Annotated in this window: 40 protein-coding genes, 1 tRNA gene and 1 other annotated feature (2 of these 42 running past the window's edge); of the genes, 12 read left to right on the forward strand and 29 right to left on the reverse strand. The window is 46.7% G+C overall.

All coding sequences use genetic code 11. From position 1 onward, the window contains the following. A protein-coding gene (locus H6H02_RS02950; RefSeq protein ID WP_199328951.1) for a peptidase domain-containing ABC transporter crosses the window boundary here: on the reverse strand, nt 1-1,941 show its 5' portion. It extends 1,266 nt beyond the left edge of the window; 1,941 of the gene's 3,207 nt are visible here — the first part of the coding sequence; the start codon lies at nt 1,939-1,941; its stop codon lies beyond the left edge, outside the window. A gap of 681 nt (nt 1,942-2,622) precedes the next feature. Next, nucleotides 2,623-5,079 carry a GH116 family glycosyl hydrolase gene (locus H6H02_RS02955; RefSeq protein ID WP_190814516.1) on the reverse strand — a complete coding sequence of 819 codons (2,457 nt, stop codon included), beginning with the start codon at nt 5,077-5,079 and terminating at the stop codon, nt 2,623-2,625. Between the two features lie 411 nt (nt 5,080-5,490). On the opposite strand from H6H02_RS02955, the gene H6H02_RS02960 reads away from it, so the two are divergent. From H6H02_RS02960 to H6H02_RS02970, 3 genes are all read left to right on the forward strand, one after another. Next, the gene (locus H6H02_RS02960; RefSeq protein WP_190814518.1) at nt 5,491-5,991 is read left to right on the forward strand and encodes a pentapeptide repeat-containing protein; all 501 of its coding nucleotides are present in this window, start codon (nt 5,491-5,493) and stop codon (nt 5,989-5,991) included. Between the two features lie 221 nt (nt 5,992-6,212). Further along, nucleotides 6,213-6,548 (forward strand): hypothetical protein, encoded by a 336-nt coding sequence (locus tag H6H02_RS02965; protein ID WP_190814520.1) that lies wholly within the window; start codon nt 6,213-6,215, stop codon nt 6,546-6,548. 321 nt (nt 6,549-6,869) lie between these two features. After that, nucleotides 6,870-10,775, forward strand: a complete 3,906-nt coding sequence (locus H6H02_RS02970) for a PAS domain S-box protein (protein ID WP_190814523.1) — start codon at nt 6,870-6,872, stop codon at nt 10,773-10,775. Nucleotides 10,776-11,021: 246 nt separating this feature from the next. On the opposite strand, the gene H6H02_RS02975 is transcribed toward H6H02_RS02970, so the two are convergent. The 3 genes from H6H02_RS02975 to H6H02_RS02985 form a co-directional block, all read right to left on the reverse strand. After that, nucleotides 11,022-14,300 carry a tubulin-like doman-containing protein gene (locus H6H02_RS02975; RefSeq protein WP_190814525.1) on the reverse strand — a complete coding sequence of 1,093 codons (3,279 nt, stop codon included), beginning with the start codon at nt 14,298-14,300 and terminating at the stop codon, nt 11,022-11,024. Between the two features lie 119 nt (nt 14,301-14,419). Beyond that, nucleotides 14,420-15,322, reverse strand: a complete 903-nt coding sequence (locus H6H02_RS02980; RefSeq protein WP_190814527.1) for a VWA domain-containing protein — start codon at nt 15,320-15,322, stop codon at nt 14,420-14,422. A 243-nt stretch (nt 15,323-15,565) separates the two neighbouring features. Then, on the reverse strand, nt 15,566-17,218 hold the full coding sequence (locus H6H02_RS02985) for an ABC transporter substrate-binding protein (protein ID WP_190814529.1): 1,653 nt from the start codon (nt 17,216-17,218) through the stop codon (nt 15,566-15,568). Nucleotides 17,219-17,644: 426 nt separating this feature from the next. Here H6H02_RS02985 and H6H02_RS02990 point away from each other — a divergent pair, with 426 nt between their 5' ends. After that, nucleotides 17,645-18,190, forward strand: coding sequence for a GIY-YIG nuclease family protein (locus H6H02_RS02990; protein WP_190814531.1), 546 nt, complete (start codon nt 17,645-17,647; stop codon nt 18,188-18,190). A 65-nt stretch (nt 18,191-18,255) separates the two neighbouring features. Continuing rightward, on the forward strand, nt 18,256-20,085 hold the full coding sequence (locus H6H02_RS02995; RefSeq protein ID WP_190814533.1) for a protein kinase: 1,830 nt from the start codon (nt 18,256-18,258) through the stop codon (nt 20,083-20,085). 178 nt (nt 20,086-20,263) lie between these two features. On the opposite strand, the gene H6H02_RS03000 is transcribed toward H6H02_RS02995, so the two are convergent. Then, nucleotides 20,264-22,642 (reverse strand): ATP-binding cassette domain-containing protein, encoded by a 2,379-nt coding sequence (locus H6H02_RS03000; protein ID WP_190814535.1) that lies wholly within the window; start codon nt 22,640-22,642, stop codon nt 20,264-20,266. A 158-nt stretch (nt 22,643-22,800) separates the two neighbouring features. Here H6H02_RS03000 and H6H02_RS03005 point away from each other — a divergent pair, with 158 nt between their 5' ends. Beyond that, nucleotides 22,801-24,321, forward strand: a complete 1,521-nt coding sequence (locus H6H02_RS03005; RefSeq protein WP_190814843.1) for an IMS domain-containing protein — start codon at nt 22,801-22,803, stop codon at nt 24,319-24,321. 77 nt (nt 24,322-24,398) lie between these two features. After that, nucleotides 24,399-25,643 carry a serine hydrolase gene (locus H6H02_RS27840; RefSeq protein ID WP_190814537.1) on the forward strand — a complete coding sequence of 415 codons (1,245 nt, stop codon included), beginning with the start codon at nt 24,399-24,401 and terminating at the stop codon, nt 25,641-25,643. 297 nt (nt 25,644-25,940) lie between these two features. Here the strand turns inward: H6H02_RS27840 and rplL are convergent, their stop codons facing one another. From rplL to H6H02_RS03080, 14 genes are all read right to left on the reverse strand, one after another. After that, on the reverse strand, nt 25,941-26,333 hold the full coding sequence (rplL, locus tag H6H02_RS03015; RefSeq protein WP_190814539.1) for a 50S ribosomal protein L7/L12: 393 nt from the start codon (nt 26,331-26,333) through the stop codon (nt 25,941-25,943). Nucleotides 26,334-26,462: 129 nt separating this feature from the next. Then, nucleotides 26,463-27,038 (reverse strand): 50S ribosomal protein L10, encoded by a 576-nt coding sequence (gene rplJ / locus H6H02_RS03020; RefSeq protein ID WP_190814541.1) that lies wholly within the window; start codon nt 27,036-27,038, stop codon nt 26,463-26,465. A gap of 45 nt (nt 27,039-27,083) precedes the next feature. Then, nucleotides 27,084-27,283: a sequence feature (ribosomal protein L10 leader region), on the reverse strand. Nucleotides 27,284-27,374: 91 nt separating this feature from the next. Further along, entirely contained in the window at nt 27,375-28,091 is a 717-nt protein-coding gene (gene rplA / locus H6H02_RS03025) for a 50S ribosomal protein L1 (protein ID WP_190814543.1), read from the reverse strand. Between the two features lie 100 nt (nt 28,092-28,191). After that, the gene (gene rplK, locus H6H02_RS03030) at nt 28,192-28,617 is read right to left on the reverse strand and encodes a 50S ribosomal protein L11 (protein WP_190814545.1); all 426 of its coding nucleotides are present in this window, start codon (nt 28,615-28,617) and stop codon (nt 28,192-28,194) included. 9 nt (nt 28,618-28,626) lie between these two features. Then, nucleotides 28,627-29,283, reverse strand: coding sequence for a transcription termination/antitermination protein NusG (gene nusG / locus H6H02_RS03035; protein WP_190814547.1), 657 nt, complete (start codon nt 29,281-29,283; stop codon nt 28,627-28,629). Continuing rightward, nucleotides 29,280-29,504: a preprotein translocase subunit SecE gene (gene secE, locus H6H02_RS03040; RefSeq protein ID WP_190415197.1), complete on the reverse strand. Its 225-nt coding sequence runs from the start codon at nt 29,502-29,504 to the stop codon at nt 29,280-29,282. The genes nusG and secE overlap by 4 nt, the downstream gene beginning before the upstream one ends. A 324-nt stretch (nt 29,505-29,828) precedes the next feature. After that, nucleotides 29,829-29,901, reverse strand: a tRNA-Trp gene (locus tag H6H02_RS03045). 92 nt (nt 29,902-29,993) lie between these two features. Then, nucleotides 29,994-30,359, reverse strand: coding sequence for a 50S ribosomal protein L19 (gene rplS, locus H6H02_RS03050; protein ID WP_190814549.1), 366 nt, complete (start codon nt 30,357-30,359; stop codon nt 29,994-29,996). A 270-nt stretch (nt 30,360-30,629) separates the two neighbouring features. Next, nucleotides 30,630-31,730, reverse strand: a complete 1,101-nt coding sequence (gene pstS, locus H6H02_RS03055; RefSeq protein WP_199328953.1) for a phosphate ABC transporter substrate-binding protein PstS — start codon at nt 31,728-31,730, stop codon at nt 30,630-30,632. Between the two features lie 444 nt (nt 31,731-32,174). Next, entirely contained in the window at nt 32,175-34,061 is a 1,887-nt protein-coding gene (locus H6H02_RS03060; RefSeq protein WP_190814553.1) for an iron uptake porin, read from the reverse strand. Between the two features lie 362 nt (nt 34,062-34,423). Then, the gene (locus tag H6H02_RS03065) at nt 34,424-36,451 is read right to left on the reverse strand and encodes an iron uptake porin (RefSeq protein WP_190814555.1); all 2,028 of its coding nucleotides are present in this window, start codon (nt 36,449-36,451) and stop codon (nt 34,424-34,426) included. Between the two features lie 428 nt (nt 36,452-36,879). After that, nucleotides 36,880-37,545, reverse strand: coding sequence for a phosphate signaling complex protein PhoU (gene phoU, locus H6H02_RS03070; RefSeq protein WP_190814557.1), 666 nt, complete (start codon nt 37,543-37,545; stop codon nt 36,880-36,882). Nucleotides 37,546-37,883: 338 nt separating this feature from the next. Beyond that, complete coding sequence (locus H6H02_RS03075; protein ID WP_190814559.1) at nt 37,884-39,206, reverse strand: ATP-binding protein; 1,323 nt, start codon at nt 39,204-39,206, stop codon at nt 37,884-37,886. A gap of 199 nt (nt 39,207-39,405) precedes the next feature. Then, a complete protein-coding gene (locus H6H02_RS03080) occupies nt 39,406-40,158 on the reverse strand; it encodes a response regulator transcription factor (RefSeq protein WP_190814844.1) in 753 nt (250 codons plus the stop codon). Nucleotides 40,159-40,353: 195 nt separating this feature from the next. Here H6H02_RS03080 and H6H02_RS03085 point away from each other — a divergent pair, with 195 nt between their 5' ends. Next, complete coding sequence (locus tag H6H02_RS03085; protein ID WP_190814562.1) at nt 40,354-41,100, forward strand: creatininase family protein; 747 nt, start codon at nt 40,354-40,356, stop codon at nt 41,098-41,100. A gap of 773 nt (nt 41,101-41,873) precedes the next feature. Beyond that, nucleotides 41,874-42,806: an LPS biosynthesis glycosyltransferase gene (locus tag H6H02_RS03090; protein WP_242040537.1), complete on the forward strand. Its 933-nt coding sequence runs from the start codon at nt 41,874-41,876 to the stop codon at nt 42,804-42,806. A 525-nt stretch (nt 42,807-43,331) separates the two neighbouring features. Here H6H02_RS03090 and H6H02_RS03095 read toward each other — a convergent pair. The 6 genes from H6H02_RS03095 to radA form a co-directional block, all read right to left on the reverse strand. Continuing rightward, complete coding sequence (locus H6H02_RS03095; protein ID WP_190814564.1) at nt 43,332-44,243, reverse strand: glycosyltransferase family A protein; 912 nt, start codon at nt 44,241-44,243, stop codon at nt 43,332-43,334. Then, nucleotides 44,221-45,363 carry a glycosyltransferase gene (locus tag H6H02_RS03100; RefSeq protein WP_190814566.1) on the reverse strand — a complete coding sequence of 381 codons (1,143 nt, stop codon included), beginning with the start codon at nt 45,361-45,363 and terminating at the stop codon, nt 44,221-44,223. Before H6H02_RS03100 ends, H6H02_RS03095 begins: the two co-directional genes overlap by 23 nt. Nucleotides 45,364-45,425: 62 nt before the next feature. Further along, complete coding sequence (locus H6H02_RS03105) at nt 45,426-46,574, reverse strand: glycosyltransferase (protein ID WP_190814568.1); 1,149 nt, start codon at nt 46,572-46,574, stop codon at nt 45,426-45,428. A gap of 430 nt (nt 46,575-47,004) precedes the next feature. Then, nucleotides 47,005-47,253, reverse strand: a complete 249-nt coding sequence (locus tag H6H02_RS03110; RefSeq protein WP_190814570.1) for a hypothetical protein — start codon at nt 47,251-47,253, stop codon at nt 47,005-47,007. Nucleotides 47,254-47,739: 486 nt separating this feature from the next. Next, a complete protein-coding gene (locus H6H02_RS03115; RefSeq protein ID WP_190814572.1) occupies nt 47,740-49,077 on the reverse strand; it encodes an MFS transporter in 1,338 nt (445 codons plus the stop codon). Between the two features lie 537 nt (nt 49,078-49,614). Then, nucleotides 49,615-51,159: a DNA repair protein RadA gene (gene radA / locus H6H02_RS03120; RefSeq protein WP_190814574.1), complete on the reverse strand. Its 1,545-nt coding sequence runs from the start codon at nt 51,157-51,159 to the stop codon at nt 49,615-49,617. A 177-nt stretch (nt 51,160-51,336) separates the two neighbouring features. Between radA and rpaB the strand changes: the two genes are divergently transcribed. From rpaB to H6H02_RS03135, 3 genes are all read left to right on the forward strand, one after another. Beyond that, nucleotides 51,337-52,065: a response regulator transcription factor RpaB gene (rpaB, locus tag H6H02_RS03125; protein ID WP_190415215.1), complete on the forward strand. Its 729-nt coding sequence runs from the start codon at nt 51,337-51,339 to the stop codon at nt 52,063-52,065. Nucleotides 52,066-52,162: 97 nt separating this feature from the next. Continuing rightward, nucleotides 52,163-52,831: a cofactor assembly of complex C subunit B gene (locus tag H6H02_RS03130; protein ID WP_190814576.1), complete on the forward strand. Its 669-nt coding sequence runs from the start codon at nt 52,163-52,165 to the stop codon at nt 52,829-52,831. 6 nt (nt 52,832-52,837) lie between these two features. Then, entirely contained in the window at nt 52,838-53,371 is a 534-nt protein-coding gene (locus H6H02_RS03135) for a DUF456 family protein (RefSeq protein ID WP_190814849.1), read from the forward strand. Between the two features lie 202 nt (nt 53,372-53,573). Here H6H02_RS03135 and rfbB read toward each other — a convergent pair whose 3' ends face one another. The 3 genes from rfbB to H6H02_RS03150 all read right to left on the reverse strand — a co-directional run. Next, nucleotides 53,574-54,635, reverse strand: a complete 1,062-nt coding sequence (gene rfbB / locus H6H02_RS03140; RefSeq protein ID WP_190814578.1) for a dTDP-glucose 4,6-dehydratase — start codon at nt 54,633-54,635, stop codon at nt 53,574-53,576. Nucleotides 54,636-54,735: 100 nt separating this feature from the next. Beyond that, entirely contained in the window at nt 54,736-55,761 is a 1,026-nt protein-coding gene (rfaE1, locus tag H6H02_RS03145; RefSeq protein WP_190814581.1) for a D-glycero-beta-D-manno-heptose-7-phosphate kinase, read from the reverse strand. 226 nt (nt 55,762-55,987) lie between these two features. After that, nucleotides 55,988-57,671: the 3' portion of an energy transducer TonB gene (locus H6H02_RS03150; RefSeq protein ID WP_190814582.1), read on the reverse strand. It continues 29 nt past the right edge of the window; only the last 1,684 of its 1,713 coding nucleotides appear in the window; its start codon lies off the right edge, out of view; its stop codon occupies nt 55,988-55,990.

Here is a 57,671-nt window from a genome sequence, read left to right on the forward strand (position 1 = left end):
GTAATACGCCATTAACCCCACATAGACAATTGCCATTGAGGCGTCTAACCAAGCGGTGACAGCTTGGCGCGTTAGAAATATCTGAATTTTCTGGTTTTCCTGCACCCGCGTGATAATGTCTCCCACATGACGGGATTCAAAAAACTTCAAGGGTAAGGTTAGGGTATGGCTGATAAAGCCACCGATCAAGGTGAGGTCTAATCGGTTGGCAAAATAGTCCAGCAAGTATTGGCGAATGGCAGTTAAACCGATGCGCCAAACACCAAACAGCAGCAACCCGATGGCGAAGACGTGCAGGGTGATGAAGCTTTTGTTGACAACAACCCGATCGAGAATGATTTGGGTAAATAGGGGGGTAATCAGTCCAAAAATCTGAATTAGCAAAGATGCTAAGATAATTTGCCCGATTAGGGAGCGGTAAGGCCAAAGTACGCTCCAGAAGCTACCGAGGGAGTGTTTCTGGTCGGTTTGAGCAGTTTGCAGTCGTTCTGTGGGGTCGAGGAGTAGGGCGTATCCCGTCCAACTAGCTTGAAATTCCTCTGGGGAGAGCGATCGCCTGCCGACTGCCGGATCGGCAATCAGGATGCGCCTCCCTTTGACTTGGTAGACAACGACATAGTGATCGCCTTGCCAGTGGGCAATCCAAGGGTTAGTTCGATCCACTAAGCGGCTTAAAGAAGCCCGCACGGGACGCGCCTGAAACCCCACGCTTTCGGCGGCACTAGCTAAGCCTTTCGTCAGAGAGGCACCGGAACGCCCTACGCCTGCTAGATTGCGGAGAGAATTCAGGCTAAACCGTTTGCCCCAATACTGTCCGATCATTGCTAAGCAAGTGGCACCGCAATCGGCGGTACTCTGCTGTTGAATGAAGGGATAGCGTTGTCCTAACAATCGCCGACGCTTTAACGGTTTGGGAAAAGCAATGGGTTGTTGGTTGTCTGTTCCTGCTGCTTTCTCCCCTGTTGACGGAGAGGATGAAAGGCAAGTTTGTCCGTTATTGAGGGACGGTGGACGATTGACAGAGACGTGATGAATCGGCATTACCGCCTGACTACTAACTGCTCCCTTTTGATGTCCGTTGCTAGCACTATCGCTGGATATAACTGCTAGAACTGGAGCGATCGCTTGCGCTGCTTCCCAATGTTGTGCAGGTAGTTGGTAAACGACTAAATCCGTCTGTGCAACCCAATCTGTGGGCGTTGGATTCGGATATCCCCAGCTTTCTCCTATCTTTGGTGGCTGCGATCCGTAAATTTCTCCGCTGCTAAGCCAGAAGCGGCCCGTTTCTCCAGGAATATGCCCAGCTAAGGTCTCGCCAGCAGCGAACCGTATTTCTACTAAGTAGGGTAAGAGTTGCCGCAGCGTTAAGCTGGGAAGCGATCGCAATTCTGTAGCCGTTTTGAAGAAAATCAGACATTGCCGCTCCTGAGAGATTTTTAGCAGGTAATCTCTCAAATTGGGCAGTCGCTCTAACCAAGTTTCCATCTGTGCAATGGGAATCCTCGCCGCCACACCTGCACTGGCAGCGATCGCTTTTGGCATCCCTACACTTAAGGTGCTTTGTAGCTCCGAGCTATTGCCCCATAAAGCTTCTGCGCCAAAAGTTTCCCCTGCTTCCAGTACCAGAGCGGAAACTTCTCTCCCCTGCGTAGCGTCAAAACCCAGTAACCGTACCCGACCTCGACAAATTACGTAAAACCAACTTGTATTTTCTCGATCTGGTTCACTATGAACGGAATTTCCTGGAGGAGGGGATACATTATAGTTAACCAGGCGATCGCCAAGTTGAAACTCACACATTTCAAATGCTTGAGCCAAGTCGGAAGCAAAGCTTGTATCTGATTGGGATAGCCTCAAGAGATTGAGAATATCGGGAAGGCTAGAGTAAGCGTTTTGTATATCCTGAAGCGGAGGATGACCCTGTACCAGCATCCGATTCATCAGTGAACCTCTTAGCTTTTAAGGTTTGTGATTGGCTCAATATGCATTCCAGGTAGGTATCGCAGTCGCAACTGCTAAAAACTTTAGCCAGAAAGCATTTTTGTACAAATTTTCCAAAAATCATTAACAGCCTAAAGTTAAAAACTTTAGGTGTTGGTAAAAAAAACATTAAAGGAAAGCTAAGGCTGTTTAGCTGTTAGCAATGTATATGTATTAGTGAATTTACATAGGCTTTGTCAACCAAAACGCTAACGAATCTCATAGCTTCCATCGGAACTTACAGAATCTTTACACCAAAATCATGGAATCTTTATGAAATTGCCCGCTTTGTTCATCGTAACTTCACAATAAACCTTCTTAACTCCGTAATTTCTCCAGTGCTTCTCCAATCAAATCTTTAAATTCCTTAGTGTGGCAGCCTATTCTATCAATCTGATATACATCTAAACGGGAATGCCCCTTAATCCTGGCATTAACGCTACAGTTAATCTTCGCTTCACCGCCAACCGAGCAGAGGCTGGAGGGAATCAAATATGTACCATTCCCATAGGAAAATTGGGATAACAACAAGTATTGGAATACTACCGTTAAAAGTGCGTTATCACTCCGTAGATTGCCCAAATTCCCTGTGTAGAATCTCCAAGGAAAATTGGGATAACAAAAAGTATCGGAATACTACCGTTAAAAGTGCGTTATCACTCCGTAGATTGCCCAAATTGCCATTGCTCGCAGGTAATGACTGGCACGAAAAGTACCGGCGGCGGTGATAGCTTCCGGGGTTCGGAATTGTAACCCATTGTCGTAAATTTGCTGCACCACAGCTTCCGTCATCTGAAAGGCTTCCTCTTTCATTCCCATCTGGATCATGAATGCTGCCAGCCCAAAGTTAATCCCAGTCCAAACCTCTAGGGGATGCGTTGCGTCGGGATTTGCCGGTGTCCCATCGGGTTTGACGCCATTAACGGCACCGATAAAGGTTTCAGGTTCGGAGGGTGGGAGGCGTCGATTGAAATTCAGAAAACAAGAATTATAGACAGTTTTTAAAGCAGATTCGGCACACTCAAGCGGCACGAGATCGGGTAATCTTAATAAACGAGCGTAGAACTGACCGCATAGCTGATCTGCCATCACGATATCAGAGCCGCTTTCGCTATCGAGCCGGTAGTATTGACCGTTCCAGAGTTTTTCTTGATACACCTGCCGGGATTGTTTCAGCCAAGTTTGGTACTCGGTAATCAGGAATTGGTAATCAGGGGAATTATTTTCGGAATTAAACTCAGACTTGTGTAATATTTCACCAATCGCGATCGCTGCCTCTAATGCCGCAATCCACAAGCCGCCGCAGTAGGCGCTAACCCCCTGCAACTTCCAATCATCAAACGTTTGATCGGGCGCACCCGAATTTTCGGGAATCCCATCCTCATCGATATCAAATTGCTTGACATAAGCAAGCGTTTTCACAATCGGCACCCAGCACTCGTGCAAAAATTCGATATCCGTGGAACCAGTTAAGACAAAATCTCGATAAACCTGCAACACAAAGTCACAAGGTAAATCTTTCCACAGGTTGCAATCTTGATAGCTGGTGTAGTTCGTTTTCTCCCAAGGATGCTCGTTGGGGGCACCCAAATCGTGGGGCGTCGCATCGGCAGCTTTGCGAATGGCAGAGGCTTGGTTATAGCCGATAATTCGGGGCGTCTCGTCGTGGGTGGAAATCGCCCGCGCATAAGCTTCTAGCACCGCTTTGTCCAGTTTAGGCCAGAGCATCATCAAAGCAAATGAGCCGTAAAGTCGCACGTCCAGACTTTCGTACCAGCGATAATCCAAGCACTCTAAGACTCCAAATTGCCCCACGGGGTCATCTTCCGAAGCCGCTGTCCAGAGGGTGCCGCCGTCGCAAAGTAAGTACAGCTCATTAAACAGCGCCATTTTGAACCAATTGGGCAAGTCTTGACGCTGCAAAATCGGCTGTTGCCACTCCCGAATTGCATCCTTCCACATATCATCTTGCTTGAGAGCGGTGCGAACCATCGACCAAGCATTTTTGCCATTGCGACCAAAGAAATCGGTGTAGCGGCGGTAGTATTGAGTGCCTAGATTTTGTTTCTGTGCATGGGAGAATTCCATCACTGGAAAATCCCAGCAGACGATGAAGGGAATTTGGCGAGTTCTCCCTGGTTTCAGAGTAAAGCGGACAGCGATCGCGCAAGCAATTTGTTCTCCCGGTGCTGCGGGAGTCTCATCTTCTCGATCTGGCAAAGAACCATTACAAGCGAATAAATCCCAAATATCTGAGCCATCCCCAATTGGGTTCCAACGACCGTGATAGAAGACTTCTAAACTAGGATTTGTGACAGTTGCGATCGCCCACTGTCCTTCTCCCTCTCCAATTTCATCGTGCAGCCTCACCCGATCTAGCAGACACCCTACTCGGTGGAAGTCCACAATCCACTGATTTAAATTTCCGGTACTATCTCCCCAGCGCGGCTGGTACTCGTAAACCGGACTGCCATCATCCCGCACCCGCACTTCCGGAGATTGAATCGCATTCGTAAACCAACCCACGACATTCTGCCACGTCAGCATGATGCTAATCGTGATCGGCTTATCCGTAGGATTGTGGGCAGTCCAGTGAAAGATCCCCGTCGGGTAAGAGCTTTCTTGATAGTTACCCGCCCAAATTGGGGAGAATTGCTCGCACGTCAACTGAGACTGAAACACCCCTTCATAGACAAACCAGCTGCGGGGATACAGCGCATGATAGGTTCCCGTGCTGCCTGCTGAGTTTGATTCGCTCGGATACCACAACCACCGAGATAAAGTCCCATCCTCAGGCGGTTCTGTACACAGCGCATAAGCTTGGGCGGGTGAGTCTTCTGGCTGCTCAAATACGCTGAACTGACAAGCAGGCAGACTTCGGAAGACGTGTTCTCCGCCATCCAAATGCCACAAATTAAAGTCACCACGCGAAGAACGACCGATGCACCCGGCTCCAAAGCCACCCAAGGGCATCCCATGCCAGGGGCCATCGTCGAGATTACTAGGGTAGCGAACCGTATGGGGTTTGTCCCAGCCGAGACCAATGGGGCGGCTCCAAGTGCAATCGGGGATTTCGGGGCGAGGGCGTTGGTAGATCATGCCTTGATTTTACGGTCTTTCGTTCCTACGATTACCCAAATTTTTTCAGCTCCTCTCTAGCTCCCCGATAAATTAGGGAGTTCAGAAGTTTATAGGCTGCAAACAAAAAACAGAATAGATTAGCATTGCCAATTCCGCAATCTTACTTAATTTTGAAAATGTTTTTGGTTGTTTTCTCCTAAAAATTACGGAATTTAATCTATTTTTTACACGTAAAATATCCACGTTCGTGAGTATGGAGCAATATTAAGAAATCGCATTGTTTAGGGATTTTCTTTATCATTTCTTTAACTTTATTTCTATAAAAAACTTCACTGAATTTTTATAGACTCTTTATCATTTTAAATGCCTAATTTTATGCCCAAGGGAGGATGATAAAAATACATTTAATTTCAACCGCCAGAGTATTACATGGAAGTTATCTCTAAGAAAGCTAAATCGTCAGCGAATCCCCAGTCAGAGTTAATTCAAAAAAAAGCGGACGAACTTCTCAAACGATATGCAACCGGGCAAAGAACTTTTAGCAAGGTAACAATGCAGGCAGGTAAGCTGTGCATTTCTACGTTTAACTTGATGGGAGCCAATCTAAGAACTGCTTGTCTAAGCGGAATTGTCCTAGTTGGCGCTAACCTAAGTCAAGCTGATTTGTCTGCGATTGACTTAAAGGGAGCAGACCTCAGTAAAGCCAATTTAACTGGCGCGAACTTGTGGAAAGCAGACCTCAGCGGTACTAACCTTAGTTATGCAAATTTAAGTGACGCTTTTTTAGGCGGAGCTAACTTGAATGGAGTGAATCTATATGGAGCTAATTTAAGTCGAGCCAATCTTAGAGGAGCTGATTTGTGGGAAGTTGACTTGAGCGGAGCCATTCTGACTCAGGCAATTATGCCCGATGGCAGTATCCATGAGTGAAAAGGATTGGGAACATCTTAAGGGATGCACAGAACCAAAGCAGGATATCGCTCAACGCAAAGAGAGCGCAGCATTTGTCTAGAAGCATCCCTTGGTGGAATTAACGCGCGATCGCATTCCCTCTACTCTCCATCTATGGGTAAAATATCTTAGGTCTACATAGTTTGTTTTCCAATAGCAGCGCGTTGACCATTGTTGATTAATTAGCGTGTATTTGTAAAATGGGTCTGAAAATTGTCGAGAATTTTGATAGTAGTTTTGCGCTTGCTCCAGAAGCGAAAGAAGCTCTATTCAGTTTATTAACTGGGGAAGCTTTCCTCACGCAAGTTACTGAACAGACAGCCTGGACAGCGGTGGAGTTTACAGAATTACTTTTTCAACCTGTTCCTTATAGCACTGCAACGCCTAAAGGAATGCCAGCGGAATTTGAAAAATATAAAGAATCTGACGAGCATATCATTATTAACGTGCCGCCGAACTTTATGTTCAAAGCAAAAATATTTAAACCGACTCGTCTTTGTGCCATTTATAGAAAGGGGCAGTCACAGCTTGATTGAAATAATATCGTAAGGCAAGCTCCCCGACTTTTTAGAAAAGTCGAGGAGCTAAATTGCTGGAATCTTACAACTAAAATAGAATTACTATAGTTCTAATAAGGGTGAAAATAAAGATGGATAATGTTAATAGGATTCGCTCTCAAGTCGGGCAATTAATTCAGTTTTTTGCACCATTTGTTCTAAAATTACTAATAAAATTATTTAGATAAAACGCTATAAAAATAATCCATAAGGTAAATAGACAAAAATATTTATCTATCCTAAGGTCATAAAGGGAAAACAGTTTTATCAAGTTAGCCTGAGGACTCAGCTAACAGTCCTATGTTAAAAGTCACGCGCTCTCAACTGCGACGTTATGGTATCGCGGCTTTGTCAGTCACCTTAACGCTGCTGCTGCTTCTGCTATTGCCGCCGACTAAAACATCCATTTCGCCGCTGTTTTTTGCCGCCGTGACGTTCAGTGCCTGGTATGGCGGACTGGGGCCAGGGGTAGTGGCTACGATAGTGGCTGTTTTAGCTAACAACTATTTCTTCGTACCTCCGATCTATCAGCTAGTAATCAGCCGTGAGACGGACGTTCTCCAGGTAGTCGTATTTAGCTTAGTCGCACTGCTGATTAGTTCGTTAAACGCAGAATTACTAGCTGCGAAGCAACGAAGCGAGGCGAGCTTATCAAAACTACAAGTCAGCTACCGTCGCCTGATTGATACAGCTCACGAAGGCATCTGGTTGATTAACCCAGACTTGCGGACAGACTACGTGAATCAGCGGTTAGCTGAGATGTTGGGTTACAGCGTCCAGGAGATGCGCGATCGCTCTGTGTTTGACTTCATAAATCTAGAAGACCAAACCGAGGCAGAGCAACACATTGAGCGAAGTAAACAGGGAATTCGAGAGCAATTTGACTTTCGGCTTCGCCGTAAAAACGGTTCAGACCTTTGGGCGATCCTCGCCACAAATCCGATGCTAAATCAGCAAGGTGAGTTCATCGGGGTGCTGACAATGCTGACCGATATTACCGAGCGCAAACAAACAGAGAAAGCATTACAGGAGAGCGAGAAGCGGTTCCGACGGCTGGTTGAGGCGAATATGTTTGGTGTCACCTTCGCTCACTTTAACGGAAGAATCGACTACGCCAACGACGCTTTCCTGAAATTAGTCGGATATGAGCGGGAAGATTTGCTTTCGGGTCGGCTTTCCTGGGAAGAGATAACGCCGCCGGAATATCTGCATTTGGATATGCAAGCGCAAGAAGAACTTAAGAAAAGCGGTGTCTGTACCCCATATGAGAAAGAATATATCCGTAAAGACGGGAGCCGGGTTCCCATCCTGATCGGTTGTGCCCTATTACAGGAACCTTACGACCAGCAACAAGAAGGGATGGCATTCTTTGTTGACTTAAGCGATCGCAAGCGAGCTGAGGAAGCGCTGCAACTGCGATCGCTGGCACTCCAGAATCAGCAGCAATGGCTAGAAGACGTGCTGAACTTGATGCCATCTCCCTTACTGTTTATTGAGCCAGGAACAGGTCGAGTCTTGTTTGCCAACCGAGCCGCTGACGAGTTGGCAGGAGGCGAATTTCCTAAAAATAAGCCAGCCGAAGAGTACCACACCATTTACTATTGCACCGATGCGACAGGAGCGCAGATTCCCGACGAGCAAATGCCAGGGGTACGAGTGGCACGCGGCGAACGCCTCAACGGGTTTGAGATGAACTGGCACACGCCAGGAGCAATCCGTCCCCTGATTCTCTTTGGAGATACTCTGCCACCGATGCACGGTCATTCCTCAGTCTGTGTTGTGATGTTCCAAGACATTAGCAAACGCAAGCAAGCAGAAGCAGCTCTGCGCCAGAGTCAGGAACGGTATTCTACCTTAGCGAGAGTTTCACGGGTGGGACTCTTCCATACGGATAGCCAGGGGAAGTGTTTGTATACCAACGAACGCTGGTGCGAACTGACCGGAATTTCTCCAGAAGCAGCATTGGGAGAAGGCTGGGAAACTGCCCTTCATCCGGAGGATCGCCAACGTATCTTTGCCGAATGGTATCAAGCAGCGCAGGAGAACCGGCTGTTCCAATCAGAGTATCGATATCAGCATTCCGATGGTTCGGTGATTTGGGTATTAGGTCAGGCGGCTCCTGAAATTGGAGAAAACGGTGAGACGATCGGCTACGTTGGGACTGTTACCGATATTAGCGATCGCAAACAAATAGAAATCGCACTGCAAGAAAGCGAAATCCGACTGCGGCGCATCGTTGACTCTAATATCATTGGCATCTTTTTCGGCGATCTGAGTGGCAACATTACCGAAGCCAACGATGCCCTTCTGCACATCATCGGCTATACGCGGCAGGATTTACAGGCTGGTGAAATTTCTTGGAATCTGATGACGCCACCGGAATACATCGATCGGACTCAGCAGGCGGTTCAGGAACTCAGAGAACAGGGGGTTTGCGTTCCCTTTGAGAAAGAATTGATCCGTAAAGATGGTAGCCGCGTCTTTGTACTGATGGGGACTGCTTTGTTTGAGGGGTCTTTACAGGAGCAGGGTGTCTGCTACGTCCTCGATCTGAGTGAACGCAAGCGAGCAGAAGAAGAACGCGCCCAATTGATTCGCCAACTGGAAGCGGAGCGGGCGCAGATGGAAGCGACGATCCAGAGTATGCCAGATGCCTTATACATCGGGGATGCAACTAGGGGAATCTGGAAGTGCAACGATCTCGCCATCAAGATGCTCGGCTTTAAGAGTTCCGATGGCCTCAAGCACAACATTGCCTCGCTTGCTGAGCAGATTCAGACGCGCTATCTCGATACGGGAGAGCGTATCCCTCCGGAAGACGAAATCTTTGCCCATGCGCTGCGGGGAACTGCGAAGGTTAGCGAGGTCATCGTCCGGCAGGTAAATTCTGGGCGCGATCTCGTCGTCCGAAGTGCAGCAGCACCAATTTGGTGCAATGGGGAAATTATTGGCGCGGTTGCTGTCAATACAGATATTACCGAGGAAAAACGGGCAGAAGAAGAACGCGATCGCCTCTTCAAGCTGGAACAGGCAGCACGCGCCGAAGCGGAGTCAGCCAACCGGATCAAAGATGAATTTCTCGCCGTCCTCTCCCATGAGGTGAGAACGCCTCTCAATCCGATCCTGGGTTGGGCAAAACTCCTCCGCAGCCGCAAGTTTGATGAAAAAACCACCGCCCGCGCCTTAGAAACGATTGAGCGCAATGCCGAATTACAGTCACGGCTGATCGAGGATTTGCTAGATATTTCGCGGATTCTGCAAGGCAAACTGAGTTTAAATATTGCTCCCGTTAACTTGGTGGCAACGATTGAAGAAGCGATGGAAACAGTGCGTCTAGCGGCTGAAGTGAAATCGATTCAAATTCACTCAGCGATCGCGTCCAATCTGGGCAAGGTGTTGGGGGATGCCAATCGCTTACAGCAAGTCGTCTGGAATCTACTCTCGAACGCTGTGAAATTCACACCGATAGGAGGACAGGTAGAAATCCAACTCTCACAAGTCCCAAGTCCAGAGACTTCTGAATTCATTCAAAATTCTTATGCCCAAATCCAAGTAACGGACACGGGAAAGGGAATTCACCCAGACTTTTTACCCTTCGTGTTTGATTCTTTCCGGCAAGCTGATAGTCAAACGACACGGGTATCCGGCGGATTGGGGTTAGGATTAGCAATTGTCCACCATCTCGTAGAACTTCACGGGGGAACGGTTGCAGCAGCAAGTCTAGGAGAAGGGCGAGGGGCAACCTTTACTGTGACGCTACCCCTGATGACGGATGCGCCTCAGATAAGTCAAGAAAATCCGTCACTAGATTCCCCAAATCTTGAAGAGGTCAAGCTACTGGTTGTCGATGATGAGGTGGATACGCGGGAGTTAATCGTCTTCATACTCGAAGAGTGTGGGGCACAAGTGCGTGCCGTGGCATCGGCGGCTGAGGCGCTAGAGGTGCTGGCTCAGATGACACCAGATTTGCTGTTGAGCGACATTGGAATGCCTGAAATGGATGGCTATATGCTGATTCGCCAAATTAGAGCTAGGAGTGCAGAAGAAGGGGGAGAGATTCCAGCGATCGCGCTAACTGCTTATGCTGGTGAAACTGACCATCAGCAAATACTAAAAGCAGGCTTCCAGAAACACCTCACCAAGCCAATCGAGCCAGACGAGTTAGCGATCGCGATCGCTAGCCTGATTAGCAGCATCCCTCACTAAAGTTACTCTTTTGAGTTGTAAATTTTTTAAGAACCGCGTTAGCGAAGCATGCGCGTTAGCGCTTAGACACAAAGAGCGCTAAGGAAGAGTAAGAAGAGAGATCCAAGAAGATTTTCGTAAGTTGAGTTGACGTAGGAAACTCAACACTATTGGAGTCGTAAAATTCTCTGCTCCTCTTCCTCTCTTCCTTAGCGCTCTTTGTGCCTTCGCGGTTCGTTAATCAAGATAAGGGAATGACAATTTACGTTAGCTCAATTGCACCAATTTAGTACCGCACTTAGAACAGAACTTTGAGTTCGCTGGGTTCTGATTTCCACAGTTGGTACAGAAAACGTGAATGCGAGTCTCTGGAATTGGAGAATGATTTGAAGCAACTCCAATTGGCTGAGTTACAACCGGAGAATCAACAGGTTGAGTGACTGGTGCATAAAGTTTATAAACTTCAATCATCTCCTGAATCACTCTTGCTTCGCGCTTGTAATTTAAGCTATCGGTTGCGCCTTCTTTTTCTAATTCGACGGCACGCCGATCCAGATATGCCTTAAGTTGGTGATACAGCGCTTGTTTTTTCTGCACCGTGTCAGCTTGGGTTAATTTTGCCGTTACCTGACGCTGAATTTCTTCTTTATCCGGGCGACACGCCAATACTTGCAGCACTTGCACCGCTTCTTCCCAACTAGAGGCGATATCGACATTTTCCAAACCAATTACGGTTTGTCGGGTGTAGCGAATTACCTTTTCTTTGGTTAGGCGATTTTCTTCTATTCGCAGCACTTGTAACGCCCTTGCTTGCACAACAAGGCGGAAAATATCTGGATTTTCTGGAAAGATATCCCAAAACGGCGGTTCTTTTTGAATGTGAACGGGAATCGGCGGTTCTTTGCTTTCGCCTTTAAGTTGCGCCCGTTTTGCCTGAATCGATTGTCCTTTCCAATCTTGATAAGATTGCTGCAATTCTGGCATTCCCTCGATGCAACGCAAGGAGAAACCGCCAATTTCTTGTACAAAGACAATCCGGTGACGTTCAGCTTCTCCCAGCGGTGTAATCCCTTCATTACTGCCAACTCTCTCCCGCAGAATCGGGATAAGCTTAATTGCCGCTGGATCGCTGCTGTTGCGTCCGCCAACCAGGGCGACTTTGGCATTGAGTGCAGGGGTAAAGCCTGCATCTTGACGCTTGAGAACGGCGTCAGAGAGTAAAATCAGCGGCTTCGATTTGCTATAGGCGGTACCGATGCGGTTGCGGATTTCGGCTTCGTCGTTGTTGAAGACTTTGAATAAGCGATCGCCAGCTGCCAATTCCCGCTTCAATCGGCTACTTTCCGGCGCACTGATCACGACTAATTTAGCGCGATCGCCAATAATTTCTTTAAAGTCATTCTCCTGCACATCCGCCAAATTCGGCACATCAAATAGTCGCATCACCTCACCCGCTGCACGGTTGCGCTTCCACAGCGGACTTGCTTCTGCGAGAACCTGAACTGACAAATTGCTACAAATCCCATCAATTCCCAACTCGTAGCGACTCTTAGAACCTTCGCTAGCACCTGCTTGTTGCTCAATTAAATCCCGATATAATTCATTGAGTTCTTCGCGGTTATAAAGCTTAATCCCATTCACAATCAAAGCGTCGGCACTATCCGCTTGTCGATCCGCTTTTTGCTGGAAATTATCGCGAGTTTGCTTCAACTTTTGATTTAATCGTGCCAAACGGCGGTTTAATTCATCCAGATGCTCTAGCATTCTGTTAATGACTTCTAAACCTAAATATCTCGCTTGAGTTTGAATTGTCGCCACCAAGCTACCTTCTAAACCCGTTAGCGCTAACTCGCCGGATTTTTCCATATCCGCCTGCTTAGTAAGGGCAAACTTACTCTTAAATTCAGTAATATCTTGCAGCGCTTTTTCGTAATCTCTTTGCCGTTCTGTTTCCTTGGGTTGCCAAACTTTTTCCGATTCGCGGCGAAACTTTTCAGCGGCATTTTCAAAAATTTGACGCACCGCCGTCACGAAAGCATCAGCAAATTTTGGCCCTCTCGTGCGATCCTCAATAATCCGATAAAACTCTTCATCTAACGCTTTTCGCCCTTGTTGCACGATGCGGTTGCGGTTATCGTACATCTTTTGCAAGAAGTCACCGTGCAATCGCTCATCCGGGCTTAATTTCCGCAAATGGTTAGCTTTATATTCTTCAACTTTTGGCTGGAGATAGTCTAAAAATTGGAGAATTTTACCCTTTTCGGCACCCACAATATTTACGCCTTGCTGGGTACATTGCAACTTATTATCCGTAGCAATTTCATTGCGGATAGAGTTCACCCAAGCGGAGATTTCAGTTATATATGACCTGTCCCCAGCCGCCGATATATCTGCAATCAGTTCCCCTTCTGTGAGGCGCATCCTTTTCAGGTCGCTTTGCGCCATCTCTAATACATTCGGTGGCAACTGTACCGATTCATTTAACCACCAGCGAATAAAATCAGCGGCAAGTCGATCTGATAAAGAAGTGCGAATTTGAGCTATCGGAATTTCTACCGTAGATAACCCAAAACTCATAAAATTCTTAGGATATCCGCGTCCACCAGGATCTGCTTGCGCCCAAGCTCCTTTAATATTATCTCGAATCGAACGTTTATAAGGCGCAAAATCAGAGGTTAAATCAAGGAAGATATTTTGGGAAATCATCTCCCGAATTTGGTCGAGAGTAAATTCACTCTCTCCATTTTTTGTTCCAACCAGATAAGTGAAATCAAAAGGCGCAGATTTGCTGCGAATTTCATCCACCAAACCACTGCTGAATTGGGCAATATATTCAGTTCTATAGTCAGAAAAATAGCTCAATTCCATCAAGGCAGCGTAACCATTAGCGAGAACGCGATCGCCTACATTAATACTGGCGAAAGCCGTCGGCATTGGCACAATTGCCGTCACCATCGGACTCGCTTGCCCCCGCAACCAATGGCGGACGCAATAGCCGATATCAATCAGCATTCCGCTACCAGTCCCGCCGGATAGAGAACCCGTCACAAAGACATTTAAACTCGTCGTATCTACCTTGATGCCATAGCGATCGCGCATAAAGGTTTCGTGTCCTTTGACGGCATCGGCAGCTTCATTAAACCGTCTTTGAAGTTTGTGATAATTGCAATAAAAAGCAAATCGTCCATAACTGCGAATTTGTCCGGCACCAACTTCAATTGCCCCAATATTCCGCTCTAATTCTGTAGGAAACCAACTCTCTATCCAGGGATAGTTTCCCATGTCTGACATGATTTTCTTAACTTCGCTGCCAGCTACACTTGCCCAATACTTTTCATTATCTTTGAAGGGAGAACCGGCGGCGGCAGGATTATTGACTTTGTACTCTCTATCTGTATCAATAATTAAAAAGCTGATTAGGGGGAAATTTTGCAAACTGCCATAGGTTTCTTCTACTAAGCGGCGCACTCGTGACAATACTTCATGTCCGGTGCCACCGATACCCACTAATACAGTGGGAACCATGCTTTTTTCTTCTACTGCCATAATATTTTCTCCTAGTAGCTATATTTTAGAGTTTTTAACGCAAAGGAGCGCAAAGGTAAGCGCAGAGGTACGCAGAGGTAAGAGTTTTTTGGCGTACCTTTGCGTTTTAAACGTCTCACCTAACATCTAACAACGATGTCCAATAAATTAAATAGCTGCCAAACAATCAAAGGGGTCAAAACGCTCCAAAATAGGGCATTACTTAAGGATAATTGACCAGAGAGGGAACGATCGAGACCGATTAAACCTTGAAGCAGCCACCGATCCAGGGGTAAAATTAACGTCCACATTAGAGCAATCCATATCGCCCCTAGCCCCAGAATAAGCCATTTAAGGTTACTGTTGAAACGAGTAAAAAATGTATCTGTGAAGAGCATTTCTAGATTATTTTGTTGACCAGACAGGTAAATCCCGCCAGTTGCTAAAGCTGCGGCTCGCAATTCTGGAGATCCTTCCCCTATAACAACTGTATTAATTCTAACTTTGCGATTCCTGGCATCGGTGATGATGGCTGGTGAGACATTAGCGTCGCCATCGGTAACTAACAGTAGTTCTCGACAGCGTTTTTGTGGAATCGTGCTAAGTGCTTCCGTACCTTTTTGAATCGCTAAATTAATATCTGTCGTATTGTTCGCTACCAGTTGAGGTAAATCGGGATTTGCCAAAGCTTGAGTTAATTCAGCGTCCACTTGCTGACTGTCTGTTTTAAAATCACCCGTAAGCGATCGCACAACTCCCCCAAATCCCAAAACTTGTATCTGGTTTTTGTTTCTCAACTGCTGGGTGTTTTGTTGCAAATACGACCGCACCGCTGCGACTTCTTGGTACATTACTGTACCTGGGGCGTTAAATTCTGTACTGTAAGTGCTGCTGCTGAGGTCGATAGCGATCGCAACTGCTACTGGCGGTCTCCCTAATCCTAACAGCCAGATGAGTGCCGTCACGACGATACACGCTCCCAGCAACATCAACGGAATCTGGAATAACGGATACAACCACAAACCGCGACGAGAACGACTCACTTAAAACCCTGTTGTAAATTGATCATGACTCATGAGTCATCAACAACAACGACTCATGACAAGCAAAAACAAACTATAAACTACAGTCCTTCAACTACCGACTCCGGACTGCAATCAACCTAAAAACTCCTTCTTCTTCCCTCTCTTCCCTCTCTTCCCTCTCTCTCCTCTCTTTCCTTCGTGTCCTTCGCGCCTAAAGCGCTTACGCGCATGGCTTCGCTAACGCAGTTCATTCTCTTTCTTCTAAATCGGGTTAAATTCATACTTAGATCCCGGCGGGCCATTAGAACCAGGCGCAGCTTGCACAAGCGGAACTTCATTGAGAACATTAAAATCCGTAGCAGTACCGCTAATGGGCACTCCCTGGTTCAGCAGTTGAGAGACGCCCGAACGAGAGGGATTTTGGCTAAAAGCAGACGTTAAAGCTTTCGTCGCATCATAAGCGGTAGCGGTGCGCCAGCTGACACGTCCTTTCCAAATCGTCGCAGCTTGGTTAGCGAAAGGATCGTTCGGTTGAGAACTCCAGGGAACTGCCAGCACAATGCCTTTAATCGCGTCGCCGCCAGAGGTGAGGATTGTTGGGTTATACAGTTCATCTCCACCAATTAACTGTAACCCTTGCGTCCCCCTGGGATTAGCTTTGGCAATCGCGATCGCTTGATCGACTTTATTCTTACTGAGTGCCAAGAAACCAATTTTCGCCCCCGCCTCAGTTGCATTCTGAATCTCAGTAGCAGCATTGAAATTGGCACCCGTAACATCTACTTCTTTCACGACTTTGCCGTTCACTTTAGATAAGGCGGTGGTGAACTGCTGCTTTAATTGCTGACTGTAAGGACTATCGGCGTTGTAAAAAACCACCACAGACGGCGCGGAGGACTTTGCAGCAGTATATTTTGCTAAGGTGGTGCCGACAGTTTGCAGATAAGTACCTAGCAACTCGTTGGCTTTTTTGGCGAGGGGGATGGTTTGCAAGGTAGACTGACCGCCAGAACCGGAAGTAATGCTGGTACTGATGGGAGAAAGGACGGTTAACCCAGCTTGTTCGTACATCGCGATCGCTTGCTGGGAACCATTATCTACCCCGTGTCCCAAAACGCCTAAAATATTCGGTGACTTGGTGAGGTCTTGCGCCAGGGAAACTGCTTTTACTGGGTCAACATCGTTGACAATCACGACTTCTAATAAGCGTCCGGGTGTCGCCGGAGACTGATTATATTCATCTTGTGCTTGTCCCACACCCCGGAGAACTTCCTTCGCCGTGTCCGGACTGGGGGTGATGGGGACTACGACTGCCATTGTCAGAGGATTTCCGGCTTTTTTGGCTTTGGCGTTATTCAGGTAAATTTTGCTTTCGGGATCGTTGGGGTTGACGCTAACCGCTTGTTGATATTGCGCGATCGCTTCCTCCCAATTTTTCTGGGCAAACGCGACTGCGGCGGCTGTTTTTTGGGAATTTGTTGCATCCTTTAACAGGATTTTCTCGCCTTGACTGATCAACTCGGCATTATTAGCGGTATCGCTTGCGATCGCTTGCGGATCGGCAGTTTCCGTGGGTGCATTGTCGCTAGCGGTGGGAGATTGAGTCTCAGGAGACGCCACGATTGCCGGTTGTTTATTCCCCTGTGTCAGTTTATACAAGCCAAATCCCCCCGCCAGTGCCGCCAGAATCCCCAGCAGAATCAGGATTGGCAGCAGAAGTGAAGGCTTAGAACCGGGCGGCTTAGAGATGACCGTTTTCTGGCTTTTCTGAGGATTCATTGCCTCTCTAGGCAAGCCGCAAACAATACAGTCTGGCCCGTGATTTTCCTGGGGTGGATGGGCTTCATTGCTTGGGTACTGTTGATTGTTGTTTTTCGGTACACCATCACAGATCCATTTGCCTTGCGTATTCAATTCTGCCAATCTCCCTGGTAGCCATACTTACTATTTATTCTAATAATTCCAATCTTCTGCCGGAAAGAGCGACTGTGTCATCGCCATTGCCATCAGGATTCATTCAGATTAAAAAAATTGATTATTATATCTTAATCATTTAATTCTTGTTAGCGGGGCAACGTTCGCCGCTCCAGACGCTTTAAGATAGTGAAGGTGCATTATCCTTGACTAAGCTTGTGAAGTGTAAGTGAGAAGCGTAGCGATAAGGTTAATTATTTTTTAGCGCTTTTTTGGCAGTAAGATGACGTTCAAAGAAAGAACCTCTGAATTTAAGCCTAAATCTGAATTCAGACTTAAATTCACGCTCAATATCTTTTCCTAAATTCATTCTAGCCACCTCTGTGAGATTATCAAAAAGTAAAATAAATAACTCAAAAACTACCGATGACTTCTGAAAGTGATATGCCATCTCTTGCCAGCCTAGAATATATCCCTTACATTGACGAAGCCGGACATTTACCGGAGGAATTGCAGGGAAAAATTGGGGTGTACGCAATTTTTGATCGAGAGAAGGTGCTGCAACTAATCAACTATTCTCGCGATATCAATCTCAGCCTCAAGCAACATTTAGTACGTCAACACGAACGCTGCTATTGGCTAAAAGCACATACGAGCGATCGCCCGAACCGTACCCTTCTAGAAAACATTCGGAATGCTTGGATTGAAGAAAATGGTGTCGTACCCGTTGGTAATGCTTCCGAACAAGCCGCATGGAACGATCCGATTGATGCAAAACAAGCAATGACGGCTGAGGAACAAACTAAGTTGACAAGTCCAGCGATGGATGAAGTCGGGCAAGGGAAGCTGTTAAAAAATGTAGCACGGCGCGTTGAAGAAGAAATTTTTCAACACCTCAAAACCCGTGGGGTTCAAGAAGAACTCCGCTTTAATCCAAAATTAAAAGAAAGTGGCTTACTAGACCTAAAGTAAGGACGCCATAATCGCAAGTCTTCTACAATCCTTGCACCAAGCAACCCCGACCGCCCTAACATCCCATGAATCCACACCTGTTGAACAATCGCTATCGCATTATCCAGACGCTGGGAAGTGGTGGATTTGGCAACACCTTTCTAGCAGAAGATACTCATATGCCGTCACAGCGTCGCTGCGTAATTAAACAGCTGAAGCCGATGGCAAACAATCCCCAGATGTTTCAGATGGCGCAAGATCGATTCCAACGGGAAGCGGCTATTTTAGAGGCGATGGGGGAAGGTAGCGCTCAAATTCCCAAGTTGTACGCCTATTTTTCAGAAGCTGGGCAGTTTCACCTGGTGCAGGAATTCATTGAAGGGCAAACCCTGACAAAAAAGGTGCAAACTCAAGGGTTAGTGCCGGAACATCAAGTTAAGGAGATACTTGTCAGTCTGCTGCCCGTCTTGGATTATATCCATAGCAAGGGCATCATTCACCGGGATATCAAACCGGACAATATTATTATCCGGCAACGGGATGGAAAGCCGGTATTAATTGATTTCGGTGCTGTTAAGGAAAGTATGGGCGCGGCGGTGAATCAGGGGAATGCTCCCGCCTCGATAGTAATTGGCACGCCGGGATTTATGCCGCCAGAACAGGGAGTCGGGCAACCCCTTTTCTCCAGCGACATATATAGTTTGGCGCTGACGGCGATTTATCTACTCACGGGGAAACTCCCGCAAGATTTACCAACCGATCCGCGAACCGGGGAGATTCTGTGGCATCAGTCCGCAGCGAATGTTAGTCCGGGTTTTGTGGCTGTCTTGGATAAGGCGATTCAGTCGCATCCGCGCGATCGCTATTCCACTGCTAGAGAAATGCTCGATGCTTTACAATCGGGTGCAACTCCAACGGTGGCTTCTGCTGGGGGTGCTGGATCGAATATGGCAACCGTTGCGGTGTCTCCGGGTGGTGGGAGGAACGTTTCGCCTGCGCCCGTCAATTCGCCGTATACCCCTCAAAATCCTGCGCCTGTAGTTGGTCAAGGACAGCAGCGGAATCCTCTGCTAATCGGCATTGTGGGTGCAATTGTTTTGGTGGGCGCTATTGTCGGTCTTACCCGACTTTTCAACAAATCACCCGAATCACCGTCTCCCGTCACGTCATCTTCCCCATCAACATCACAACCAACCACCAGAGAACCAGAACGAACCCCAGAAAGAAATCGTCCCCTAGAGACATCGCCAGAACCATCACCTGAAAATTCGCCGACAAGACAGGACGAAGCGACTCCGCCGCCGGTTATTGCTGAATCTCCTAGCCCAAAATCGGAGCGATCGCCTGAACCCGAACCCGCGCAAACTCCAGAACCCGCACCCGTTCAATCTGCGACACCCGAACCCGCGCGATCGCCCGAACCCGCACAAACTCCCGCCGCACCCGTACCCGAAAACAATAACCAGAATCCAAATCGTCCAGTTTCGAGCGTTCCCACATTTCCTGTCGGTACATCAAGAAGCACTATACAAGCATCCCTCGGCACTCCGAACAGAGATGTGAGTGGCGCTTGGAGAACCCGCGCTGTCGTCTATAACTTAGTGCCAAATCAGATCGATCTTGGCTACTTATTCGATCGGAATTCTGGTCGTCTTCGCCAAACTGAAGCCTCCTTTTACCCAACAGTAGATCCTCAAGTCATGGAGACTACTTTGGATGGATTATTAAAAGGTGGAGCCAACAATTACACCAAACAGGGACTCAGACAGGTGCAACAGCGTCGGAGGAATTCTTACACTTTTACTCAAGGCTCTCTAAAAGGCATGATTGTCCGTCAAGATTGTGATGTTATTTACATCAGTATTTGGGATGCAGATTTGCACGAACACAATCCGTCTGCTGCCAGGAAATGTTAGTATTTTTATCGTCCGCTTTGGGATAATGCTAATAGTTGTAGTTTACAAGGAGTTGTTAGGTTTCGTCCCTCAGCCCAACTTACATGGTTTTCTAAATCGTGCTTTTCAGTCTACTATTTGAGTGAACTTTGGCTTAAAGTGTGCGGCTTCAATCGCTGGCGGGTGAATGAGTTAGAAACTAAAATATATCCTTTCGCTTTTGTATCCAAAAAGTAACTGTTAAATACACTGCCGCGTGCAGCAACAAAATTCCCCAATTTAACCCTAAATTCTGCCACGTTGGATCGTAAATTGGCGTTTTATCAAACGGCATCGGCGCAAGCGTACCATTCGGTAAAAAAATCGGCTCCGGAACCATTGCATTAACATTCACCAAAGAACCATAACCGCCAATCGACCAGCGACTTAACATCAACCAGGAAATTTTACTGGCGATTCCTTCCATCTTAAATAAAACGCCGGAAAAGATAATTTGAGGTAGCAAAAGTAAAGGTAAAGCACTATTCGCTTGACTGCTATTTTTGACAAGGGATGAAACCAGCAATCCCAAACTCATGCTAGTAACAAGCGTCAAAAAAGTAGTAATTGTGAATCCTAAAGACCAAGGCATTAATTCAGGCTGTGGAGATTTGAAACCAATAAGAATTACTGCTGAAATCAGTAAGGATTGCAACAAGGCTAGCCCGGAAAGAACTAATATTTTGGAAACGAGATAAGGAATTAACCCTAAATTTACCAATCGTTCTCGCAGGTAGATTGCAGATTCTTTCACAATTTCTTGTAGGGAACTGGAAAGTCCTACCCAAATCGCAGCGCAGGTAAATACAAATAATACGCGCAGCGCTAAAGGTGCAAGCGCAGGATCGGATTCGCTGCTAAGAACAAGAGGATTTTTCCCTCCAATTGCTAGGGGAATTAAGGCGATACCGATGGGAGAAGTTAAAACAGATAAGGCGAGATAGATGCGATCGCGTCCGATCATCTTCAAGTAGCGCCCACTCAGCAAAGCTAATTGCTTCCAAAGAGAGATACTGGCTTTCTGGGAAGGTGAACTGGCATTTTGTGGCGTATGACTGCCAGCACCGAGGGAATTTGCGACGTAGTGTTGATAATCGGGTGATTGCCGAAACTGATGCGCGTATTGTTGGACAATGGCTTCGGTGTCTTCGTCTTTATCCCGATCCAGTTGCGTGTAAATATCAGCAAAGTTATCCGTTGTTACCCCAAAAAATTTCAGCGCGTCCTCCGGGATGCCATAGTAACAAAGTCGTCCGCCGCGTCCGAGAAAAGCCACGCGATCGCACATTTTGATATTTGCCGTCGCATGAGTGACTAAAACAATCGTGCGTCCTTGATCCGCTAATCTCCGCAACATCTGCATCATCTTCTTATCCAAACCAGGATCGAGTCCCGAAGTCGGTTCGTCTAAGAAAAACAGCTTTGGATCGGCTAAAAGTTCTACCCCAATACTGACTCGCTTGCGCTGACCGCCGCTGAGATGTTTGATTAAGGCATCTTGGCGATCGGACATTTCAATATCAGTTAGAGTTTTTTGCACCACTTCCACATCTGTATCTGGTGGAAGTCGCAGCGCCGCTGCATAAGTCAGCACCTCTACCACTGTCAAATCTCGGTGCAAAATATCATCTTGGGGCACATAACCAATTTGCGTACGGTACAGATTAAAGTTCTTCTGCAAATTGTCGCCATTGAGATATACCGCACCCTGAGTCGTCTTCTCAATCCCCAATAAAGCCTTCAGCAACGTAGATTTACCCGTTCCGCTTCCTCCCACCAAAGCCACAAATTGTCCCGGTTCAATCGCCAAGGAAACGTCATCCAGACGCCGTTCGATGGCCAGATTCTCAGCATCCAAACGAATTTGATTCCCCCGGTCGAGTACCACCAGATTGTCGCCGCGCAGTACCAGGGTAAATGACCCAATGCGAATGGTTGTCCCCTGTGACAGGACAGCAGAACCCGTGACTCGTTGCCCGTTTATAAAGACGCCGTTGGTACTGCGATCTTGCAAGATGTAGCGCCCCTGAGAGTCCGTATCAATCGTGGCGTGACGCCGAGAAACGATGGGCGAATCTAACTGCATTGTGGCATTGGCGTCGCGTCCGATTTCCACCGACCGATTTTTGAGCGAGACGGGACGCGGTGGCGTCAGCATTTTGGCGCTGGAGGGATTGAAATACCTCAGTTGAATTAAATTCTGGGGATTTTGACCAATTTGAATTTCGATGCCGTTTTCTAGGCGATAGCCTTCTGTAGGCGTAATCAATCGGTGATCTACAAACAACTTATTAGTACTGGGTTTGCGCCCATCGCCGTCATAAATGTAATAGTCATCCCCATCTCTATGTAAGACAGCTTGGCAAGCTGAGATGACGCGCCAATCATCTGGAACAATTAGATCGGCGAAAGCGCGATCGCGTCCCAGTCTGTGTCGTTCTGCTGTCAGTTCCAAGGGCGGTAAAATCTGCCCCTGATTGTTTAGCACCAAGTAGGGATTTGTACTAATAACAGTCCGCTGCCCTGATTGGCTGGTCATTGGATTCTCTAAAAGTAGGTAACTTTATTTTGGGAATATAAAACCTTTCCCAGGTTTCTCAATCTTTACGTATTGGTAAATTTTGCGGAAACTGCCGGGAAAGCCTTGAAGACTTGGTGTTATCTTCTAAAGAAAACCTTACGCGGTGAAGGCCAATGATGCCAACGCTGTTGGACAATCGCTATCGCATAATTCAGACGCTTGGCGCTGGAGGGTTTGGCGAAACCTTTCTAGCAGAAGATATCCATATGCCTTCGGGTCGCCGGTGCGTGATTAAGCTACTCAAGCCGGTGACGAATAATCCCCAGGTTTACCAGCTAATTAAAGATCGATTCCAACGCGAAGCCGCCATTTTAGAAGAGTTGGGCGAAGGCAATCACCAGATTCCCCGATTATTTGCTTACCTTGCATCTGGCGATCAATTCTACCTAGTTCAGGAATGGATTGAGGGGGAAACGCTGGCTCAAATGGTGCAACAGCAGGGGTCACTCAGCGAGAGTTCGGTGCGGGAAATTTTGGTAAATCTGTTACCCGTCCTAGATTACGTGCATCACAAGGGGATTGTTCATCGAGATATTAAGCCAGCCAACGTGATTGTGCGAAAACGGGATACCAAACCCGTCTTGATTGATTTCGGCGCAGTGAAAGAAACGATGGGCACCGTCGTTAATTCTGAGGGGCGTGCCATCAGCTCAATTGTAATTGGCACGCCTGGATTTATGCCTAGCGAGCAGGCAATCGGACGCCCACATTTTTCAAGTGACTTGTATAGTTTGGGTTTGACGGCGATTTATCTACTGACCGGCAAACTTCCTCAATCCCTAAATATCGATCGTGACAGCGGCGAGATTCTGTGGCATCAGTACGCTTTGAATGTTAGCGCCAGTTTGCTGGCGGTGCTGGATAAGGCGATTCAGTCTCATCCGCGCGATCGCTATACGAATGTCCAAGAAATGCTTGATGCTTTAGAAACTCCAGTCTCTCCGATTCCCCCCACGGTTGCCTACATTCCGCCGCAAGTTGTTTCTCCACCCCCAGAAAACTCCTATCAGCCGTCCACGGTGCCTTCCTACCCTCCTGAAGTTGCTTCTTTGCAAACCGCTGCGGTGTCATCTTCCCAACCTGTTCCCACCAGAACCATCTCCGATTCACGAGATTGGCAGAAAGCAGTAATTTTAGGCAGTGTAATTGGGGTAATAATTCTGGGTGGTATTTTATTCAAAGCTGGAAATTTACCAAGTTTTCTAACTAACCGTTCTCCGAATGTAGAAAACCCTCAGCAAGCGCAACAAGAAGCCGTTGCATTAATTAATCAGTGGGTAAACGGTAAGCGAGAAATATTCGCTCCCCCCTTCAATCGTGAACTTGCTGCCGAACTGACCACGGGCAAACTCTATGAAGCTACTGTCGGTGATGGCGGCTCAATGGCTTGGCTAGAAAACAATAATGCTTACTACCAATACGGCGTTCAAAAAGTCGGAAATGTTGAACAATTTACTGCGGATGGCGAACAAGCAACCATCGAAATCAGCGTAACTGAAGACCGAACTCTGTATCGGAACGGTAACATCGACCCCAACGAAACTGACTCCAAAACTCGACTGGTGCGTTACACTTTGCAATCGGTAGACGGCAAATGGAAAATACTTGATTACAAAACGATCAGAGAAATTCAATAAATACCCGTGCAGTTGCTCTGTTCAAAATAATTTTGAACGGGAAATCAGGAAAACTTAAAAACCGTAAGGTGTAGCTCGTGGGTCAGCAACCACAACCAAAACCGAATCAACGTGCCCAACAAATTGCCAAATTTAAAGCCAGACGTGCAGCTCGTGCCCATCAAGTCAAGAGACGGGTGCGACGGCTGCGATTTGCTGCTTTAGCGATCGCCTCCGCTACAATCTTTACAACTTGTGGATTAACGTTAAATCGGTTGGTAACTCGCCGTCCAGCAGTCGTATCCGAGCAACCAAGTTCTATCTTACCGGTACTTCCCCCTTGGGCTAAAACCCCATTACTACCTCTTCCTTCTCGCCTACCCGGACGCGATGCTTCACAACTTGTCTACAATGTCAAGACGCCGCCGAACTTTAAGCAGAGCCAGGACTTGGAAGAAATTGTTGATGAGGCTGTGAAATTGGCGACCGAGAAAGACTTACCCACAAAGCCTTTATCCATTACCTTAATCAATGTAAAAACGGGTGAAATTGCCGGATATAAACAAGATACCTTGAGATATCCTGCTAGCGTCATCAAAATGTTTTGGATGGTGGCTCTCTATGCCCAGATAGAAAACGGGATTTGGGCAGAGGAAAGTGTATTTTCTTTGTATCTGTCGAAAATGATCAAGGAGTCTGATAACGAGGCAGCCAGCTTGATTCTTGACCTGTTAACAGATACGCAATCTAGACCAAAAATAGAAAATGATCGAGAATTTAAAACATGGCTGGATAAGCGTCAACAAGTTAACCAATTTTTTAGAGGAGCAGGCTACAAAGATATTAATATTAGCCAAAAAACTTTTCCAATTCCCTACCTCAGACTTCCACGACCTCTAGAAATTGATTTACAAATGCGAGGCGATCCCAAAGAGCCAATTCGGAATAAGATAACAACCGATCAAGCAGCTAGGCTCCTGTACGAAATGTGTGGAACTGGACAGGCTGTTTCCTCAGGCGCTAGCGAAAAAATGTGCGGATGGCTAAGAAGAGATTTGCGCCCAGAAATGAGGACACTAGAGTCAAAAACCTGGGGGGACTTCAACCCCATCCAGGAGTTTTTTGGTGAAGCTTTATCTGATGTAGATATTGATTTTTACTCAAAGGCGGGTTGGACTTCTTTTTCGCGCCAAGAAGCGGCATTTGTCGCAACGAGAGATGGTAGCACCGTTTATATTTTGACTGTCTTTGGTGACGATGCCGCTTACGCTAAAGATAAGACAATTTTTCCCAAGATGTCTCGTTTAGTCTTCGATCGCATGGTCGCCCGTAATTCCCTCTAGTAACAAAAGAGGGATTAGATTATCTAAAAAACCACCTACAAAAAAAAGGAGCCTTCCTCAGACTCCTGAATCGTAATTCCTGTTTAGCTTCAGGAAATCACTTCATTTCTATTCGGTGATTTTTTGCTAAGTAGGCGGATGCAATTAAATTGAAGATTTTCGTAGGTTAGTTGGGAAAAGGCAAGGAAACCCCAAATTTGCATGAGTTACGCGATCGCTAACCCATCCTACAAATAATTAATCCTGCCTACTGAATGGCTAATGACTTTTTACAATGAGCCATTAGCCATTAGCCTTTTACTTAACTGCTACCTTTGCACCAGCTTCTTCCAACTGCTTCTTGATGTCAGCAGCTTCTTCTTTAGCAGCGCCTTCTTTAACTGGCTTAGGAGTGGATTCTACCAAGTCCTTAGCTTCTTTCAGACCTAGACCCGTGATAGTGCGTACTACCTTAAGAATGGCAATCTTCTTATCAGCTGGGACATCTTCCAGAATCACGTCAAAGGCGGTTTGCTCTTCGACTGGTTCCGCAGCAGCAGCACCACCTGGAGCCGCCATCATCATCATTCCACCAGCAGGGGCAGCGGCACTAACGCCGAAAGCCTCTTCAATCTGCTTAACGAGTTCAGAAGCTTCCAGCAGAGTCAGTGATTTTAGTTGATCGAGAATTTGGTCAGTGGTAGCAGACATTTCAAAACTCCAGTAACGTTATTTTTGATAAAGCCTGGGTAGGCAGGCTTTGTTTGTGTAGCCGCGAATTCATTCGTCGGGGTTTAGGTAGCTGCTGCATCGGCAGACTTTGTACCTGTAGCCGCCAATTTATTCCTCAGGCGTTGAGGCAGTAGCAGTGGCATCGCTTTCGCCGTTGCCACCTTCTTGCTGCTCGGAGACTGCTTGTAGTCCTCTTGCCAGCGAAGCTGGAACTTCGTTGATAGCCACAGCAATCTTGGTTGCCAAGCCATTGATAGCTCCAGCAATTTGCGCCATGAGTTGTTCCTTGGAGGGCAAATCTCCTAGCGCTTTGATGTCGGCTTGGGTCAAAGCTCGACCTTCCATCACACCACCGCGAAGTTCTGTCTTCTTGGTAGCTTTTTGGAAGTCTTGGTAAGCCTTAATTGCGCCGCTCAAATCGTCCTTGACTAGCAAGAAAGCAGAAGAACCTTTAAGAAACTCTGACATCGGTTGCCAGTCGGAATTCCCTTCTATGGCAATTCCCATGAGCTTGTTCTTGCTCACCTTGCAAACAGTGCCGCTGGGACGCAGCCGCCGCCGCAAGTCCATAATCTCCGAAACCGATAACCCTTGGTAATCAATGACGATTGCCAGCTGAGCTTCATTTAAAGTTTCTTTGATTTCAGCAACCATCGCCCGTTTATCTTCCGGCGTTCTACCCATGTATCTTTCACCTCCTTTAGAAAATGCAGAATGCCAAACCTAAAAAAGCCCAATTAAAAACCCCAGCGGTTAAGCCGGGGTTACGCAATATCCCAAGGAACCCTTTTCAGGGTTCGCATTTTTGGTGCGGCTTCTGCCATGTTGCGTGTGGCGAGAAGATTAACCTTAATGCGGTAAAGTCGCAAACCTAGGCAGGAAATTAAGCCATTAGCTCCTGCTGTCTCCGGCGCGTGCTATTCAGTTAATTGGGCTGAAAACTTTAAATCTTGCTCCTGTTGTTTACTTCATCGATTGCTCCTGTAAGGGTGGGAAACCCTTGCCCCTACAAGGCTGAATTTAGGCAGCTTCAGTCAGCTTTAGATCGCGCAGGGCATTGATGTCAATTTCAATCGATGGCCCCATTGTCGCAGATATGTACACTGTGCGCCAGTAGCGACCCTTGGCTCCAGAAGGACGGTTACGGTCAATCGTTTCCTGTAACGCCTTAAGATTCACGAGCAAGTCTTGAGTTGGAAAGGCAGCTTTGCCAAACAAAACGTGGACGATCCCAGTACGGTCAGCTCTGAATTCTAACTTACCAGCTTTAAATTCAGCGATCGCCTGCACCAGATCAAACGTTACTGTCCCGCCTTTGGGGTTAGGCATCAAACCACGGGGACCGAGCAAACGTCCCAGTTTTGCCACCTGAGGCATCATATCTGGTGTCGCTAGCAGCAGGTCAAAATCCATCATGCCTTTTTGGATTTGGTCAATCAGCTCTTCGGAACCGGCAATATCAGCACCGGCATTGCTGGCTTCTTGTACCTTTTCCCCTCTGGCAATTACGGCAACTCGAATCGTCTGTCCAGTTCCTTTGGGCAAAGCCACGGTTGTCCGCAGCTGTTGGTCTGTGTATTTGGGATCGATTCCTAGACGGATATGCGCTTCAGCCGATTCGGAAAACTTGGCAGTGGCTGTCTCTTTTAAAAGGTTGAGAGCCTCTGTGGGTTCGTAGGGTCGATCTTCGACTTTCTTTTGCAGCTCTTGGAGCCTACGGGATACTTTTTTTACCATATTTGTCTCCTGGGGTTATTAACGAGATGTTATCTCTCCCCCGATTGGGTTTACTGTTGCCAGCTTTTCGCTTGCTTGCAATTAGCGAATCAAAGAATGGTTATTCTTTGATTGTAACGCCCATATTCCGGGCAGTTCCTTCCACAATTTTCATTGCCGCATCAATGTCGTTGGCATTGAGATCGGGCATTTTAGTTTGGGCAATTTCTTGCAACTGTGCCTTTGAAATTGACGCCACTTTTTTCCGGTTTGGTTCGTTGGAGCCTCGCTCAATGCCAGCTGCCTTACGAATCAGAACGGATGCCGGTGGTGTTTTTAGAACAAAGGTAAAACTGCGGTCTTCATAGACTGAGATTTCTGCCGGAATTACCATCCCGGCTTGATCCGCTGTTTTGGCGTTGTATTCTTTGCAGAACGCCATAATATTTACCCCGTGCTGACCAAGTGCTGGTCCCACTGGTGGGGCAGGGTTCGCCTTGCCAGCATTAAGAGCTAGCTTGATGATTGCAACAACTTTCTTTGCCATCTTAACTATTTAGCTTTGTTTCTGAACCTGATTAAACTCCAATTCTACCGGCGTATTGCGTCCAAAAATGGATAGTAACGCCTTCAGCTTGCTTCTTTCTGGGCTGACTTCAATGACCTCGCCTTCAAAATCTTTAAACGCACCAGAAAGGACAATAATCTTATCTCCTGTAGCCAGATGAGTTTTCACTACTGGCTCTTGCTCGGTAGCTTGTTTAAAGATGCGTTCAACTTCTGAAAAACTCAGCGGCAAGGGTTTAACGTGTCCGCGTCCCCGTCCGTAACGGCGTTTTTGTTCTGCACCGACAAAGTTAATCACGTTTGGGGTATTCTTGACAACCTGCCAAGCTTCATCGTCCATCTCCAATTCACCCTCTGCCCCAGGCAGTAGCCGCATTCGGACTAGCACGTAGCCGGGAAAGACTTTTTCTTCCGACTCCTTGCGAGTGCCATCTTTGAGCATTTTTAGGGTGCGAGTTTGAGGAATTTCCACCTGGAGAATGCGATCGCGAACATCAAGAGTTTGAATCCGCTGTTCTAAATTTGTCTTGACACGTTTTTCACATCCAGATGCCACCTGAACGGCGTACCACCGGGATTTTACCGAGCCTTCTGACGTGTCTTCAAGTTGATTGAAATCCTGTGGATTGTCGGTTGCAAAACTCATCCGAACACCTGCTTTGCTGCCCAAGCAAAGAAACCATCAACTAGATAAATTAAAACTGCCGAAAGAGTTACCATTAACAGCACGGCAGCAGATTCGCTGAGCAATTGCTGCCGACTGGGCCAGACGACTTTATTCAGTTCGTCTTTGGTTTCCTGAAAAAAGGTTGATATATTAAACCCAGTTGTTTTTGCTTCGCTCTCGGCTTCGTTTTTCTTTGCCACAATATCTCTCCCGTTAATACAGCTCTTGAGCAGTTCATTTCTGCCGCTTTTAGCTGTGTACAGCCTAATGTGCTGCCAATCCACGCAGATACCGATGCAATCGTTGGGTCTAGCACCTGACTTAGGCAATACTGATGAACCACCTACACAACACAAGTCTACCCGAAAGTAAACGTTTTTGAGGCTGACTATGCAACCACAGGGATGCTTTCGGGCAGAGCTTTAGTTCCTAAGTTCTGAGTCCCGCTATGCTTTCACTTAGTTGGCGCTGTTGCGCTACTTCGCGAACACTCTTCAGTTCTCAGTCCTGTTTTGTGATGAGAGCGCGCCCTGGAGGACTTGAACCCCCGACATCAGGTTTTGGAGACCTGCGTTCTACCAACTGAACTAAGAGCGCACAGGTGGGTTTGAGAGCAAGAGGCTGAACTTTTCTATATTTAAGTTTAACCCCTAGCGGCGTCAATCGGGAATAACCTTGTCCAAATTGGACTACAGGCTACGGTCAAAGCGTTGTTTAACGCGAGTGGCTTTCCCGACGCGATCGCGCAGATAGTACAGTTTAGCACGACGCACCTTACCCCGACGAATAATCTTGATACTTTCAACTCGGGGAGAATGGATCAGGAATACTCGCTCAACGCCTACTCCCTGAAATACTCGCCGCACGGTAATCGTACTGTTAATGCTGCTGCTACCGCCCTTGGCAATGACGACGCCTTCATAGGGCTGCGTCCGTTCTTTACCGCCTTCCTGGATAACTACCCCAACCCTAACGGTGTCACCCACATAGATAAGGGGCAACTCTTTTTTCAGATGCTCCGCTTCAATTGAGCGGATGATTTCCTGAGCGTTCATTGGTTTCGCCAAAAAGTCACAGCCTTTTATTTTATATCAACAAACAGGTATACGTCTACTGCGAATCTCTAAATTTTTACATTCACTTTTGTAGGCGATACAGTGCTAGTGGAATTTAGGATTGGAAGTTCTAGATTCTCACCCTCCAATCCCAAAACTTGATTGTTAAGCCTTCATAGTCAAGTAGGGTAAGCAGTGCCTACTTGACTAACATTCCCGTTCAGAAGGGATAAGCCTCTTGCCGATTCGGGCAATATCTAACCCTGGAACTTACGGCTTAATGCTATCCACTGCTGCTTGAACTTTGGTAACAACAGGCTGGGGAAGAGGCACGTATCCTAGCTCTTCACTGTATTTCTGCCCCTCGGTTAAGCTCCACTTAAGAACATTCTTTAAAGCTTGTGCCTTTTGGGGGTCTTCATAGGTTTTGTAAGCCATGATCCAGGTATAGGTGACAATCGGGTAAGAATTCTCGCCTTCAGGATCGGCAATGTAAGCCTGCAAATCTGCGGGAAGAGTCACTGCCGCTAGTGCGTTAGCCGCAGTTTCGCCAGAGGGTTCAATAAATTTGCCCGATTTATTTTCCAGCGCCGCTGTGGGGATATTTTGTTGCTTGGCGTAGCCGTACTCAACATAACCGATGGCACCATCACTTTGCAGGAGTTGAGCGGTGACGCCTTCGTTGCCCTTGGCACCCACACCGACAGGCCAGTTGACAGTTTTACCTGCCCCAGGACCACTTTTCCATGCCGGACTAATCGCACTTAGGTGTTGCGTAAAGACACTTGTAGTACCACTACCATCCGAGCGATGGATAACTGTGATTGGTCGGTCTGGTAATGTCAATCCCGGATTAGCTTGGGCAATTCTGGGGTCATTCCAGTTCTTAATTTTGCCTAAGAAAATATCGGTGTAAACGGCACGCGGTAGTTTCAGACCCTTGACATCGGGTAGGTTGTAGCCGAGAACAATGCTGCCTGCTGTCATAGGTAATAACACGGCACCCTTGGCAACCTTGGTGATTTCCTCTGGTTTCATCCCCGTGTCGCTGGCACCAAAGTTTACGGTTCCCTGAGTGAACTGTTCCACACCAGCGCCGCTGCCAACCGATTGATAGCTGACTTGGACGTTGGGATTTTGCTTGTTGTACTCAGAGAACCACCGCTGATACAAAGGAGCTGGAAAACTAGCACCGGCACCTGTGAGGCTGACGTTGCTACCGCCGCCACCGCCTGCGGCAGCAGGAGTGGCGCTACCTGTTGTTCCTGCCGCTGGACTGCTGGTAGGAGTGGTATTTGGTGACTGACAGGCAGCCACACTCAGTGAGAGGGCGATCGCAGGAATTAGAAAAGCCCGTGGTTTTGAACGCATTGGAGAAAACATAGCCTTATCTTTGAGTCTTTAAAAAGGTGACGCTGAAGAATTGCCAAAAATGCTAGGTGCATCTCACTTCCTGGCGATTATTGTCGTTTTATTAACCGCCAGGAGGGGGAACGAACCAGAGCAGATGAAAACCAACTCCACAAGATAGCGTATTTACAAAACTAAAATGCTACCCCTGCCGCTCCTCATGCTAGTTCTGCAAGTTTAGGTAAAGGTAAGCCTTTGGTAATCTACAGGTTAAGCAGCGAGGAAGATTGCCAGCAGGAAAGCGCAGCTCCAAGCAGTTTCGGAGGTTTCGATCTGCACTAGAAAGCGCGATCGCCCTGTGGATTTTGGCAGGGGCACACAGCATTTTATTCCCGTAAATCTACCGTTTGTGGGGTCAGAGACGACGGGCGAGGAATCCCTCGGCCCTACCCGAAATGCAGGTGCTTAGAACTTAAAGGTTGTTCGCAGCGTTCCTACGTAGAGCGTGTCGTTGTTGTCGTTGTGTTCTGGATTAAGAATCACCAACAAACCTGGGGTGAGGTCGATGTTGTCAGTCAGCCGATAGCGATACAGAGCCTCTACATGATAGGAGGTGTCCTGATCGCTACGGTTACTAACATCGTTGTCGGTTACTTTAGGCGGCATTCCAAATATGAAACCAAGCAGGTTGCCTTTTTTACCCAAGTCTGGGAAGGCTAAGCTTACAGCCCAGTTCCAAATATCTGCATTAGATCCTGTAGTTGCCAGACCAGCCGGGCTAATTTCAGCTGTAGCTACTGAGTAACCTGCCCAGCCTGAGAGGGTAATGCCAGGACCAAATCGGAAGCTGGCATTCAGTCCGTAGTGATTGCCTGAAGTCGCAATGTTCCCGAAGGGTTGATTGGCAAATCTACTACCCGTACTCGACATGAAGCTGACACGTTTTTCTTCGTTCTCATAAGTATGGGCATACACCAAACCCAGATTGAGAGCGTCACTGGGTCGGAAAACAAGTTGAGCTAAACCTGCATAGGCACCACTAAATTCCCCAGAACCGTTTGAAGGATCGTTACCTCTAGGGGCTAGATAACCTAAAGAGAGGTTTAATGCCTTGCTAAAGTTGTAGGTCGCAGTCAACCCAGTCCCATCAGAACCTAGTCGGTAAATGGGGTTGAATCGCCCAAATCGTGAGATAGAGCCACTTCCGCTACTCTCGAAATTGGGGTTGAAGGTGTAGACGTTGTCATTGAATTCAACGTTGGCGGCATCGATTTGGATTAAGAGCTTATCACCGATTGGAAAACGATAGAAAAAGTCGTCAATTGCTACATCATTCTGGTTATCTCCGTCAAAACCCAAACGGGTCATGTTGGTTCCGGTTATATCTGTACCAAAGGAGACGATGTTTCTAGCTTGCAGGCGGGTTCTCAGGCGGTCTTTGCCAGTGAAGGTAGTATCAAAATTCAGACGGGCGCGGTCAGCAAAAATGAGGTTAGCGTCTACGTCGCCCCCGCCAGCCTTTTCTTCACCGAAAACGTCAGCCAGAGCGAAGATAACTTCGCCAGTCAGCTTGGTCGTCGTAGAAAATTGATGGCTTTCCAGAAAAGCTGTGCGACCTTCTAAGTTATCTACTCGCGTTCTTAAGGTGGCTAATTCTGCCCCAAATTCATCAATTAGCCGCTGTAGCGTCGCTAAATCTTCTTTGGTAACAAAGTCAGCCGAACTTGCTGCAATCAATTTTTCGATTTGCAGCAAACAAGCGTTCATCCCAGCCGCAAATTCATAACGCGACAGTGCCCGATTGCCCCGGAAGGTGCCATCGGGATATCCGGCGATACAACCATAGCGTTCTACCAGACTTCGCAATGCTTCGTAAGCCCAATCCGTCGGTTCTACGTCCTGCAACTGCGACACGTTGGTGACTTGATCCATCGAGTCGGCTGTACCGGCTTCATTGGTGTATTGGTCGAGTTGTTCTAAAACTTCGCTGTTTTGGCTTGTAGGGACAGCATCCGCAGTGGGTTGAGCGATCGCGTTATCTGCTAAAACTGGTTTCGGGCTAACTAATTCAGCTTCGGCAACCGGCGTCTGTTGAGCAGACTTGCTGTTACTGAAAACTGGAATCGAACTAACTTCTGGTTGAACAACCAGTTCTTGAACAGGTGTCTGCTGCGCTTGCGGAGATTGGTCGGCTGGTTTTAATAAATCAGTCACCTGGTTGGTGGCAGTTATCGGCTCGCTCGCCATCTGAGTGTCAGACGTCTGTGCGGCAAGCGTGCTACTGCAAACTAATAAGGACGCACCCAGGATAGTCGGTCCTAATTTTAGAGTATTCCACAAAATTTTAGACATCTAATCTCCTCACACCTAACTGAACTCAAGGGAAATCATCCCGGATTAACGGAACGCTATTGGGAGTCTTCTTGAGAAACTCCATCATTATTAAACATTAAACACTGCCAACTAAAGCTCAATAATGTCTTCTAGGCGACATAATTTCCTTTAATGCTAGTTGTGTCAGTTTAGGGGCAGGTAAGGATTTGGTAATCTCAAGGTTAAGGCGACCTGACAAGGCTAACCAGGAGGGCAATAATAAAGCCGCTTCCGAGGCTTTCAAGTTGCACTCCGAACCGGCATGAGCAAAGTTGGCGATTAGATTAGTTTATGTGATTAGTTGTCAGTTGTGAGTTTTGATCCCTCAACCTGACCGCTAATTAAAAGGTAAACGTTGTTCTAATCGTACCAATGATTATGTCATCATTATCTCTGTTTTGGTTAGGAGATGTCAGCCAGATAATGCCCGGAGTAATTGAGATGTTATTTGTCATCTGATACTTATAGAAGCCTTCAATGTGATAGGCAAAATCACGCTCGAAGTTTTCTGGACCAGGAACATTCAGACCTCTGAGCGTTGGTTCGGCTCCAGCGATAATGCCAAGCAGATTGCCTTTCTTACCAAAATCCGGTAAGGCAAGACCAAGGGCAAAGTTCCAAATGTCGGCATCGCCTAAGCCAATCAAACGAGCATCAGTTTTGCCCACCCAGCCATTTAGAACAAATTGAGGGGTTAATTGGAAGGAAGCCTCTAACCCGTAAGAGTTGCTCGAAACGGGTCTGCTCAACTGAGCTTGGGTTAGACCACCTGTAGTCGCAGCAGCTAGCGTCGCTGGATTCAAATTGGCAAGACCAGTGCCAGTACCACCCATCGCAAAGCGGGGAGCATTATTGCCGCCATCATCATAGGCGTGAATGTAAGTGAATCCAACCTTAAATCTGTTAGTACCAAAAACTAACTGTGCCAAACCTGAGTAGTTACCATTAAAAAGCCCGTTGTCATCTCCGGGATTGTTCCCTGTGTTGGAGAGATAACCCAAGTCCAACTTCAGAGCGTTGCTGATCTTGTAGTTAAAGCCGACACCAGCACCCAAAGGTCCAATCCGATAAATGGGGTTGCGTTCGGCAAAGCGGGATAGGGAATTGTTGCCGCCACCATAGGCTTCAAAATACGGGTTAACCGTGTCAGCGTAATAGTGATGCAGTCCATTCGCGGCAGTCAGGGTAACAGTTAGCTTGTCGCCAACAGGAAAACGGTAATCCAAGACATCCAAGAAGACATCGTTGTTGTTCTCGTTACCATTGGAGCCGTCATAGGTGAAGCGCCCCTCATTGGTTCGTTGAGCCGCTGCGATACTTCCATTGAATGAATTGGGGTTTGCCGCTGACCCTCCTAACCCTAAAAGGGGTACAGCATTTCCGACCTGTAGGCGAGTTCTCAAGCGATCTTTGCCAGTGAAGCTGGTCAGCAAGTTAAGCCGCACGCGATCGTGAAAGACGGTATTTACGTCGTCGCCAATTCCGCCAAAGGCGTCAGCAACAGCGAAGATGGCTTCACCCGCTAGCTTGGTCGTCGTAGAAAATTGATGGCTTTCCAGAAAAGCTGTGCGACCTTCTAAGTTATCTACTCGCGTTCTTAAGGTGGCTAATTCTGCCCCAAATTCATCAATTAGCCGCTGTAGCGTCGCTAAATCTTCTTTGGTAACAAAGTCAGCCGAACTTGCTGCAATCAATTTTTCGATTTGCAGCAAACAAGCGTTCATCCCGGCAGCAAATTCATAACGCGACAGTGCCCGATTGCCCCGGAAGGTGCCATCGGGATATCCGGCGATACAACCATAGCGTTCTACCAGACTTCGCAGTGCTTCGTAAGCCCAATCGGTTGGTTCTACATCCTCCAACTGCGACACGTTGGTGACTTGATCCATTGAGTCGGTCGTACCGACTTCGTTGGTGTATTGGTTTTGTTCTAATTCAGTAGTTTTCTCTAGGGAGGGAGTGCCAGTAACGGGCATCTGCGCGACTGGCGTACTATCTGCCACATTGAAATGGAAACTCTCTGACTCAGGGAGGGGAACCCTTGCCCCTACGGCTTTACTTCTCGGCTCTTGAAAAACAGGCGTAGTGTCTGCAACATCTAAACGGGGACTGGTGCCTGAGTGCGGAAAAGCAGTTTCCTTTACTGTTGCCTCAGACGTCTGACTATACTCCTCAACTGGTAGCACTGTATCTGGTAGCACTGTATCAGCCGGTTGAACTGGATCAGCCGCTTGCACGGTGGGAGCAATCTTAGCGCTTCCCTTCTCAGAGGCAGACGTCTCCGATGCCAGCGTACTATGGGCAACTAGCAAGGATACAACCAGAACCGCCGATCCCAGGTTTAGAGTATTCCACACAATTTTAGACATCAAATCTCCTCACACCTAACTGAAATGGTCAAAATCTTCCTAAATTGAGGTAACGCGATGCTTAGAAAGCGTTTTCGGAAGGTTTTACCTTTTCTTAAACTCACATCAAAGGTTTACAAGGTTTGTATAAACGGTTACAAGTCTGTGATTTTTATTCCTTTGGGGGATTGTGCCCTGAACGAGAAGAAGTATTAGATATTTTTTTCCGGTTCGGCTTCTTTTAAAAGTGGAGAGATTTTTTCCTTCTTAACGAGAGCAAAATACATCAGTAGGGGCGCACAGCTAGCTAGCTGTGCGCCCCTACCGCGAACTGTATAGAACGCAAGTAAAAAATGCTATATGAGTGCAAGTTTACTTTTAAATTATCAGTACAGGTACTGCCGTGCCGTGACCATAGCAAGCAATCAGCAGCAAGCAATCAGCACTCTTTAAGACCGTGTTCCCGTAACAATGTAGGAAACTCGTTGACCAATATTGGTGGCGTGGTCTGCCATTCGTTCTAAATGCCGAATGATCAACCCCATCAACAGAATCGGTTCAACCACGCCTTTGATATCCCGCTGAAAGGCCAAGATTTGATAAACCGTTTCGTAAGCAGTGTCCACAGCATCGTCTTGCTGCTTGACCGCTTTCCCTGCTGCTGCGTCCAAATTTGCCAGCGCTACTAAACTCGACGCCAGCATAGTTTGGGCATGATGGGACATTACCTCAATCTGCGGTAGACAAGAATGAGGGGGGTAAGGAAAGAGTTTAATCGCAATTTCTGCTAAGTCTTTGGCGTAATCACCAATGCGTTCTAAGTCTCGCACCAGTTGCATACAAGCACTGAGTAAACGCAAATCCTGTGCAACCGGCGATTCTAAGGTCATTAAAGTTGCACAATCTAGCTCGATTTGCCGATAAAATCGGTCAATTTGTTTATCTAATAAGGGAATTTCCCTAGCGGCAGCTAGGTTACGGGAAAACAGGGCTTGATGCGCGAGACGAAAGGAGTTTTCTACTAAGGCTCCCATTCGCAAAACATCTCTTAATAAGCCCCTAGTTCTTCGCTCGAAGTGTATCCGTTCCGTATGCACGTGTTTAGAGGAAAGCATTCACCTCTGCTGGTAGAAAAACAAAACGACTTTATTCTCTAAGATGGCTTAAATTTCTTAATTTGGCTGTATGCCTGTAGACAAAATAAAAACCCATCGTAGGATAGATGTAATTTTTAGGGGCTGATTCTGGAAAGCACAGTTAGTCACTTAATAAGCCGAGTTCAAGGGCTAAAACCCCTGAAAAGCATTTAGCCAAATCATACTTTGGCGATTTGACTCTTCCAGAACCCTTTTAAATTTTGAGTGCTGTCTGACTATCATTATGGGCTGATACTAATTGTCTTATCTTAAAGGGAGCAAAAAATTCAAAGTTAATCTCGAAATGGCAATGACGGCTAACTTTGAATTCCCAGCAGGGGTTGAAAAGAGGGTAATTCGATTTGTAGCCATGCGCCGCCGGTTTCTGGATGATTCTTTGCTTTGACGGAGCCACCATGCGCGAGGATGATTTGCCGCACGATCGCTAAGCCTAGACCGCTGCCAGTCGTTACCACAACTGACAATTCTTCAGAAGTTCCAGAGGCGTTGTGCTGACGCCGCCTAGAAGGATCTCCTCGGTAGAGTCGCTCAAAAACATGGGGTAAATCGCACTCTGGGAAACCAATCCCGGAATCAATAATATCGATCTGAACCAAGTTATGGATATCCCCATTGGGAATGAGATTCACTTCTACACGGATAGTTCCTTCCAGAGGACTGTATTTAATGCTGTTGTCGAGTAGGTTGAGAAATACTTGGGTGAGGCGAGATGCGTCGGCTTTGATGAGTAAGGTATCGGAACCAGAATAGCTGAAGCTGAGCTGCTTTTGTCGTGCCAAAGGCTCTATTGTTTCCCAGGCGGAGTGAATTAAGCTTGGTAGTTCTACTAATTTCAGGGTGAGATGTTTGTTGGGATCTTGCTCTAAGTGGCTCAGTTCCAGCCAGTCTTGTACCAGGTTCATCAGTCGGTTGACTTCTGGCAAGAGGCGGTCAATTAAGGAGCGTTCTTTTGTAGACTGCAAGCGTTTTTGCAAGGCTTCAGTTACTAAACGGATGGAGGTGAGGGGGGTTCGGAGTTCGTGAGCTAAATCGGAAACCCAGCGATCGCGCGATTGGGAAAGTTCGATTAAAGGTTGACGATTTTCTAGAAAAACACCCACTTGTCCGTAGGGTAAGGGCAAGCTGGATGCGCGTAAAGTAAGCGATCGCATCTCCCCAATTACCGCTGCATCCGCACAATCTGGGTGAAACACCCACTCTTGTTCGCAAGGCTTTTGCTGGTAACGAGTTTGCTCAATTAGCTGATCGAGTTCATAAGACCGCACTAACTCCAGCAGCAAACGCACTTGTCCTGGTTCCCATCGATGAAGCTCTAACAAAATGCGGGCTTGCTCGTTGCACCAAATCAACTGGTTTTCTTCATCCACCTCCAGATAACCAATAGGTGCCACTTGCAAAATCTCTTGATTTACGTGCAACTGGGTCTCAAGCTGAAGAGACTGCTGATTTGCCAAAGCAATTCCACTGCGTAGCTGCGAAACCAGCGGTAAGGATACCCCAATTACACTCGAAGGTAGCAACCCAAGAATTTGCTCTAACTGTCGGTAGAGCTTGTTTCGTCGCCAGATCCAAAACCCAATTCCTAAAGTTAGCCCCACAAAAAATGCGATGAGGGTCATTTAAGCTATCAGTTGAAAATACAACGTTAGTAGAAGTGGGTGTCGATAAACGTAAGTGAGATTGGGAATAGCTGGGGGAATTGTTCTGAAGAACAGCACCTCTCAACCATCAACCGCTACCAGCCATGTTTATTTGTGCCCATCTACTGATGAAGAAGGAAGGATGAAATTTCATCTTTCCTTCTTCATATTGCATCTTTTAGCCGAATCGATAACCAAACCCACGGACTGTAATTACGTATTCTGGTTGGCTAGGGTCGCGTTCTAATTTTTCTCGCAACCAGCGAATATGAACGTCTACTGTTTTACTATCCCCAACAAAATCCGGTCCCCATATCTGATCGATCAACTGATCCCGCGACCAAACTCGGCGCGGATAACTCATAAATAAGTCCAGCAGGCGAAATTCTTTGGGTGACAAGTTAACTTGCTCTCCCCGAACAATCACGCGACACTCTTGGGGATAAAGCGTCACATCCTTGAATTGCAGCACTGGCACTTGGGGCAATCCGCCAAGTCGTTGGCGTCGCAACAAGGCACGACAACGGGCAATTAGCTCCCGCATACTAAATGGCTTGGTTAAATAGTCATCGGCTCCCACTTCTAGACCTAAAACTCGGTCAGTTTCAGTTGCCTTCGCACTGAGAATCAAAATCGGGACTGGATTTCCTTGATACCGTAACAAGCGACAAAGATCCAAGCCATTGACCTGAGGAAGCATTAAATCGAGAATAATCAGGTCAAATGGGAAATCTACCGTAGCAGGGCACTCACCCTGAAGAAATGTCAAAGCGGTACGCCCATCGGCAGCTGTTACCACCTCGAAACCTTCCTCTTCTAGAGCCAAAACTATCATTTCCCGGATGAGATCCTCATCTTCAACAATTAGGATCTGGCTTGTTCGCCCTAATTCTGGACTAGATGCGTTCTTCGGGAGGTCTAGGGAAAGCATAATTGGGGAACTTAAGAGTGTAATTCCATCTTCATTCATACAACAAAATTGTTGCCTCAAAGATTCCGTTTCTATAACATGACGCCTTAACCCAGCTAGGATGGAGTCGGGGTGCTGTTTTGCCCCATGTTCTGCCCAATATTTTGCCCAAGTTTATCTTTAGCGATCGCCCAAAATTTCTCAAAATTTCTGATTATGCTACTGCACTTAAGTACCTGGACTGAAGTAGAAGTCTATCTCAACCGTTCTCAGGGGATAATTTTCCCGATTGGTTCGACAGAGCAACACGGACCCACGGGGTTGATTGGGACGGATGCAATTTGTGCAGAAGCGATCGCGCACGGGGTTGGCGAAGCGATTGACGCAATGGTTGCCCCTACTATCAATGTTGGCATGGCGCTGCACCATACGGCTTTTCCTGGCACAATTAGCCTGCGCCCCAGCACCATGATTCAGCTAATTCGAGACTATATCCTCTGTTTAGCTAGGGCTGGATTTACCAAATTTTTCTTTATTAATGGTCATGGCGGTAATATTGCGACGCTAAAGGCGGCTTTCTCGGAAACTTACGCTCATTTAGCTGATTTAAATATTCCCAATGCCCCGTTAGTCCAGTGTCAAGTCGGCAACTGGTTCATGTGCAGTTCTGTCTACAAGCTGGCAAAAGAACTCTATAAAGACCAAGAAGGTTCTCATGCCACCCCTAGCGAAGTTGCCCTCACTCAGTACGTCTATCCAGAAGCCATTAAACAAGCACCCCTCTCAGAGCAAGTCGCTTCCGGACACCCCATTTATGGTGCTACTGACTTCCGTAACCGTTATCCCGATGGGCGTATGGGTTCTAATCCCGCCTTGGCAACACCCGAACACGGGAAGCAGTTTTATGAATTAGCCGTAAAAGAACTCAGCAATGGATATCTAGAATTTTTGAATGCAAACTGAGCGCGGTTTATTGACTTTATTTAGGCAAATTGAGTGAAATGCGCTCAAATTCCAATCCTCCAATAAAATCTTTCTAGGTTGTTTCACTCCGTCTCCCTTTCTTGGCTCTAAACTGCGATTCTCTTTTCAACCTTGTTAAAGGAGGTTGGGTGGTTTGTTACAGGCAATGGGTGAAATGGTACGATATTTAGCTTTGAAATAGAGAAATCTACAATCCCTGTAAGCCTTTGTTATTTCAGCTATCAAGGGGAATAAGTTGAGTTCAAGCATCTTGATCCCCTAGCCTCCTCGGAAGGCTTGAAAGCCTTTCTTTCGCCCTCTTTTGAAGAGGGATTAAATAATTTTTTTTATTTAATCGGAGAAAAATCTAGAAGCTCCAGAGTTTTATTCTATTTGCACAAGATAGCCATCCAAGATGAACGGAAAAATAGATTTCTGGAATTTTATTTTTCCGTATGAAATTACTCTGCTTTTCAAAGGTGATTGGGGAAGATCAAAAGGTTGCTTGCACTAACCAAACCCCATTGGGATCTAATTACGTAGTTTAGAGGCGTCGCTGCACACAAATCTTATTGTCCTCTGTGCAGAGATTTCCGTAAAACTACGCATTCTCAAAGACTACAAAAATGAATTGCGTAATTTAATGACATATTTATCTGGAATTGAGTAAGATAACGTTGAAAATACTTAAGTACTACTACATACAACCAAATCGCTTGACGGTGAGATTACCTACTGGCTGAGTCGTTTCAATACTAAGTAGAGCGATCATCATGATGAAACCCCTGAAGGATGTTGAGAATAATCCCACACGTGCTGAGAATCCAAACAACCTTCCCGCCGTTATCATTGAGTCTAGTGCTAACCAGACTACTTGTTTAAACCAGCTTGTTGATGGTATTGGCAAAGCCTTCATTATTGCCTACAAAGAGCCAACACATCTGCTTCAAGAAGCGTTGACGAAAGAAGGCTTGCGATGCGAAGTTCTCAGGCAGAAACACAAGCCAGAGTATAAAAATTTCTCACCCAGTTACCTTTGCCTGCTCAACCATCGCCGAGCCTGGGAAAGAGCCGTTCAAGAGCGCAAGCCTATCTTGATTGTGGAAGCAGATTTTGTTCCGGTCGTAGGATTTGGCAGGCTTCCTTTACCCTTTAATCCCAATCAAAATGACGTGGGGGTTTCTTGGCTATACACCTGTGCTAGCCAAGTGTATAGCGTTTCAAAAAATGGCTATGCCGAAGGATTTTCAGTTTCAACCGTTGCCTATATTGTTACCCCGCAGGGTGCCCAGTGCCTAATTGAGCTTGCGGAAGAAGTTACCAGAACATCTGGTCCAACCGTCTACTCATCTTGGGATTCAAACATCGATTCTTTTCTACGCAGCAAAAAGCTCAAGAATTACATTCCCCTGCGGAACTATGGAGAGCATGGAGGGATGCCCAATCTGGAACATCACCAAAATGGTCTTAGTAAAACACATCGGGCTGATGTTCTCTATGGAAAACTTGCCTTTTTACCTTTGTATGCTTCAGATGCAAAGAATGGCAACCTTAAGTTGCTGTCCGCAAGACTTCAGGCTCGCCTAAAGGGAGTTGCTCGTTTGGCAACTGGACGCTTTCTGCGCGTACCAGTTCTCAAAGGCTCGAGTGTACCTACAAGGTTACTCAGTTTTGCCGTTCGCAGACATCTCTCAGGACGGCTGTAGAAAATAGCTGTTCAGAAACACCTAGTACCACAAGATATTTTTTGCTGGCAGTTTCTCAGGGGAACTGGTTAATTCAGTTTCGATCAACCTGCTTGAAACTGCCAGACAATTTTTAAGACTCAGAACTACTCAGCTAGCACCTTACCAATCTGGGGATAGGGAAAATGCTCTAGACAATGGCAGGCATAGATTGTATGTACACTATTACCTGCGAAAATAGATAGATCATCGATGGCACGTATGTAATGTCTGTGTGGTGCAGGCAAGCCGTCAATGTTTATCAACTTTGGATGATTAACAAAACCAAATCCTAAATGAAGATGAATTACTCCATCTTCTAACTTGGGAAAGGTAGGGCGAAGAAACTGCGTGTTAAACTTACCGGAAATCGTTTTAATTTCCAAATTAAATTCGTGCCAATAAGAGTCGTAACGATTACGAAATGATTGGAAAATAACCTGTTTTAGGGATTTTATGGAATCCCAGATATTTAGCTAATTTATTAATATTACCTATTTGAACTGGTCAAGCTTCTTTGTCTGTATGGAATAGCCATTTTCCTAAAGCGACAAGAGAAGCTTGAGGACTTATTTTCAAGGCCCATAGAAAAAACTCTGTAGCTTTCAAGGGATTTGTTTTCAAGTTAAATTTGACTACCCTCATATGATATTGCACTGCTGTATCAGAGCGAATTTTGAGAGGGATAATGCTTAAATTACGGTGCTTCCTAAGCACCAGTGCATGCTGTTCAGTTATCTTTGTGACGTTAGAGGTTATTGCTGAGGATTGGGTTTTTCTATACATTCCATAGATACCTGGTATATAAATAAATTTAAACCCTGCTGCTGCTATCCTTAACCAATAATCCAGATCCTCTGGCCCTTTAATGTTTGGGTCAAAATGACCGACTTTTTCTGGGATACTGCTTCTCATCACCACTACCGACGGCGTGATGTAGTTTCTTGCTAAAAGACTGCCTGGAAAATTTTCTATATCTTGTTGAGATGGTCCCCAGAAACCTAATGTTTTATTCGTTCGGTTTGCAAACATCTCAACTGTAGAGTAAATGAGATCGCATCCTGATGATTCTAGTTTATTAACGGCTGTTTCTAGATGATTCTCCTTCCACAGATCATCATGATCTAAAAAGGCTAAGTATTTACCTTGAGCCTGCTTCATAGCTGTATTTCTGGTTACGCTTGCTCCTTGATTTTGCGAGTGCCGAATATATTTAACTTTATGTTCACCGACCAACCTGGCAAATTCCTGTACAATTTCTTCGGTTTGGTCTTTAGAAGCATCTTCAACTACAATAACTTCCCATGCAGTATAAGTCTGTGCTTGAATCGATAGGAGAGCTGACTGAATTAATTTTCCACCATTATAAGTTGGCATAATGATGCTTACAAGTGGTTTATTCATATTTACAAACGTCATCAGTGAAACCTAGAATATCAAGATATTTTTGAGTGGCAGATTCTAAAGTGAACTGATCCAGCCAAGCCGAATTGACTGGTTTTGAATCACCAGACAATACGCTCAAAATTGCTTCTGCCATTGCTTTAGTATTACCAACTGGAACTAACAAACCGTAATTGCCATTGTCGAGAATTTCATCTGGCCCACTTTCGCAGTTAGTAGAAATCACTGGGGTTCCTACTGCCATTGCTTCTATCAATACAGTCGGTAATCCCTCTAAAATTGAAGACAACACAAACACTGCTGCTCGTGCCATATAAGCAGAAGGACTATCGACAAAGCCTAGCATGGCAACATCGTCCTCTAAACCCAACTCACGCACTAGAGCGATAAGTTTGGATTTCTCAGAACCCTCTCCCAAAATCACTAACCTCGCGGGTCGTACCTGTCGCACTAAAGAAAAAGCATGAATCAGGGTACAGAAGTCCTTTTGCTTTACTAATCTCCCTACGCCCAAAACTACTGGAGGTTCTCCATCTCTAAACCAAGGGTGATTCACAGGTGACTCAGCCTTTCGTAGCAAATTCTCATTAACAACAGGGTTGTAGATTGATTGGATAGAACCTTGCTTGATTTCGAGGTAGGTCTCTAACTCTCGCGCCAAGCCTTTGGAAACTGCTACAACTGCATCAGCACGAGGGTAAAGCCAGCGCATTGAAATAGGGAGAAAATTCTCTCGTAGTTGATTTTCTCTAGCTTTTTTCTCGTATAAAGAAATATGTTCTACTAATGCCAATTTTGCCGAAGACATGGCTAATTTTTTTGCTATTACAGCCACTACATTGCAGGTATATAAATGAGATACCAATGCATCAGGTTTTTCTTGGCGTAAATAATTTATTAGAGGAAGTGTGACTCTGCTCGCACTTTTGAGCCGAGGCTGGATGGGCGTTTTTAAATCGATAACTCTTACTCCAGAGGGAATATCCTTTAAGTATGTTCCTTGAGCAGAAGCTAATACTAAATCTAAGGAAACGTCATGCAGAGCAAGTCCCTTGAGTAAGTTGAGTGCTACTCGCTGCAACCCTCCCCCTTCAAGGTTTGGTACGAGAAAAGCTATCCGTTTGCGTTGATTCATCGCTAGGAGTGTTGAGTTTTCTTACAAATTTGGCAATGATTTCTAGCGTCAATGCTTCAGTCTTAAGCGATGCCTAATAAATCAATATATTTTTGTGTAGAAGTTTCCCAAGTGAACTGGTCAAGCCACTCTGGAGCGACCTGCTTAAAGTTGCCTTCTAATACGCTTAAAATTGCTTGGGCGATCGCGTTGCTATCTCCCACTGGAACGAGCGCCCCGTACTTGCCGTTGTTTAAAATCTCCTCCGGGCCACTTTCGCAGTTGGTAGAAACGACTGGAGTTCTTACCGCCATTGCTTCTATGAGGACGGTCGGCAAACCTTCCCAAGCTGAAGATAAGACAAATACTGCTGCCCGTGCCATATATGCATAGGGATTTTTCACAAACCCAATCAGAGCAACATCACTCTCTAAGCCCAATTCACGCACTAGCGTATTCAATTGCGATCGCTCTTTTCCATCTCCCAAAATCATCAATCGAGCAGGTCGCACTCGACGTACCTCAGCAAAACCACGGATCAAGGTCGGGAAATCTTTTTGCTCGACTAACCTTCCCACCCCCAGTACGACTGGGGGTTCCCCATCTGCAAACCAAGGGTGTTCTACAGGCTGCTTGGCTTTTTCTATCAATTCTGGGGTAATCACCGGGTTGTAGATGACTGGGTGGCGTTCTAAGGGTAGGCGGGTGATCTGAGCGAGATCCTGAGCAACCCCTTGCGAAACTGCCACGATGCTATCAGCCCAAGGATAGAATAGCCGCGCCATTAGTGGTGCTAAACGGGACGAACGCTGATCAACCCGTCGCGCCTCTACAGAAAGAGTAATATGCTCGGATACCACGATTCGGGTAGGGACTCTAGCGAGGTGCTTAGCCAATATCGCTATTTCATTGGGATAGTGAGTAGCTGAAAGAAGTGCCACGGGTCGTTCTTGACGCAAGTAGCGCACCAACTTGGGAAGGCTGGTGGTGGATTGAAGACTGGTCGGGAATTTGAAAGTTTTACGATTATCAAATTGCGAAGCCTTCAGATCCACGATTCGCACTTCAGGCGGTACCTGCGTTAAATAGGTGCCTTCCGCTTTGGTTAGCACCATGTCTACTTTCTGACCTTGTTTGACAAAGCCTTGGGCTAGACTCAGCATGATCCGTTCAGCACCCCCATTACCTAGGTTGCGAAGGAACAAGGCAATGCGCGGCGGATCTTTGGGCATAGTGAATACTTTTGGCTCCAGCTTGGGTGAGTTTCGCTGATGCTATAGCATGGCAGCTAAAGTTATTCATCAAGATTTACATCAGCGATCGCGGAAAGTCAGGAAAATTAGTTTCATGGATGGCTATTTTGAAGAGAATTGGCGATCGCAAAGCATTTGCTGCTCTTAGCAACTCCGCACGCCAACTTAGCCTATCTAAGAAGCGGATGATTAAATAACTAGACAGAAATCAGCCTTGGTTCAATTGCCAGGGTTCAATTGCCAGAGTAAACCGTAGATACAGGTGTGCTAGTAGAAGCGAGGTGGTGATCGCGCTGTTCCTGCTTATCAATTGGTTACTAGCTGACGCAACATTCATGGTTAGTCGCCTCAGAGCTTAGAGTTCTAAGACAAGAGTTCTAAGATAACCAAGAATCTCGGAAGCCTACGCTTAGCGGGCACTAAAACTACACAATGCTGCCCACAAGACGATAAATGCCAGCACCGCTTTTCCAATACCCAGACCCGATCCCAGAAATATTCCAAAAACACACCCGACAAACCCTAAAAGTAGGAACGCGCAAAAGAGTAGGCGGCGGCTGCGTCGGCTGATTTGCATGGGGTTTGAGAAAAGCCATCCACTCTGGGTATCAAAATTTGTACCTGTACTTATAGGTGAGCTTTCTGAAGAGTTGTACATAAATAACTTATAAAATGCCGAAGTATACTTAAAAATACTTACATAGCTTCCGATGAATGACTAGTAGGTTTACGGCATCTTCATCAAAAAAATATCTTGATTTACCTACAAATAGAATAAATAAAACGATAAACCTGCTATTTTATTCACTCAAACGAGTTTTGTTAAGTATTAGTACTTAAGGTACTTTGTGAAGATTCGATAAAGTTTCCGTGATTTTCCGGAAAAAACGATTTGGGGCGATCGCATTCTGAGCCGGGCTAAGCGAGATCAGACTAAGCGCTCGCGCTTCAGAAAAGCGATCGCAAATGCTCACAATTGGATGATTAGAAAATCCCAACCGTTCTGTGGAAATCCTAAATCATCCTGATTAAAATTTTTATCGAGGAAAATAAAAAGGCGCAAACTTTGATTTGGCATAACACGTGCCCGACCATTTCAAAAATTGTTGCCTGGGATCTTCTAGCGATAAAGCCCAAAAGCCGCTTAGGATGTTTTGGATAATACAACAGGCTGTAGTTGCCACAGCCACCATGCAGTGAATGCTGTCAATAGTGCGCCTATCCCAAAACAAACACCATACCCAAAAGTAGCAGCAAGGTATCCGCTTCCCAAGCTACCCAGTGCGCCTGATGCCCCAATTATTGCGTTGTAAAACCCAATTGCCGAACCTTCCTTATCTTTGCCAGCGAGCATACCCACTGCCGTGCTACTAGATACGCTGATCGCTGCCCAAGTAATCCCGCTTAATATCTGGGCTAATCCAACGAAAACCAAACTACTCGGTTGAGGCGGAATTAAAGCCAACAAGACAAAAATTCCAAAAACGCCACCCCGGATAGCGGTAGCCTGCGCTTGAAGTTTGATACCAGGTCGCTGATGCACCCAATGACCGACAGGAACGTACAACCAAGACTCTATTGTTGACTTAACTAAGGCAAGCAAGAATACCTGAGTATTCGTAGCTTTTAATGTGTTGGTGAGAAAAACTGGGAAAGGTACAATAACCAGGTTGATGGCAACAAAAAAGAGTAAAGAACATAGATAATATCGTCCTAAAGGGCTTCCTAGTGGCTGAACTACTTGGCTTAGCGAACTTGGGCGGAGTACGAAGTAGAGGGCGCGGGATGGATAAAAAACTGCTCGCCTTTCAATCACTCCGACAGTCAATTGTCCTAGCAGTTTCCGATTAAATTTTCGGCGTTTGCGAACAACCTTCGGTTCTTTTACCCAAAGCAAGCAGAGAATCAAACTCAGCGAAGAAACAACACCTGCAAATAATAATAATCCGCGCATCGCTGCAACATTACCCACCCATTTAGAAGCAAGGTTGAGCCATGCTATGCCGAATACAACACTAGCGACAAAACTCCATCCTGTTACCTGATAGAATCTACCGAAAAACTTAGGCCACTCTTGTTCGGGAAAGCTATCTAGTACCAAAGCCGAACTTACTGGGGTAATCGTTGCCATAAAAAAGCCTCCCACACTGCTAAGAATTAAGACTTGTGAGAGGTTGTCTGCAAAGCTGAGCATTGATATGCAGAGAGTGAATCCCAGAAATCCCAATATCAAGAAGGGAGTACGATAGCCCATCTTATCTGATAGGTTTCCCCATAAAATGAAGGCACACATACCTACTAAAGCGATGAGTGAGTTCACTGTAGCAACATCAGCGACGCTTCCCCCTACTACCTGAATGATAAATAGGGGCATTAGTATAATTAGTAAACCTTCGCCGATTTTATAAGGAACAAAAGCGAAAAACCATAATGGAATTGAGCTTTCAAGCTCACAAAAATTCTTTTGGGTAATAATGCCCATTGCTAAATTAATACCTAGATCTAGGTGCTGAATTGGCTGTGACTCTCTGTTAAGGTTTACAAGAGTTGTTCATCAATAACAGGATTAATTATCTGCACCCAGACGGTTAATTATTATTAACTCATAAATTAATTCAGCCTAATTTTTGAGATTTATGCATCAGTAATCTTACGGATAAAACCGCACAAAATATTAACATATAAACCGATTTTCTTTTATAAGTATTTTATCGATTTTAAGAAATAGCAAAAAAAACTTTACTTAGAATTTCAAAAAAATATTTTTTTGAGACAATACATAATAATCCTGATTTATTCATGAAGGCGATATCCCCGATTTCTTCTAGAAGTCGGGGATATGAACCTCTGACTCACAACTCACATAGGATTGCTATCTTCGCTTTCTATTTGGCTTCTTTTAATCAGAGTTTTTGAGGCAGCGTATATCGAAAACAAATGGTGCAAGATATAAGGAAAAACAGAATAAAGGCGATCGCGCATGATTCCCCAAATGCTACAACTGGCACCTGAATGGCGTCTATTCATCATCATCTAGCATTTCATCATCATCATGATGATGAGAGGCTGGGATAGCGGCAATGATGGCATCGATAACTTTGGCGACGGGTACAATTTCTAATCCCAGCTCTGGAAAAGTTTGCCCTTTGGGGACAATTGCTCGCTTAAAGCCTAGTTTGGCGGCTTCTTTCAGGCGCAGTTCCATTTGGGAGACAGATCGGACTTGTCCGCCTAAGCCGACTTCGCCAATTAAGACAGTGCGCGGATCGACGACGCGATCGCGGAAAGAAGCCACCACTGCGATCGCCATTCCCAAATCGACAGCAGGTTCTTCTACACTCAACCCCCCCGCTGAAGCCACATAAGAATCTAATTTAGATAAAGGGATACCGACTCGTTTTTCTAATACTGCCAAAATTTGTAGCAGTCGGTTGTAATCAACACCCGTCGTTGAGCGGCGGGGGGAACTATAACTGGTTGGACTCACTAAGGCTTGCAGTTCCACGACAATCGGGCGAGTACCTTCGCAGGCGACGACCAGGGCGGTACCCGGAACCACTTCGTCCCGGTTGCCCAAAAATAACTCCGAGGGATTAGAAACTTCTCGGAGTCCTCGATCTGCCATTTCAAAAACGCCAATTTCGTGAGTTGCTCCGAAGCGGTTTTTGACAGAACGCAGGAGGCGGTGAGACGCAAAGCGATCGCCTTCAAAATACAATACGGTATCTACCAGGTGTTCTAGGACTTTTGGCCCAGCGATCGCGCCCTCCTTCGTAACGTGTCCTACAATCAGCAGGGTGATACTCTCTCTCTTTGCCACCTTCATCAATGCAGCAGTACATTCCCGCACCTGTGCCACCGATCCCGCTGCCGACGTTAGAGACGGTAAGTAAATCGTCTGCACGCTATCAATCACCGCCACATTCGGTTTCAGAGATTCCAACTCCCTGATAATCTCTTCTAAATCGGTTTCCGCCAGCACATACAGATCCGCACCCGCTGAGATAGATGTCACCGGAGTCTCTACAGATGTCTCTACAGATGCCTCTATTTCTGCCTGGGGAGACACGCGCTCGCCGTTTTTTTTCTGATCCGGATTCAGGTTGCTAACACCCAAACGCGAAGCCCGTAGTTTTACTTGTTGTCCCGATTCTTCCCCACAGACATAGAGAATGCGATACATCTGCGACATCTGATTCGCCGTTTGGAGCAGCAGCGTTGACTTACCAATGCCCGGATCGCCACCAATTAACACCAAAGAGCCAGGAACAACCCCCCCGCCCAGTACACGATCGAATTCTCCATAACCAGAAGTCCACCGCTCCTGATACTTGTCGGTAATTTGTGCGAATGTGAGCGATGCCCTCGCCTGGGGTGCTTTGGCAGCTAATTTGCCATTGCGCTGTGAGCTTTGCAAACCCCGGCTGGGAAGGGAAGAATTAATCTGAGACACAAACTGCTCTTCCAGGGAGTTGTAGGTGCCACAGGCGGGACACTTGCCAAACCATTGTGAAGATTCTGACCCACATTCGTTACAAACATAGTTAGTTCGCGGCTTTGCCATGCACCATTCTCGATTTGTTAAAGAATCTTAATAAATCGTAAAGGATTAAGAGAATATAAAAATCCAGCAACTGTGAGGATTTCAGGCTTTCCAAACCGACTAAACAGAATGATATCTTAATGTAATGGTATCTAAAATTAACGATTAGAAATCGGAACTTAAGGAGCGTTGACGAGCTTGGAAAGCCATAAAGAAAAAATTCTGGTAGTTGACGATGAAGCTAGCATCCGTCGCATTCTGGAAACGCGCCTTTCCATGATTGGCTACGATGTCGTAACGGCTGCTGATGGAGAAGAAGCGCTGGATACCTTTCGCAATGCCACTCCTGACTTAGTAGTTTTGGATGTGATGATGCCAAAACTAGACGGCTACGGCGTCTGTCAGGAATTGAGGAAGGAATCGGATGTGCCAATTATCATGCTAACGGCTCTAGGAGATGTCGCCGACCGCATCACTGGTTTAGAGCTGGGTGCAGATGATTACGTTGTCAAGCCTTTTTCCCCGAAGGAACTGGAAGCCCGCATCCGCTCTGTGTTGCGGCGGGTAGACAAAACGGGTGCCTCTGGGATTCCCAGTTCTGGCGTCATTCATGTCGGGAATATCAAGATTGACACCAATAAGCGGCAAGTCTATAAAGGCGATGAGCGGATTCGGCTCACCGGAATGGAATTCAGCTTGCTGGAGTTATTAGTCAGCCGTTCTGGAGAACCTTTTTCCCGTTCTGAGATTTTGCAAGAGGTTTGGGGATATACGCCAGAACGCCACGTAGACACTCGCGTGGTGGATGTGCATATCTCACGCCTCCGGGCGAAGTTGGAGGACGATCCGAGCAATCCAGAGCTAATCCTGACGGCGCGAGGCACTGGCTATCTATTTCAGCGGATCATTGAGCCGGATGAAATCTGAACTGAAGGATGAAGAATGAATTACGTTAAAAGGCGAGAAAATTTCTACTCTTTTATTCCTACTCATTCCTCAGCTTTCAGTCCTCAGCCCTAAGAAAATGGCTAAGCCAGATCAAAATCAGGTTTTACGACAACTCCCCCTAGTGGTTGGTGGGTTGGCAGGGGTGCTGCTGCTGATTAACCGTTTATTGACACCGCAGCTAGCGGATTCTCAAGCTCGTTCGGATGCGTTGGGCGTGATTATCAGTGCGGTGTTGATTTTAACGGGGTTGCTGTGGCAGCAAGTGCAACCGCGATCGCCCGAAACTGTCGAATTAATTGGCGAGGAGGGGTTTGAATTAGCACCCGACTTACCGGAAGCGGTAAAGATAGAACTGGCTTGGGCATCGCATCTGTTGCTCACGAACACTGTGACGCGATCGCTCGTCGTTTGGTACAACGGACGAGTGTTGTTGCGACGGGGTATCTTAGGCGTCAACCCAGAAGTCAAACCAGGGCCAATCTTACAGCGGGTGTTGGAAAAACAAAAACCCGTTTATCTCGTGGCTCTAAAAATATACCCAGGGCGGATTGAATTTGACTATCTACCAGAGAATACTCAAGGAGCGATCTGTCAGCCGATTGGCAATCGAGGTGTCTTGATTTTAGGTGCCAATGCTCCGCGCAGTTACACCAAGCAAGATGAAAACTGGATAGCTGGGATTGCTGAAAAACTAGACGTTACCCTCAGCTACCACTTAGATGATGTTGCACTCCCTGGAATTTAAATGTCCATAACCATTCTCTATTGGCTTCTCGTTGTCCTCATGTTCGTTGGCGTCGTCGGCGCAGTGGTTCCGGGCATTCCAGGAGCCAGCTTGATTTTGATTGCCATTGTGGTTTGGGGAGCTGTTCACAGTTTTAGCAGTGTGTCTATAGCCTTGGGCGTTGCTATCTTGGTGTTGCTACTCAGCATTGGCGTCGATATCTTAGCGACCTACTTGGGGGCGCAACAAGCAGGAGCTAGCAAGTGGGGGCAGATTGGAGCCATTGTTGGCTTAGTGCTAGGCTTTTTTGGATTGTTACCCGCGTTTCTGGTTGCAGGACCCCTGATCGGAATTTTGATCGGCCCACTACTCGGAGCGATTATTGGAGAGTTTCTCTACCGGCGCGACTTAGAATTTGAGCCAAGAATCAAGCTAGCGCTGAAAGCCGGGATAGGCATTGTGGTGGGTTCGCTGATTGGGAATTTGATTCAGGGCCTATTAGCGATCGCAGCCGTTAGCGTTTTTCTATACACAACTTGGCCTCCTGGAGCTGGGGTATAAGAAATTTAAATCGAATCGCGCTGCCTTAAGCTTAACCTTACCCGTAAATGGGTTCTGAAATAAATTTTGGGCTAATTACTAAAGTTAGCTTTAGCTCAACTGGATAGTGATTTCAACCTGTTTCAACGGGTTAGCGCAAAGAAGCCAGAAATTTATTTTATGGCTTCTCAACCAATGCCATTCGATTTAAGTCAGGAACTTTCTAGGAAACATAAACCTGACGATAATAAGCTTGGTATTCCTCAGACAGTAACGGTTCCCACCAATCGCGGTGAGTGAGATACCATTCAACAGTGCGTCGTAAACCTTCTTCAACCGTTACAGAAGGAGTCCACCCTAGTTGAGTTTTTAGTTTCGTGCTATCAATCGCATAGCGGCGATCGTGCCCAGGTCGATCCTTCACAAATGCGATCAATTTTTTGCAAGGATGGACGGGTAAATTAGGTGCTAATTCATCCATTAGATGGCACAACATATTGACTAAGTCAATATTTTTAACTTCATTATTGCCGCCAATATTGTAAGTTTCGCCCAGTTTGCCGTGATGAATCACTACATCCAAAGCGCTACAATGATCGCCTACATACAGCCAATCTCGTATATTCTGCCCATCTCCATAAACTGGCAGAGATTTGCCGATTAAGATATTGATGCACATCAAGGGAATTAGCTTTTCAGGAAACTGATACGAGCCGTAATTGTTAGAGCAATTGGTGATAATGGTGGGAACGCCGTAGGTGTGGTGATAGGCGCGGACTAAATGATCGCTACCCGCCTTCGATGCCGAATAAGGACTATTCGGAGCATAGGCCGTTGTTTCTGTAAACGCGCGATCGCTGGGGTTTAGGCTACCGTAGACTTCATCAGTGGAAACATGAAGAAAAATCCCCTCTTGCCTTGTTTCCCAATGTTTCCGAAAAGCTTCTAGTAGGGTGAATGTGCCGACAATATTCGTTTGAATGAAGGCACCGGGACCTAGAATTGAGCGATCAACGTGAGATTCAGCGGCGAAGTGAGCCACTGTATCAATATTTTCTTCTTGTAAGAGCGAGTCTAATAAAGCGCGATCGCAAATATCTCCCTTGATAAACCGAAAATTTTCTTGCCCCTCCAAGGAAGCTAAATTATGGCGATTCCCTGCATAAGTGAGCGCATCTAATACCACCACTCGATCGTTAGGGTAAGCCTCACACCAATAATGCACAAAATTGGAGCCAATAAACCCCGCCCCACCCGTCACCAACAACCGACGGCTTCCTCTCATCAATTCTCTCCCTTGATTCCCTCTGCGTACTCTGCGTCTAAATCTGCGTCTAAAGCGCTAACACGCATCCGCGCCGCTACGCGAACGCTAAAGCGGTTCGTTATTCTTCTTCTAACAATGCCAGTAAAGCCGCCTTCATCTCTTCTGGACTGGTGGTTGCCGTCCCAAATTGGCGCACCACGATACTAGCCGCCAAATTTCCCAACACCGCTGCTTCCCAAAATGACGCCCCAACCACTAAGCTTAGCGTCAGCGCCGCCACCACAGTATCTCCAGCCCCTGTCACATCAAACACATCGGTACGGTTGAACGCTGGGATATGCTGCTCCGTCCCGCTGCGGTCAAACAAACTCATCCCCTCTTCACCGCGAGTAATCAGCATTTGCTGGGCTTGAGTCAGCGCCAAGAGGTCGCGTCCAGCTTGGGTGATTTGCCCAGACGCGATCGCATACCCCACCGCCTGCTCCGCCTCTGGCAGATTTGGCGTAAACAGCGTCGCCCCTTGGTATCTTTGCAGACCGACTTGAGCATCCACAATTGTCTTCTGATGAGACAACGCCGCCTCAATTACAAGCTGAGTAAAAACGCCATCGCCATAATCCGAGCAAACCACCGCATCCACTGTATCCAGATGTTGCTGAATATACTCAGCAAGCTGTAGCTGCAAATCTTGATCTGGCAACTCATCCGATTTCCGGTCAACTCGCACAATCTGCTGAGTCACCGACTGCCGAGCATGACCAGAAATCCGGGTTTTAGTCACCGTCGGGCGGTCTGGATCGAGCAACATTCCCGTGGTATCAATTCCAGCAGCCTGAAAGATTTGGCGCAACGCCTGCCCCTGGTCGTCCTTTCCGACTAATCCAGCTACTTTCACCTGTGCCCCCAGCGTTGCCAGGTTATAGACGGCATTCGCTCCGCCCCCAGGCACCTGCCGGGTATTTTCGTGGCGCAGAATCAACACGGGTGCTTCACGAGAAATTCGTTCTACTTGACCCGTCAGAAACTCGTCGAGAGTAAGATCCCCGACAACTAGCACCCGTGCTTGGGCAAAGTTATCCAGCAGCTGAATTAATCGCTCAGATGAATTTTGCAGCTGAGCCAAGAAGGAAGCATCTAAAGCCATAGAGGAGGTCGCAAAAGTCCAAGGGTTTATTATCCTGCAAGAGGGCGCTTTTAATGAATCCAGATGGATTCCAACAGCTAGCCGCTACTCCTACTTGAGTTTCGAGATTATTGAGAGTTGTCGGTTGGGTTAAGGAACGAAACTCAACACGCATAACCATTTGTTGGGTTTCGTTTCTCAACCCAACCGGCTGTCTAATACTGTCTTCGCTTCTTGTGAACTATGTTCAGGGTGTCTGTTGAGAATTTTGAGAATCCGGAGATTCTTGTGGTTTTCTCGGCTCAGGTGAGTTTTGAGAATCCGGAGATTCTTGTGGTTTTCTCGGCTCAGGTGAATTTTGAGAATCCGGAGATTCTTGCGGTTTTTTGGACTCAGAGGATTCTTGAGATTCCCGTGGTTTTCTAGAGTCTTGAGCTTCTTGAGAGTCGCGCGGTTTTCTTGGCTCAGGTGAGTTTTGAGAATTTTGAGATTCCCGTGGTTTTTTAGACTCAGAGGATTCTTGAGATTCCCGTGGTTTTCTCGGCTCAGGTGAGTTTTGAGAATCTGGAGATTCTTGCGGTTTTTTAAACTCAGAGGATTCTTGAGATTCCCGTGGTTTTCTAGAGTCTTGAGCTTCTTGAGAGTCGCGCGGTTTTTTGGAATCTTGAGCTTCTGGAGAATTTCGAGATTGTCGCGAACTCGTTACCGGCGGACAATCTTTTTCGTTGTACGCAAACTTGACCTGTACAACATAAACTTGTTCCTTTGCACCAAAAGAATGAGCCTTAACGACTTCCTGCGCTTTGTCGTTCAAAATGTTGTAACCAGAACTTCTAAGCAGTTCAGCCGTGACATTGCCCTTAGCATCCACCTGCGCCCCAACTAAAGCAGTCGCTTCCGGCTTCTTGATAAAGCACGCACGATATTGAGGTGTCAGGGTAATTTCTTGTTCTTTCGATGGTACTTTGTTGAGTCGAGAACCCCAACCCGCTAATTTTTGTCTGTAATCGTCATCACGAGTGCCATTGCCGTCATAGGCATAGTTTCGACGCTGCTGCCGTATATCAGCAAGGACTTGCTGCCGTTGCAGTTCGCGCCGCGCTACGGCGATTTGTTGCGGAGAAAGAGGAGGCGTCTGTTGTCTGGAATTCGCTGGAGTTTGTGGCTCAGAATTTTTAGGCGTCTGTTGTCCGGAATTCGCTGCTACTTTTGATTCTGAATTGGGCGTCTGTTGCCCAAAATCAATAGATCTCTGGGGCTTGGTATTGCTAGGCGTCTGTTGTCCAAAATCGATAGGCGGCTGTTTCTCAGAAGATTCCTCAGAAGGGTTGAAAGGTGTCTGTTGCTCGGAAGTAGGCGGTGGCGGCGGAAAGAGACTGGAAATATCGTCCTGCCCCGGCTGGACACCAGCAGGCAATCCCTGAAACAGGCGACGGCGAATTTCTTGCTGTGTAACTTTCCGGGGAGCCGATTGGGGAACTTTGGGGGGATCGGGAAGCCGTCCGACAATAAAGTTTGGGTTGTTAGGATTGAAAGGATTTTGCCTAACTCTTTGCTGACGGCGATCGCTTGATCTCTGAAAAATCTCCGGCAACCCAGCCCCAGTGTTAGGTCGCGGTGTGGAGTTCATCGGAAATTTGTAAGGTGGAGAGCTAGGGATCGGCGGTAATACGGAAGATGGCGGCGGCAAAGGTGGCAACAGCTGGGTTTGGTTGGGAATGGGGGGCAGCGATACGGGCGGCGGTGCAAGCTGCGGAATGCGGCTTTGTTCTGCGGGTGACAATTCCACAACTTTGACAGTTCCTCGCGGCTTTTGCTCTTCCAATTTGGTCGATGATGCCGATAAACTGGGCAGGGTCATCGCCAGCACTCCGTGGATACCCACGGAAGCCAAAGCTGCAATCAGAGGCGGCTGAGTTAACTTTTCAGGC

This window comes from Coleofasciculus sp. FACHB-1120 (assembly GCF_014698845.1).
In the GTDB taxonomy this organism is placed as follows: domain Bacteria; phylum Cyanobacteriota; class Cyanobacteriia; order Cyanobacteriales; family FACHB-T130; genus FACHB-T130.

Bases quoted from the DNA above. Each gene is read 5' to 3' on its own strand.
- H6H02_RS02955 (WP_190814516.1), bottom strand. From the start codon at position 5,079: ATGATCTACCAACGCCCTCGCCCCGAAATCCCCGATTGCACTTGGAGC.
- H6H02_RS02960 (WP_190814518.1), top strand. From the start codon at position 5,491: ATGGAAGTTATCTCTAAGAAAGCTAAATCGTCAGCGAATCCCCAGTCA.
- H6H02_RS02965 (WP_190814520.1), top strand. From the start codon at position 6,213: ATGGGTCTGAAAATTGTCGAGAATTTTGATAGTAGTTTTGCGCTTGCT.
- H6H02_RS02970 (WP_190814523.1), top strand. From the start codon at position 6,870: ATGTTAAAAGTCACGCGCTCTCAACTGCGACGTTATGGTATCGCGGCT.
- H6H02_RS02975 (WP_190814525.1), bottom strand. From the start codon at position 14,300: ATGGCAGTAGAAGAAAAAAGCATGGTTCCCACTGTATTAGTGGGTATC.
- H6H02_RS02990 (WP_190814531.1), top strand. From the start codon at position 17,645: ATGACTTCTGAAAGTGATATGCCATCTCTTGCCAGCCTAGAATATATC.
- H6H02_RS02995 (WP_190814533.1), top strand. From the start codon at position 18,256: ATGAATCCACACCTGTTGAACAATCGCTATCGCATTATCCAGACGCTG.
- H6H02_RS03000 (WP_190814535.1), bottom strand. From the start codon at position 22,642: ATGACCAGCCAATCAGGGCAGCGGACTGTTATTAGTACAAATCCCTAC.
- H6H02_RS03005 (WP_190814843.1), top strand. From the start codon at position 22,801: ATGCCAACGCTGTTGGACAATCGCTATCGCATAATTCAGACGCTTGGC.
- rplL (WP_190814539.1), bottom strand. From the start codon at position 26,333: ATGTCTGCTACCACTGACCAAATTCTCGATCAACTAAAATCACTGACT.
- rplJ (WP_190814541.1), bottom strand. From the start codon at position 27,038: ATGGGTAGAACGCCGGAAGATAAACGGGCGATGGTTGCTGAAATCAAA.
- rplA (WP_190814543.1), bottom strand. From the start codon at position 28,091: ATGGTAAAAAAAGTATCCCGTAGGCTCCAAGAGCTGCAAAAGAAAGTC.
- rplK (WP_190814545.1), bottom strand. From the start codon at position 28,617: ATGGCAAAGAAAGTTGTTGCAATCATCAAGCTAGCTCTTAATGCTGGC.
- nusG (WP_190814547.1), bottom strand. From the start codon at position 29,283: ATGAGTTTTGCAACCGACAATCCACAGGATTTCAATCAACTTGAAGAC.
- rplS (WP_190814549.1), bottom strand. From the start codon at position 30,359: ATGAACGCTCAGGAAATCATCCGCTCAATTGAAGCGGAGCATCTGAAA.
- pstS (WP_199328953.1), bottom strand. From the start codon at position 31,730: ATGCGTTCAAAACCACGGGCTTTTCTAATTCCTGCGATCGCCCTCTCA.
- H6H02_RS03060 (WP_190814553.1), bottom strand. From the start codon at position 34,061: ATGTCTAAAATTTTGTGGAATACTCTAAAATTAGGACCGACTATCCTG.
- H6H02_RS03065 (WP_190814555.1), bottom strand. From the start codon at position 36,451: ATGTCTAAAATTGTGTGGAATACTCTAAACCTGGGATCGGCGGTTCTG.
- phoU (WP_190814557.1), bottom strand. From the start codon at position 37,545: ATGCTTTCCTCTAAACACGTGCATACGGAACGGATACACTTCGAGCGA.
- H6H02_RS03075 (WP_190814559.1), bottom strand. From the start codon at position 39,206: ATGACCCTCATCGCATTTTTTGTGGGGCTAACTTTAGGAATTGGGTTT.
- H6H02_RS03080 (WP_190814844.1), bottom strand. From the start codon at position 40,158: ATGCTTTCCCTAGACCTCCCGAAGAACGCATCTAGTCCAGAATTAGGG.
- H6H02_RS03085 (WP_190814562.1), top strand. From the start codon at position 40,354: ATGCTACTGCACTTAAGTACCTGGACTGAAGTAGAAGTCTATCTCAAC.
- H6H02_RS03090 (WP_242040537.1), top strand. From the start codon at position 41,874: ATGATGAAACCCCTGAAGGATGTTGAGAATAATCCCACACGTGCTGAG.
- H6H02_RS03095 (WP_190814564.1), bottom strand. From the start codon at position 44,243: ATGACGTTTGTAAATATGAATAAACCACTTGTAAGCATCATTATGCCA.
- H6H02_RS03100 (WP_190814566.1), bottom strand. From the start codon at position 45,363: ATGAATCAACGCAAACGGATAGCTTTTCTCGTACCAAACCTTGAAGGG.
- H6H02_RS03105 (WP_190814568.1), bottom strand. From the start codon at position 46,574: ATGCCCAAAGATCCGCCGCGCATTGCCTTGTTCCTTCGCAACCTAGGT.
- H6H02_RS03110 (WP_190814570.1), bottom strand. From the start codon at position 47,253: ATGTACAACTCTTCAGAAAGCTCACCTATAAGTACAGGTACAAATTTT.
- H6H02_RS03115 (WP_190814572.1), bottom strand. From the start codon at position 49,077: ATGGGCATTATTACCCAAAAGAATTTTTGTGAGCTTGAAAGCTCAATT.
- radA (WP_190814574.1), bottom strand. From the start codon at position 51,159: ATGGCAAAGCCGCGAACTAACTATGTTTGTAACGAATGTGGGTCAGAA.
- H6H02_RS03130 (WP_190814576.1), top strand. From the start codon at position 52,163: ATGGCTAAGCCAGATCAAAATCAGGTTTTACGACAACTCCCCCTAGTG.
- rfbB (WP_190814578.1), bottom strand. From the start codon at position 54,635: ATGAGAGGAAGCCGTCGGTTGTTGGTGACGGGTGGGGCGGGGTTTATT.
- rfaE1 (WP_190814581.1), bottom strand. From the start codon at position 55,761: ATGGCTTTAGATGCTTCCTTCTTGGCTCAGCTGCAAAATTCATCTGAG.